Raw genomic sequence first — 52,437 nt, forward strand, 5'->3', positions numbered from 1 at the left:
AGTCGGTGTGAGCCTGTGACCAGCACCTTCAGGATGAAAAAGGCTCACGGAGGTGTGACCCGAGCTGCCTTCAGCGCATTCTCCAGGTTCCTGATATCGAGATGGTGCTGAACACCGGCTCGTCGTTGCTCGCCACCTCCCGTTCAGCGAGCACCAGGTTCGCCTTCGCGTACTCCATTGCGAGATCCCGGATCGAGGTCGTGTCGGTGGATCGTATTCCCACTGATTCGTTCTCCGACCTGACCGTTTTCGTCGGAGCCTCGACGATTCGGCATCACGTGGCCCACCTGCCCTGTGAGGTCCGACGCATCGATGCTTTAGGCGCGGAGGTGGTTCGACCGATCGGCACGGACAAGGCCGAGGCTCTACAGCAGCACCTGCTCGGCCGATTCGGTGAGATGGGGCTGCATCGTACTCTGGCCATCGGAAACGGGGCCGACGACGCCACGATGTTGGCGCGCAGCGCTCTTGGCATCGCCACGCTCGGCACCGACCAGAAAGCCCTGGCCTCGGCCGACCTGTGTCTGACGGTGGATCTGGGTCAATATCTTCTGGGGTTCGGTGCTGACGGCTCGATCGGTCGAGGCAACCGATGGGAAGGATGATGGTCGCCTCGCCGGGAGAGTCGGCGAGCTCGAGGCAGCGGTGCCGGGGGATCTTCGTCCCCGTTGCCGCTGCTGGGCCGGAGGACGAGGTGGGAGTCGAGAAGCGGGGCGGCGACCAGCGTCCATGAGCATGTGACCCCGCCGATGAAGAAGAAGGTCCGCGACGTCCTGGAGGAGCGCTGGCGTCAGAGCCTTCAGGCGCTGCATCCGGGGGAGCGCGAGCGGCTCATGGAGACGGTTCCGAGGGTCGGTGAGTACTACCGTGCCCTGGATGCAGGAAGGGCCTCGTGACGGCGCCAGAGGAAGATCGTCTCCTCCGTGGCTCCATCTCCGGGGCCCGACGACCGCAGGCCGGGACCGTTGAACGGTCCCGGCCCGCGGTGATGCTGGTGGGCGATACAGGATTCGAACCTGTGACCTCTACCGTGTCAAGGTAGCGCTCTAACCAACTGAGCTAACCGCCCGTGCTCCATGCATGAGAGGTGGAGACGGGATTTGAACCCGTGTCGACGGCTTTGCAGGCCGCTGCCTCGCCTCTCGGCCACTCCACCGGATTCCTTCGTGGGGGATGGGAGCCCCCGGTCTCCGAGCGGACGACGGGATTCGAACCCGCGACCCTCACCTTGGCAAGGTGATGCTCTACCAGCTGAGCCACGTCCGCGCGCTTCCGGCCCCGGTCCCTCCGGCTTCCCGGTGGGCCCTGCGCCGTGCTGCGGTTAGAACTTTAGCGGAATCTCCGCAGGTGGCAAATCAGCGGTCGCACAGGGTTTCCGGGCCGGTCGCCATGGCGGGGCGGCCGGCCCGCCGAGGCGCCCCGCCGCGCCCTCCTGTCGGGATAGGGGGATGTGGGGGAGACGGGTCTTATGTCCCGATCCGTCGACGGTTACCCTCACCAGTGACGCGGTGTCCCGGCCCCCTCGTGCCGCCGGGTCAGGCTCCGTCGGTCGTGCCTCGCGGGACGTGCCCGGGAGGCGCAGAGCGGGTCCAGGGCGGGTCGCCGCGCCACGCGCCTCCCTGCGCGGATATACAGGGACGCGTGTGGGCACAGGGCGAATGCGGCGGCACAGGGGTGGCGATGGTCAAGCGCGAAGGCGCTTCGACGGGATGGGGCCGAGCGCGCGCTGCGGCACGGGAACTCGGTGAACGGACAGGACCGGGCACCGTCCACCGGGTCCCCCTGAGCGAGGCCCTGGGCGCCACGCTCGCCGCTGACCTCCCCGCCCTCGTCGGCATCCCCGACTGCGACACCTCCGCCATGGACGGCTACGCCGTCCGCGGCCCCGGCCCCTGGCGGGTCGCCGGCCGCGTCCTCGCCGGGGCACGGCCCGCGGAGGACCCGCTGGAGCCCGGAACCGCCGTCGAGATCGCCACCGGCGCGCCCACCCCGCCCGGAACCACCGCGGTCCTGCCCTACGAGCACGCCCGCGACGAGGGCGGCGGCACCGTCTCGGGGGAGACCGAGCCCGACCGGCACGTGCGCCGCGCCGGGGAGGACACCCGGCCCGGCGACGTCGTGCTCAAGCAGGGCGCCGCCGTCACCCCCGCCGTCCTGGGCCTGGCCTCATCGCTCGGCCACGACGAGCTCCCCGTGCGCCGCCCGCTCCTGGCCGTCCTGGTCACCGGGGACGAGGTGGTGCGCACCGGCGTCCCCGGCCCGGGGCGGGTGCGGGACGCCATCGGGCCCATGCTCCCCGGCCTGGCCGTGTGGGCGGGCGCCCGTGCCCAGGCCCCCGTCCATCTGGGGGACGTGCGCACCGGCCTGGCCGAGGCGCTGCGCTCGGCCGTCGCGGCGGGGGCGGATGCGTTGGCCGTGTGCGGCGCCTCCTCGAAGGGGCCGGCCGACCACTTGCGCTCCGCCCTGGCGGACCTGGGGGCCGAGACGGTCGTGGACGGGGTGGAGTGCCGCCCCGGCCACCCCCAGCTGCTGGCCCGGCTACCGGAGGGCCCCGCGGTGGTGGGCCTGCCCGGGAACCCGGGGGCGGCGCTCGTGGCCGCCGTGACGCTGCTGGCGCCGCTGCTGTCGGCACTGGCCGGGCGGCCGGATCCGGCCGCGGCCGCGCCGCACCGGGCGGACCTGTCGGTCCCGGTCCACCCGCACCCGCGGGACACGCGGCTAGTCGCGGTCCGCCTCACGGCGGGCGGCGCCGAGCCCGTGGGGCACGACCGACCTGGGAGCCTGCGCTCCCCGGCCGCCGCCGACGGCTACGCGGTGATCCCGCCGGACTGGTCGGGGCCGGCCGCCGAGATCGTCCGGCTGCCGCGCTGAGCCCCGCCGTCCCGGGGCCCAGAAGGGCTCCGAGAGAGGCGCCGCGATCGGCCGCCCGTCCGGCGGGCGGGACGGTCCGACACTAGACTGCCGGGTACGAGGACGCCGAGGAGCGCGACCCCGCCCGGCCTCGCCGACACCGCCGCGACCACAGACGGAAATCTCGATTGACGATGGCCTCACGCCCGCTCGATAAGAACCTGCTGCCCACCCCGGTCCGCCGCCCCGTTCCGCTGCGCGAGAGCGTGTACGAGACGCTGCTCGAACTGATCACGCTGCGGCGGCTGCCACCGGGCCAGCACCTGGTGGAGAACGAGCTGGCCGAGCGGCTGGGCGTGTCCCGCCAGCCCATCCGGGAGGCCCTTCAGCGGCTGAGCAACGAGGGCTGGGTCGACCTGCGCCCCGGGTACGGGGCCTTCGTGCACCGTCCCAGTGAGGACGAGGCCGAGCAGCTGCTGGCGGTGCGCGGCCTGCTGGAGAGCGAGTCGGCGCGGCTGGCCGCCGCGCACGCCGGCGAGGAGGGCGTCGCCGAACTGCGCCGGCTGTGCCGCGCCGGGCGCGAGGGGCTGGAGCGCGGCGACACCGAGGAGATGGTGGCGCTCAATGCCGACCTGCACCGGCGGATCACCGAGCTGTCGGGCAACGCGGTCCTGGCCGACCTGGCCGGGCAGGTGGCCCGCCGGGTGCGCTGGTACCACGGCCTCGTGGCGGCCCGGCGCGGCGGCGACTCCTGGGACGAGCACGCGCGCATCATCGACGCCATCGCTGCGGGCGACGGCGAGGAGGCGGCCCGCCTCATGCGCGACCACACCGACGCGACCCGCCGCATGTACCACGAGCAGGCCGCCGCCTCCGATGAGGAGCCGGAGTCCGAGCCCGGGCAGGCATAGCCCCGGCCCGGCATCGGCCGGGCCGTCAGGCGCTCTTGGCGTTGATCTCGGGAGGAACGACCCTAAAACCGCGGTTTTAGGGTCGTTCCTCCCGAGATCAACGGGGAGGTCGAGGCGCGAGGGGCCCGGCACTCGGCAGGCAGGGCCGGGGAACCGTCCCATCTGCCCCTCCGCGGCCCCTCTACGGGCTCTGGCCTGGTGCCTCCTTCCGGCCCGGCGCCCGTGTGACTGGTGTGCGGGAGGGCGGTGGTCGGCGGTCTCCGGCCGGAAAAGGCGTGCGAATCGGTGGGAATGTCTGGCGCGGACCGCTTCGGCGCAGCAGAATGTGTGACCGGTCTCTCTTTCAGGGACCGGCGGGCGCGTTGCGCTGAACCCGTTGCGGTCGGCCACCTCGTGTCCGTTCTGCGCCGGGGCCGGGCAACCCCTGGGTCCGGCCTCGGCGCCTCGCCCCCAAGAGGAGCGCGGATGCTGATTCGCCAGCTGGAGTACCTGGCCGCGCTGGACCGCGAGCGGCACTTCGCCCGCGCGGCCAGCGCCTGCCACGTGTCGCAACCCGCCCTGTCCGCCGCCCTGCGCAAGCTCGAGGCCGAGCTGGACATCCGCATCGTGCGGCGCGGCCACCGCTTCGAGGGCTTCACCCCCGAAGGCGAGCGGGTGCTGCGCTGGGCCCACCGCATCCTCGCCGAGTGCGACCTGCTCGACGCCGAGGTCGGCGCCATGCGCAAGGGCCGCACCGGGCGGCTGCGCATCGGCGTGCTGCCCTCGGCGGCCGCCGCCGTCGCCCACCTGACCGCGCCCTTCGGCACCCGCCACCCGCGGGTGCGGCTGAGCGTGCGCGCGCTGCCGGCCGAGGACATCGCCCGCGGGCTGGCCGACGGCAGCCTCGACTGCGGGGTCGCCCACCTGGGCGCGGTCTCCGGGCGCCCGCGCGGGGCCGCGGTGCGGCTCTACGCCGAGCGCGGCGTGGTGCTGGCCTGCCCCGGCCGGTTCACCGGCCGCGCCTCGGTGGCCTGGCAGGAGCTGGGCGGCGTCCCGCTGTGCGGGATGACCTGCGACGGCGGGGTGCGGCGGGCGATGGAGGCGGCCCTGGCCGAGAACGGCGGCCGCCCCAGCGTGCAGGTGGAGACCGACGCGCTGCCCGCCCTGTACACCCACGTCGCCGAAGGCGACTGGTGCGGCGTTGTGGCCCACGCCTGGCTGTGCTCGGCGCCGCCCCCGCAGGGCGTGCGCGTGCTGCCGGTCGAGGGGGCCGAGCGGGTGCGCGAGGTGGGCATCGTGGTCCCCGAGAACGCCCCCGAGCCGCTGCTGGCCCGGGACTTCGCCGCCTTCGCGCGGACCGTCCCGCTCCAGGAGGTGCTGGACGCCGCCCTGCCGCCGGGCCCGGCCGTCCCCGTGCACGCGGCGCCCGCGGGGTCCTCCCCGCGGGCGCCGCGCCCTCACGCGTCGGCGGACGGTGCCGACGCGGAGGCCCCCGAGTCGGAGCCGGCCCCGGCCCCCGAGGCCGGGGTGCGGTCGCGGCGCAGCAGCAGCCCCGCCTGAACCGCGGCGGCCACCACGATCACCGTGGCGATCGCGCTGGTCAGGTGCATGCCGTCGAGGAAGGCGGACTGCGCCGCGTCCAGCAGCGCCGTCCCCGCCCCGCCCGGCAGGCCCTCAGCGGCGGTCACCGCCCCGCCCAGCGTCTGGCGGGCGGCCTCCATCTTCTCGGCGGGCACCGAGGCCACGTCCGGCAGGCCGATCCGGTAGGCGGCGGTGAGCACGCTGCCCAGCAGCGCCACGCCCAGGGCCCCGCCCAGTTCGTAGGCGGTCTCGGAGATCGCCGAGGCGGCGCCGGCGCGGGCCGGCGGCGCGGCGGTGAGGATGGCGTCGTTGGTCAGCGTCTCGGCCAGCCCGATGCCGGTGCCGATGAGCAGGAACGCCACCGCGATCAGCAGCGCGCCGCCCTGCAGCGGGGCCTGGGTGACGAGGAAGAACCCGGCGGCGATCAGCGCCAGGCCCAGCACCAGTACCCGCCCCAGGCTCATCCGGCGGGCCAGTGACACCGCGACGAAGCTCGAGGCGACCGACACCGCCAGCCCCGGCACCAGCACCAGCCCGGCGGTGACTGGGCTCAGCCCCAGCACCAGCTGCAGGTACTGGGTGAGGAAGAACAGCGAGGCGACCATCGAGAAGACGATCATCAGGTTGGTGGCCACCGCGACGCTGAACCGGCGCACCGCGAACAGGCGGACGTCGATCAGCGGGTGCGCCAGCCGCAGCTGCCGGCGCACGAACACCGCGCCCAGCACCAGGCCGGCGGCGAGCGCCGCGGCGGGCGCCGGGTCCCAGCCGTGCTCGGCGAGCTTCTTGACGCCGTAGACGGCGGGCAGCATCGCGGCCAGGGACAGCAGCACGCTCAGCGGGTCCAGGCGCCCGGGGTTCGGGTCCTTGGACTCGCCCACCAGCAGGGGCAGCGCGACCAGCAGCACCGCCATCACCGGCAGGTTGATCAGGAAGACCGACCCCCAGTGGAAGTGCTCCAGCAGCCAGCCGCCCAGGATCGGCCCGAGCGCGCTGCCGGCGGAGAACCCGGAGGCCCAGATGGCGATGGCGAGCAGGCGCTGGCGGTCGTCGGTGAACAGGTTGCGCAGCAGCGACAGGGTAGAGGGCATCAGCGTCGCCCCGGCCATGCCCAGGAGCGCGCGGGCGGCGATGAGCACCTCGGGCGCGGGTGCGAAGGCGGCGGCCAGCGAGGCGAGGCCGAACCCGAGGGCGCCGATCATCAGCAGGCGGCGGCGCCCGATGCGGTCGCCGAGCGAGCCCATGGTGATGAGCAGCCCCGCCAGCACGAAGCCGTAGATGTCGACGATCCACAGCAGCTGCCCGCCGGTGGGGCGCAGGTCCTCGGTGAGGTAGGGGACGGCGAACCCGAGCACCGTCATGTCGACGGCGATGAGCAGGACGGGAAGGACGAGTACGGCCAGTCCGGCCCATTCGCGGGCGCCGGCCCGGGCGGGCCGCCGGTTCGAGGTGTCGTCGGGCGCTCCGGGCCCGGCAACGGCGGAAGTCATGGTCCCTCTACTAGGTCGTGGTCGCGTTGGAGCGCGTGCGTCGCGGACCGCCGCGTGCGGCCGCGGTGATCGGGCGGTGCGCCGGTTAAACGGGCCGATCATCCTATGTATTCCGATCGACGGTCCGTCGGCCGTCCGTCTCGGGGGGTGCGCCCCGGTGCGGGGCAGGGGCGGCACCGTCCGATCTTCTGAACCGTCCAGACGGTACAGTACCGTCCAGCCGGTACAGTGTCAAAGGTGAGCACCGGTACCACGCGCGACCGGATCCTGGACGCGCTCGAAGGCATCCTGATCGATGAGGGCCTCTCCGCCGTGACGCTGGAGTCCGTGGCCGCCGCCGCGGGCGTCTCCAAGGGCGGGCTCCTCTACCACTTCCCCTCCAAGGCCGCGATGATGACCGGCCTCATCCGCCGCCTGGCCGACCGCGCCGAGGAGGAGTTCCGCGAGACCGAGGAGAGCGGCGAGGGCGTCGTGCGGACCTTCCTGCGCACCTCGCTGCCGTCCTCCAAGCACGAGGCGGAGCTGTACTGGTCGATCATCGCCGCGCTGCGCAGCAAGGAGTCGATGACCGACGAGGCGCGCGACCTGGTCCGCTACTTCTTCGAGGAGTGGGCGCGCCTGCTCCACGAGGAGCTCGACGACCCGGTGCTGGCCGAGACCGTCCGCCTGGTGGGCGACGGCCTGTACCTGTCCTCCATCGCGGGCCTGGCCCAGCCCGACCCGGAACTGCTGCGCCAGGTGATGGACCGGCTGATCGCCCAGGCGGACCGGTCGAAGCGGCCCGGCCGCGGCGGAAACGGGGAGGAGGCGGCCGGAGAGCCTACGGGCGGGACCGGGGACACGGGCTGACGCCCGCCCTTTCGCCTCCTTTCGCCCCGGCGCGACCGGCTCCGGCCGTCGCCCTTGCCGCGCTGCGGGCGGTGCGGGACGTCCGTCACAGGGTGGAGCCCCCGGATCGCTGATGGGGATCGTGTTGTTCGGTCTCGTTCGAGCCGTGCGGTTCTCACGCCGGCCGGGCGTTCTCGCCCGGCGTCTCAGTCGACCCCGTCGGCCCGGCGCGCAGTGGCGGTGACAGGCCGACCACCGCACCTGGTCGGCGGAACGGTCCTGGGATACCGTCGCGTCACCACGACACCGGGAGGTTCCCGTGTCCAAGCGCCGTACGCGACCCCCACCGATTCCGCCCAGGTGGATCATCCGCCTGTTCTGGAAAGGGCATCGCGCCCTCTACCGCATCACCCGCGGCAGGTCCGGGCTCTGGCGCCCCGCCCCCGGCCGCTGGGGGACGATGCGGCTGACCACCATCGGCCGCCGCACAGGCCGCCCCAGGAGTGTGATCCTCGCCTACTTCCACGACGGCCCGGACCTCGTGGCACTCGCCATGAACGGCTGGGGCGCGCCCGAGCCCGCCTGGTGGCTGAACCTCCAGGCCACACCCGTGGCCACGGCCCAGCTCGCCGACGGCCGGCGCGCGGTACGCGCACGCGAGGCCCTCGGCGGGGAACGGGACCGGCTCTGGGAACGGTGGCGCGAACTGGAGCAGCACATCGACGCCCACGCGGCCCGGCGCCCCACCGCGACCGCGGTCGTCGTCCTGGAGCCGGTGGACTCCTCGGCGGACCGGCGGCCCTGAGCGCCTGCGGATCCCGCCGGCCCCGTCGGCGCCGCCGGTTCGGCCCCTCAGCTGCCCAGGCCCGACCGCCCCACCCACACCGCGAGCTGCGTCCGGTCCCGCAGGTCGAGCTTGCGCAGGATGCTGGAGACGTGGTTCTTCGCCGTGCCCTCGGTGATGAACAGGCGCCGGGCGATCTGCCGGTTGGTCGCGCCCTCGCCGATCAGGCGCGCCACCTCGGCCTCACGCTCGGACAGCGCCCCGCCCGCCGCCTGGCCGCCCGGGGCCCCGCGGCCGGAGGCCTCCGGGGCCGGCGGTTCCGGCTCCGCGGGGGCCTCAGGGGGAGCGGCCCGCACCCCGGCGACCAGGCGTTCGGCGGCGGCCGCGCCCAGCACCGTCTCCCCGCGCGAGGCCCGGAGCACCGCGGCGACCAGCTCCTCCGGCGGCGTGTCCTTGAGCAGGTAGCCCTTGGCGCCCGCGCGCAGGCCGCCGAAGATGAAGTCGTCGTCGTCGAAGGTGGTCAGTACCACCGGCGCGACCGCCGGGTGGTCGCGGACCATGTGCGCGATCAGCTCGACGCCGTCCATGCGCGGCATGCGCGCGTCCACCAGGGCGACGTCGGGATAGGCGCCGGTCCCCGATGCGGACGCCAGCGCCTCCAGGGCCTCCACACCGTCGGCGGCGCCGCCGACGACCTCGACCGCCTCCTCGATCTCCAGCAGTTTGGCCAGTCCCTGGCGCATCAGCACCTGGTCGTCGACGAGCAGCACCCGGACGGGGCGCCCTTCCTCCCCGGGTGTGCTCACGCGGCGGCCTCCGCCGTCCGCCGGGCGGGCAGCCGGGCGCGCAGGGTGAAGCCGCCGCCGTGCCCGTCGGGGTCCCCGGCCCCGCCGCGGGGACCGGCCGCCAGAGTGCCCCCCACGGCCTCGACCCGCTCGCGCAGGCCCGCGATCCCGAAGCCGCCCGCGCCGGAGGGCGCCGCGGCGCCGGGGCCGCGCCCGTCGTCGACCACGGAGGCCGTCACCCCGTCCGGCGTGCACTCCACCGCCACCTCGATGCCGCGGGCGCCCGAATGCCGGACGGCGTTGGTCAGGCCCTCCTGCACCACGCGGTAGCAGACCAGCTCGACCTCCTCGCGCAGCTCGGGCCAGTCGCCGCGGCAGGTGAAGCGCACGTCGGCGCCTGCCGAGCCCCCGCCGGAGAAGGCCTCGGCCAGCGACCGGACGGCCTCCGGCCCGGCCTTGCCCTCCAGTTGGAGCGGGCGCAGCGCGCGGACCCACCGCCGGGTGTCGGCCAGGGCCTCCTGGGCCAGGCGCTTGGCGTCGGCGACCTCCTGCCAGGCGGCGTCGGGCTTGGCGGTGCGGAAGCGTTCGGCGTTGGACAGTCCGATGTTGAGGACCGTCAGGTAGTGGCCGATGGAGTCGTGCATGTCCCGCGCCATGCGCGCGCGTTCTTCGGCGACGGTGAGCTCCTTGACCCGGTCCGCATAGCGGCGCAGTTCGGAGTGCGCCGACTCCAGTTCCGCCAGTACCTCCTGCGTTTCCCGCGCGCGCGTCTGGGCGGCGAGGAGCGCATTGAACGCCATCACGGTGACCGCGCAGAGGAAGAGGATGACGCTCGTCTCCAGCACGCCTCTGGCGAGCATCCCGGGTTGCACGGCGAAGAGGCCCAAGGCGCACGCCGTCAGCCCGGCCGAGCAGGCGAGGGCCGCCCGGGCGCCGAGGACGACGACGACATTGCCCAGGGCGATGATCAGCAGGATCTGTACGAGCAGGTTGCCCGACCCCAGGATGACGGCGGCGGCGCAGGCGAAGAACGAGAGCGAGAGCGCCTTGGGGCGGATCCCATGTGCGCCAGGGGTCCAGCTGAGCAGCGGCCAGAGGACCCCGGCCGGGACCAGCCCCAGGACGAAGAGGAGTTCCAGGGCCTGCCCCAGGGGCGTGTCCGGCGGGGGAGGGGCGCCCGAACCGGACACGAGCGTCACCGCGACCAGCAGCAGCAATCCGGAGTAGGCCCCCCAGAACGCCAGGTGGAGCACCAGCGGGGCGCGCCCGCCCGACAGCGACGCCCAGCGCGCGGCGTCGTGCAGGCCCGCTCGTTCGATCGCGCTCATGGCCCGAAGCTAGCAGCGGTCCCAGAGTCTCAGAGGAGAAGCAGGGTCATGCCCGGGTCACCCCTTGCCCCATGACCGGAGTCATGGCCGACACCCGGGCGGGCGGCGTAACCGTCATCTATCCCGCGCGTGATGTGGAGGGGCGGCGCCCGCCCCTACCGTCCCTGCCATGTCCTCCACCAGCGAATCCTCGGTCCCGGCGCCCCAGGACGGCCCGCGCCTGAGTGCCGGCGACGCCTTCGTCCGAGCCGGCGCCTCCGGGGCGCGCACCACCCATCCCCTGGCCACGATCCCGCTCACGCAGCTGCTCTACCTGGTGGGCTTCCTGCCGTCGCTGCTGTTCACGCTCCCGGCGGTGGAACGCCTCGCCGAGGAGGCCGGATCCGGTGCGGCGATCGCCCTGGGCGTCGCGGCACTGCCCGTCCAGGTCCTGCTGCCCTACGTCCCCCTCTGGCTGTGGCTGCGCTTCTATGAACGGCGGTCCTTCTTCGCCTCCACGGGCCTCGGCTTCCGGTGGAGGGCGCTCGCCGGCCTGCTGTGGGGGACCGCGGCGGCGATGGTGTTCATCGCCGCGTGGGTCGGGATCGCCCTGGCGAGCGGGATCGCACACGTGGAGGGGGTGTGGCGCTTCGGGGGCGACGGCCCTCTGGCCGTGGCGGTCGGCGCCGTGTACATGCTGCTGGTGCGCATCGTCATGATCGGCATCGAAGAGCAGCTCTTCCGAGGGTGGATGCTCCAGGCGGTCGGCGCGCGCTGGGGGCGGACGGCGGGCGTCCTGCTCTCGTCGGTCTTCTTCTCCCTGTTCCACTTCACGTTCATCGGCTTCTACCTGGCGGGCGGCGAGCCGCACGAGGCCCATTGGATCCTCATGCTCAACATCTTCCTCTGGGCGGTGTTCGCCGCACTGGTCACGCTCCGGACCGGGAACCTGTGGGCGGCGGTCGGCTTCCACGCCGCCGCCCTGATCCTGCCCATGGCCGCGCTCACCGTCGCCATTCCGGACTCGGCCGCGGACGGCAAGGGGCTGTGGCCCCTGAGCGAGGCCGTCGGCGCGGTCGTCGTCCACCTGCCCGAGCCCACCCGTTACACCGGCGGGGTCGGCTTCGCCGGGCTGTTCGAGGGGCTCCCCGCGACCGGTGCCCTCGCCGTGATGGTCCTGGCGGCGTGGTGGTGGCTGCGGCGCGGCGAGGCCGCCGCTCACTCGTCGTCGTAGGAGACCGCCGTGATCCGGTGCGGACGGATGCGCACGAGCAGGCCGGGCGGGCGGTGGTAGGCGTCGTCGAGCATGGCGAGCACCGCCGGGCCGTCGGCGGTGCCGCCCTTATCCGGCCTCAGACCGCCATGGCGTCCTCGCCCTGGGTGGTCCGCATCGTCGGCAGCCCCAGGTCCGAACAGAGTCGGCCGAGCGTGTCGTCGTGGCGGAAGTCGGTGATGTGCAGCCCCCGCACTCCGGGCTGGGCGAGGGCGTTGCGGGCCAGCTCCAGCGAGACCTGGTAGGAGGCCTCCCGTTCGTCGGACGCGTTCTCCACGCGTTCGACCACCTCCTGCGGGACGCTGATCCCCGGGACCTTGGCGTCCATGTACCGCAGCGCCCGGGCCCCCTTGACCAGCGCGACGGTGGGCAGCAGCGCGGCCGCGGGGGTGACGCCCTCGGCCTCGGCCCGTTCGCAGAACGCGCTGATCCGCTCGGGCCGGTAGCAGATCTGCAGCTGCAGGAACCGCGCCCCGGCCCGCACCTTCTTCAGCGCGCGCTTGGCGCGCTCTTCGAACGGCGGTGCCCCCGGGTTCTCCACCGCCCCGATGAACAGCGGGGGAGCGGGGGACAGGGGCCGCCCGGACAGGTAGCGGCCGCCGGCCAGTACGGCGGCCGTGCGCACCGCCTGGGGCCCGTCCAGGTCGAACACGCGCTGCGCCTCGGGCTCGTCGCCGGCCGTGGTGTCGTCGCCGGTCATGCAGCACACGTTGGTGACGCCGTGCAGGGCGGCGCCGACGATGTCGGCCTGCACGGCCAGGCGGTTCTTGTCCCTGCAGGCCACCTGGAGCACGGGCTCCAGCCCGAGGCGGTACAGCGCGACCGCCACGGCCACGTTGGAGGCGTGCGCGTGCGCCGCCGGGTTGTCGGTGGCGTTGACCGCGTCCACGTAGGGCGCCAGGCGGGAGGCGTGCGCGGCGGCCGCCTCCAGCCCGCCGCCGTCGAGCGCCGGGAACTCGGCGGTGACCGCGGGCCGGTACGGCTCGGGCGCGGTCAGCAGCTCGGCCAGGGTCAATTCGGCACCCCCTCGGCGTCCTGGGCGTCCTCGGCGGGGCCGACGGCGGCGGGCGGGGCGGCACCGGAGGCGGCGGCCCGCTCGGCCGCCTCCCACCCCTCGGGCCGCCGGCGGTCGCGGCCGGTGGCCAGGTTGGCCCAGGAGGAGGTGCCCTGCAGCCGGACGTCGACGGGCGCCCGCAGCTCGTCGACGCCGTCGCGCAGGGGCGGGGGCAGGCGGCGTGCGCGCCCGTAGGCCTTGACCCACACGCAGGTCATCGTCGGGTCGACCTCGCACGCCCCGTCCTCGCGCACACCGCCGCAGGGGCCGTTGCGCAGGGACTTGGGACAGGTCATCGGGCAGGTGAAGCCGGTGGAGTGCAGCACGCACTGGCCGCACATCCGGCAGTCCCACACGGGCTTCTTGACGGCGTGTTCGATGGTGGCGAGAAGTGTGGCCATGGTCCGCCTCGTTCCGTGCGCCGTACGGCGGGGATCGGCGTCGCGCGGTGGTCTGGGCCGCCGACCGACGTCTCTGGCATGAGCGTTGCTTTATATGCAACGATGTTCACATGAAGGAACGTGACCGCTCGACTACAGCGTAAGATCGGCGGAATCGTTGCGTCAATGGATGTCCGTTGCGTAAGACGGAACTAACCAGCGGCCGCGGTTCTTGACAGCGCCGTCGCGCGCGGGGGACTGTGTGTTGCGCATGGCGATCCTCGTTGCGCATCGGAGTGGTTGGAGGCCCTGAATGGCCGTGAACGAGAACCCGGAGATCCTGCTGTACCCGCGGATCAGGAAGTCGCCGTTCTTCTATGCCTCGCGCAGGCACGGCGTCGCCAAGTACAGCGTGTACAACCACACCTACCACCCGCGGCACTACGGCGACCCGGTCGCCGAGTACTGGCACCTGGTCAACGGCGTGACCCTGTGGGACGTCGGCGTGGAGCGCCAGATCGAGATCACGGGCCCCGACGCCTTCGCGTTCACCAACATGCTCGTCCCGCGCGACCTGAACAAGTGCGCGGTCGGCCAGTGCAAGTACGTCTTCATCACCGCCCCCGACGGCGGGATCATCAACGACCCGGTGCTGCTGCGCCTCGAGGAGAACCGCTTCTGGCTCTCCCTGGCCGACAGCGACGTGCTGCTGTGGGCCCAGGGCCTGGCCCACAACTCCGGCATGGACGTGACGATCCGCGAGGCCGACGTGGGCCCGGTGCAGGTCCAGGGCCCCAAGTCGCGCGAGGTCATGGTCGACCTCTTCGGCCCCGAGGTCATGGACGTCCCCTACTACTACTGCCGCGAGTTCGAGCTCGACGGCATGCGCGTGGTGGTCTCCCGCACCGGCTACACCTCCGAGCTCGGCTTCGAGATCTACCTGATGGACGCCTCCCGCGACGGGGTGCGGCTGTGGGACACCGTGCTCCAGGCCGGCGAGCCGCACGGCATCCAGGTCATCGGCCCCTGCCACATCCGCCGCATCGAGGGCGGGATCCTGGCCTGGGGCAGCGACATCGGCCTGGACACCAACCCCTTCGAGGTCGGCTACGGCTACGAGGTCAGCTGGATGGTCGACCTGGACCAGGAGGCCGACTTCATCGGCAAGGAGGCGCTCACCCGCATCCGCGACACCGGCATCTCCCGCAAGCTGGTCGGGCTGGAGATCGGCGGCGAGCCGCTGGGCTCCTACAACGACGGCTCGATGATCGACGTCTTCCCCGTGCACGAGCCCGGCTCCACCGAGGGCCCGGTCGGCAAGGTCACCTCGGCCTGCCACTCGCCGCGCCTGGACCGCAACATCGGCTTCGCCATGGTGCCGATCGGACTGGCGTCCCTGGGGACCGAGCTGGCGGTGCACCGGCCGGGCGGCCAGGTCCCCGCCGTGGTCGTGGACAAGCCCTTCGTCGACCCCAAGAAGATGCTGCCCAAGCAGGACCTGAGGCGGCTGGCCGCGACGTCCTGACGGCGGGCCCGCCCGGGGGCGCCGCCCCGTCGGCGCCCCCGGCGCCCGCCCTCTTGACACCGCGGTCCGGCCGATCGACTCTGTTGCGTAGACCGCACATGGTTGCGCGGACAGGAACACCGTAGCGAGCGCACACGAGAACACCGATGGCGAAGGCAGGCCGCCATGCCCGCTCTCCCTGACACCCAGCGAACCGTTCCCAGGATCGTCGTCATCGGCGCCGGGATCGTCGGCTGCGCCCTGGCCGACGAGCTCACCGCCCGCGGGTGCACCGACGTCACCGTCGTCGACCAGGGCGACCTGTACCGCACCGGAGGGTCGACCTCGCACGCCCCCGGCCTGGTCTTCCAGACCAACGCCGCCAAGGCCATGACCGACTTCGCGCGCTACACCGCCGAGAAGTACCGGCGGCTGCGCGCCGGCGGGCGCCCCTGCTTCTCCCCGGTCGGCGGCCTGGAGCTGGCCGCCGCCCCCGAACGCCTCGACGAGCTGCACCGCCGCTGCGGCTGGGCGCGCTCCTGGGGGCTGCGCGCCGAGGTCGTCGGCCCGCAGGAATGCGCCCGCGCCCACCCGCTGGTCGAGGCCGACCGGGTGCTGGGCGGCCTGTCCACCCCCGACGACGGCCTGGCCGACGCCCTCGGCGCGGCCCGGGCCCAGGCCGAGGCCGCGGTCGGGCGCGGCGCCCGCTTCCTGCCCCGGCACGAGGTCACCGGGATCGAGACCCGCGGCGACGGCGCGCCCTCGGGCCGCCGGGTGGCGGCCGTCCACACCGACCAGGGGCGGCTGCCCGCCGACGCCGTGGTGCTGTGCGCCGGCATGTGGGGCCCACGGGTGGCGGCCATGGCCGGCGAGGTGCTGCCGCTCACCCCGCTGGCCCACCAGTTCGGCTGGACCGGGCCGACCGCCGCGCTGGCCGGCAACGGCGGCGGCGACGCCGCGCCCCACCCCATCCTCCGCTTCCAGGAGCGCGACCTGTACTACCGCGAGCGCGGCGACCGGGTCGGGGTCGGCTACTACGGGCACCGGCCGATGCCGGTCGCCCCCGACGCCATCGGCACCCCCGCCACCACCGGGCACCTGCCGATGCCGTCCATGCACCCCTTCACCCCCGAGGACTTCGCCCCGGCCTGGAGCGACACCCTCGGGCTGCTGCCCGCCCTGTCCGACACCAAGGTGGAGGAGGGGTTCAACGGCCTGTTCTCCTTCACCCCGGACACCATGCCGCTGATCGGGGAGTTCGCCGGGACGGCGGGGCTGTGGTCGGCCGAGGCGGTGTGGATCACCCACTCGGCCGGCGTGGCCCGCGCGGCCGCCGAGCTCATCGCCGAGGGAGCCTCCACGTTCGACCTGCACGCCTGCGACGTCAACCGCTTCCAGCGGCACCACCTGGCCCCCTCCTACATCCGGGAGCGGGGCTGCCAGAACTTCGTCGAGGTCTACGACGCCCTCCACCCGCAGCAGCCGATGGAGCACCCCAGGCCGCTGCGCGTCGCCCCGTTCCACCGGCGCGAGCAGGAGCTGGGCGCCTTCTTCCTGGAGGCCGGCGGCTGGGAGCGCCCCTACTACTACGAGGCCAACACCGCGCTCGACGGGGCCGAGGACGCGCCCCGGCCGGGCCCGTGGGCCGCGCGCTACTGGTCGCCCGCGATCGCCGCCGAAGCGCGCGCCACCCGCGAACGCGTCGCGCTCTACGATATGTCGTCCCTGATGCGCCTGGAGGTCGCCGGGCCCGGCGCCGCCGACTACCTGGACCGGGTGACCACCTGCCGCGCCCACCGCGACCCCGGCGCCGTGAGCTACTGCCTGATGCTGGACGGGCGCGGGCACCTCCTCGGCGACATCACCGTCGCCCGCATCGAGGAGGACCTCTTCCAGCTCGGGGTCAACAGCCGCCTCGACCTGGCCCGCCTCGCCCGGAACGCCCCCGCCGGGGTGAGCGTCCGCGACCTCACCTCCGAGACCACCTGCATCGGGGTGTGGGGGCCGCTCGCCCGGGAGGTGGTCCAGCCCCTGGCCGACCACGACCTCTCCAACGACGGGCTGCGCTACTTCCACTGCGCCCGCATGCACATCGCCGAGGTCCCGGTCACGGCGATGCGGGTGTCCTACGTCGGCGAACTCGGCTGGGAGCTGTACACCACCCCGGACCTGGGCCTGCGGCTGTGGGACGCGCTCTGGCGGGCCGGGCGGGGCCACGGCCTGGCCGCCGCCGGGCGGGGCGCCTTCGACGCGCTGCGCCTGGAGAAGGGCTACCGCGCCTTCGGCGCCGACATGACCGACGAGCACGACCCCTACGAGGCCGGCGTGGGCTTCGCGCTCCGCCTGAAGACCAAGGGCGACTTCGTCGGCCGCGCCGCCGTCGAGGCCAAGGACCCCGGCGCCCCGGCCCGGCGCCTGACCTGCCTGGCCACCGGCGGCCCGCAGGACACCGTGATGGGGGCCGAGCCGGTGCACGAGCCCGGCGCGCCGACCGCCGCGGGGTACGTGACCAGCGCCGCCTTCGGCTACACGCTGGGGCACGGCATCGCCTACGCCTGGCTGCCCGCCGAGCTCGCCGCCCCCGGCACCCGCCTGGAGATCGGCTACTTCGGCCGGCGCATCCCGGCCGAGGCCGTGGCCGAGCCCCTGTACGACCCCGCCATGGAGAGGGTGAGGGCCTGATGCCCGCGCTCCCCGCGGCACTGCCCGGCGGACCGGACCCGCGGCCGGGCCGCCTGTGGCGCGCGCCCGAGCCGCGGGCCGCCTACGACGTGCTCGTCATCGGCTCCGGCGGCCACGGCCTGGCCACCGCCTACTACCTGGCCGCCGAGCACGGCATCACCGACGTCGCCGTGCTGGAGCGCGGCTGGCTGGCCGGCGGCAACATGGCCCGCAACACCGCCATCATCCGCTCCAACTACCTGTGGGACGCCAGCGCCGGGATCTACGAGCACGCGCTGCGACTGTGGGAGGGCCTGGAGGAGGAGCTCGGACGCGACCTGCACTTCAGCCAGCGCGGGGTGCTCAACCTGGCCCACTCCACCCACGACGTGCGCGAGTCGGTGCGCCGGGTCGACGCCAACCGGCTCAACGGCGTCGACGCCGAATGGCTCGGCCCCGACGAGGTCGCCAAGCTGGTCCCCGTCCTGGACACCGGCCCGCACACCCGCCACCCCGTACTGGGCGCCACCTACCAGCCGCGCGCCGGCATCGCCGACCACGACCTGGTGGCCTGGGCCTTCGCCGCGGAGGCCGACCGGCTCGGCGTGGACCTGGTGCAGGGGTGCGAGGTGACCGGCTTCCTGCGCTCGGGGGACCAGGTGCGGGGCGTACGCACCACCCGCGGCGACATCGGCGCCGGGGCGGTCGCGCTGTGCGCCGCGGGGCGCACCAGCGTGCTCACCGAGACGCTGGGGCTGCGACTGCCGCTGCAGAGCCACCCGCTGCAGGCCCTGGTCACCCCGCTGCTGGAGCCGGTGCTGGACACCGTGGTCATGTCGAACGCGGTGCACGTCTACGTCAGCCAGGCCCCCAAAGGCGAGCTGGTGCTGGGGGCGGGCATCGACGGCTACAACGGCTACGGCCAGCGCGGCTCGTTCCGCACGGTGGAGGACCAGGTCGCCGCCGCCGTCGAGCTGTACCCGGTGTTCGCGCACGCCGAGGCGCTGCGCACCTGGGCCGGGACCGTCGACGTCTCGCCCGACGCCTCACCGGTCATCGGGCGCACGCCGTTCGAGGGCCTCTACCTCAACTGCGGGTGGGGGACCGGGGGGTACAAGGCCACGCCGGGCGCGGGCCAGGTCTTCGCCGACACCGTGGCCAACGGGCGCCCGCACCCGCTGGCCGAGCCCTTCGGCCTGGAGCGCTTCACCACCGGGGCGCTCGTGGACGAGCACGGGGCCGCCGCAGTGGCCCACTGACCGCCGTCTCCGATCCGCAGCGCAGGGAGGCCGACCGCGATGCTCCTCATTCCGTGCCCCTGGTGCGGTCCGCGCGACGAACGCGAGTTCCGGTACGGCGGCCAGGCGCACATCGCCTGCCCCGCCGACCCCTCGGCGCTCGACGACCGGGCGTGGGCCGAGTACCTGTTCCTGCGCGACAACCCCGCGGGGGCGTTCGCCGAGCGCTGGTTCCACGCCTCGGGGTGCAGAGCCTGGTGCGACGTGCGGCGTGACACCGTCGACTACACGGTCGCCGGCTCCTGCCCCACGGGCGCCCACGGAGCGGACGCGGACGCTGGCCAGGGGCCGTGCGCGTCCCCTTACTGCGTGCGCAGGGCGACCCCTGCTGATGCTGAAGGAGGCGCACGATGAGCCGCTGGGGTGCCGACCCTGACGCCGGGCGGGTGTACTTCGCCCGCCGGGAGTGGTGCGGATTCCCGGACCTCGCGGAGGGGCCCGCCGAGGCGCTTCTCAAGAGGCGTGAGCCGTCCGCCGCAGAAGGCGACCCGGCCCAGCGCGTCCGCGACCGGCGCAGACGCCCTTCCGTCCCCCGGGAGAGGGGCGGGCGATGAGCGTGCGGGACAGGAGGAGAGCGGCGGGATACCGCGCGGCCGTTCCCGCCGTCCCCACGGCCGCCACCGGCCGCACCGCGCCCCTGGAGACCGCGCCCCTGGAGACCGCGACCCTGGAGACCGCGACCCTGGAAGGGGGAGGGCGATGACCGGACGCCGCACGGGGACCGGGCCGGAGCCGGACACCCGGATCGTGTTCGACGGGCACGAGGTCCCCGCCGTGGCCGGGGAGCCCGTCGCCGCCGCGCTCCTGGCCGCCGGGGTGCGCACGGTCTGCCGGGGGAGCCGCACCGGGCGTCCGCGCGGGGTCGTGGGCATCGGCACCGGCGAGCCCGGCGCCCAGGTCCGCACCGAGGGCCCCGACCCCCGGCCGATGGCGCCCGCCCCCCGGGTGGAGGCGTGCGAGGGGCTGCGCGTGTCCGGCCTGGCCGGCTACGCCCGCCTGCCCGACCAGGCGCCCGCCCGGGGCGGCGACTCCCGCTGGGCCCACTGCGACGTCCTGGTCGTCGGCGCCGGGCCCGCCGGCCTCGCCGCCGCCGACGCCGCCCGTGCGGAGGGCGCGCGGGTGGTCATCGCCGACGAGGCGCCCGCCCCCGGCGGCGACGCCCGCGGCAACGGGCGCGACGGGTGGATCACCGCGACCTGGCAGGCCCTGGCCGGGGCCGCAGACGTGCGGGCGCTGGCGCGCACCACCGTCACCGGCCACCACGACCACGGCGAGCTCATCGCCCTGCAGCGGCGCGGCGGCTCCGACCTGCTGTGGCGCATCCGCGCCCGCCGCGTCGTGCTGGCCACCGGATCCACCGAGCGCCCCTTCGCCTTCCAGGACGACGACCTGCCCGGCGTCATGCTCGCCGGGGCGGCCGCCGCCTACGTCCGCCGCCACGGGGTCCTGCCGGGCGGGCGCCCGGTGGTCGCCGGGTGCCACGACGAGGCGCTGTGGGCCGCCGCCGCCCTGCACGACGCCGGGGCGCGGATCGCGGCCGTCGCCGACGCCCGCCCCGAGGCGGGGGCCGCGGCCCGTGAGGCCCTGCGGCGCCGGGGGATCGGGGTGCGCGCCGGAACCTCGGCGGTGCGCGCCGAACCCGGCGCCGAGGGCGGCGTGGCCGCCGTCCTGCTCGCCCCGGTCGCCCCGGACGGAAGCGTTCAGGGGGAGGCCGAGCGGGTGCCCTGCGACCTCCTGGCGGTCTCCGGCGGGTTCGACCCGGCGACGCCCCTTGCGGTGCAGGCGGGCGGACGGGTGCGCTGGTCCGACCGGCACGCCGCCTTCCTTCCCGGGGACCTGCCGCCGACCACGGTGTGCGTCGGCGCCGCGGCGGGCACCCGGGACCCCGGGACGGCGGTCGAGGAGGGCATCGAGGCGGGCGAGGCCGCGGCGCGGGCGGCGCTCGGGCGGGCCGGGCCGGGGGGCCGCCCTTCGGAAGGAGGCGGCCTGGAGGGGCACCTGCCCGACGCCCTGCGCGCACGCGGCGAATCGGCCCAAGGGCACGGGGCGCGGGCAGGGCAGGGCACCGCAGGCGGCCCCCAGGCGGCTCCGTTGCAGGCCGTCGGAGGACAGGCGCGGGAACGGCCGTCCGCGGGGGCCGCGGGCGCCGTGGGCGTGCCCGGGGACGTGCGGGCAGGCGACACCGCGCCCCCGATGGCGCTCTTCTGCGTCACCGGTCCGGACACCGACCACGAACGGGTCTTCGTGGACCTCCAGCGCGACGCGACCCTGTCCGACATCCGCGCGGCCGTCGCGGCCGGGATGGACTCCATCGAGCTCATCAAGCGCCACACCACCATCGGCACCGGCCCCGACCAGGGCCGCACCTGCGGCGCCCTGGTCACCGGGATCACCGCGCGCCTGCTCGGGCGCACCATGGACGAGGTCGGCGGCGCCACGCCCCGGCCCCCGTACGCCCCCATCCCCTTCACCGCGCTGGCCGGACGTGCGCGCGGGGATCTCATCGACCCGCTGCGCCGCACCCCCATGCACGCCTGGCACGAGGCGCACGGCGCCGCCTACGAGGACGTCGGCCAGTGGCGCCGCGCGCGCTACTACGCCCGGGAGGACGAGGACATGCACGCGGCGGTACTGCGCGAGTGCGCCGCCGCGCGGACCGGGGTGGCGGCCCTGGACGCCTCCACCCTCGGAAAGGTCGTCGTCGCCGGGCGCGACGCCGGGGAGTTCCTCGACCGCCTCTACACCGGCACCTTCTCCACTCTCAAGCCGGGACGGTGCCGCTACGGGCTGCTGTGCACCGCCGACGGGATGGTCCTCGACGACGGCGTCATCGCCCGCCTGCCCGACGGGTCCTATCTGGTCAGCACCACCACCGGAAACGCCGAGACCGTCCTCGACCACATGGAGGAGTGGTCCCAGACCGAGTGGCCGGACCTGTGCGTGCACATCTTCAACGCCACCGACGCCTGGGCGGTGGTGAGCCTGGTCGGACCGCGCTCCCGGGAGGTGATGCGGCGCCTGGCCCCGGACATGGACGTCTCCCGGGAGGGCTTCCGCTTCATGGACCTCAAGGAGGGGCGGGTCGCCGGGGTCCGCGCGCGCGTGCTGCGCGTGAGCTTCACCGGCGAGCTGACCTTCGAGGTCAACGTTCCCTCCTGGTACGGGCTCGCCGTCTGGGAGGCCGCCATGGAGGCGGGTGCGGAGTACGGCATCACGCCCTACGGCACCGAGACCATGCACGTCTTGCGGGCCGAGAAGGGCTTCATCGTCGTCGGACACGAGACCGACGGCAGCATCACCCCACTGGACCTCGGCATGGACTGGGCCCTGTCGCGCACCAAGGACTTCGTCGGCAAGCGCTCCCTGAGCCGCCCGGACACGGCCCGGGCGGACCGGCCCCAGCTCGTCGGCCTCCTGCCGGAGGACCCCGGGTTCGTCCTGGCCGAGGGGGCGCAGCTGACCGAGGCGGCGCCGGGCCGGGGCGGGCCCCGCGCGGGCTCGCAGGGATGGGTGACCTCCTCCTACGACAGCGCCGCGCTGGGGCGCTCGTTCGCCCTCGGGCTGCTCCGATCGGGCCGCGAGCGCCACGGCGAGGTGCTGCAGGCGGTGCACCTCGGCACCGCCGTCCCCGTCCGGGTCGCCGACCCGGTCTTCTACGACAGGGAAGGGAGCCGCAAGGATGGCTGAACCCCTGGTCCCGCGCCGGCGCAGTCCGGCCGAGGGCCTCCTGGAGGGCTCGCGCCTGCGCGAGCTGTCGTTCCTGGCCCAGGCCGAGCTGCGGGTGGACCCCGACGAGGCCGAGGCCGCCTCGCGGATGGCCGAGCAGTTCCTCGGCTGCCCCCTGCCCGGCCCCGGCCGCGCCACCGGGAGCGGCACGCCGTACGTGCTGTGGAGCGGCCCCGGCCGGTACCTGGTGGTGGACGCCGACGCGACCGGGCGGGGGCTGTGCGCGGGGCTGCGCTCCGCGCTCGGCGGCGAGTACGGGCGGCTGTGCGCGGCGGTGGCCGACCTGTCGGCCCAGCGCACCGTGCTGGAGCTGCGCGGGCCCGACGCCGGGGAGGTGCTGGCCCGCGGCTGTCCGATGGACCTGCACCCGCGGGTGTTCGGCCCGGGCTCCTACGCCCAGACGGTCGTCGGAAAGGCGGCCGTGGGCCTGCACCGCACCGGCGGCCCCGCCGGCCCCGGAGCCCCCGTCGGCCCCGGCGCGGAAGGGGAGGCCTCCGCCTTCCGCGTCCTCGTACGCGCGTCGTTCGCCGACTACCTGGCCCGCTTCCTCACCGGTGCGGCCGACGACGTCCGGCGCGAGCGCGCGGGGGCGGTGGGGTGAAAGGGGGGCACGGGGATCGAAGGGAGACGAGGGGACCAAAGGGGGGCGCTGGTGCCGTGGGGAGGCAGAGGAGGCGTGTGAAGCCCGTGCACAAGCGTCTGACCTGGGACGACGCTCTGGCCAGGGCGCCTGTCCGGGGAAGTGGGAGGGCACGACGTTATCGTGGTGGGCATGGCTTCCAACGACCACCGCGCAGAAAAGAGTCAGACGACGACCGACACGGCACGGTTCGGGCGGGGGTCGGGCGGTGAGGCGGAACCGGCCAGGACCGCGGCCGGGAAGGACGGTGCACCCGTGCAATCGGTGGATCGCGCCATCACGGTGCTGGAGATCCTCGCACAGCACCGCGAGGCCGGAGTGACCGAGATCGCCGCGGAACTGGGCGTTCACAAGTCGACCGCATTCCGACTGGTCGGAGCGTTGGAGCGGCGCGGACTGGTGGAGCAGCCCGGGCTTCGCGGCAAGTACCAGCTGGGCTTCGGGATCATCCGGCTGGCCGGCACCATGGCGGCCGGACTGGACCTGACCCAGCAGAGCCGGCGGGTCTGCGAGGACCTGGCCTCCGACCTGGGGGAGACGGTCAACATCGCAATACCGAGCGGAGACATGGTCGTCAACATCGACCAGGTCCGCGGGTCCTCGGCCGTGGTCAGCCAGAACTGGATCGGACGGCAGAACCCCCTGCACTCCACCTCCAGCGGCAAGGTGCTGCTGGCCTACATGCGCGCGAGCGACCAGCGCCGCGTGCTGCGCGGGCGCCTGGAGGAGATGACCCCGCAGACCAAGACCGACCCGGAGGACCTGCGCGCCGAGTTCGAGGAGATCGTCGACCGCGGGTTCGCGACCGCCGTGGAGGAGCTGGAGATCGGGCTGAACGCCGTCGCCGCCCCCATCCGCGGCCTCACCGGCGAGGTGATCGCCGCCATCAGCGCCTCCGGCCCCTCCTACCGGATGGAGGAGGACAAACTCGACGCGATCGGTGAGACGGTCGCCAAGGCCGGAATGGAGATCTCGACCCGGATGGGCCACATGGAGCCCGCCGGGTGAGCCCGGACCTGCTCCCCTCCCCACCGCCCCCGTTCCCCGACCCCCGATCCCGTCACGCGCACGCCCCCGACGCCGCGGAACCGCCCGAGACCTAGGCGCGGCGCCCGGAGCATGCCCGTCGGCGGACGAACGGCCCCCGCCCCCACCGCGCCGCTGTGCCGACCCGGCGCAGCGCCGGCGGAGGCCGGGGCGGCACCGCAGAGGCGTGCCTGAGAGCCGGGAACGATCCGCCGACCACCACCGGGACGCCGGTCCTGATGGGCCCGGGCGGCGCGCAGCACGTCCGTGAAGGCGTCCACGCCCCTCCCGAGGCCGGCGGCCGCGCCGCAGACTCCCCGTTCTCCCCGAGCCCCGTGCGGGCCTCCGGCCCATGGGCCCCGGGGCTCCCCGGGAACGGCGCATACGAGAGGGGGACGCCCGAACGGGCGTCCCCCTCTCGTATGCGCCGGCCGGGCGCCGCGCCCGCCCGGCCGAGGATCACACGGCGCCGTGCGACGCCGACTCCCCGTTCCCGCTGAGGGCGGAGCGCACCGCGCGGACCGCCTCCTCCGTGATCTCCTCCGGCGGCGGTGCGATGTCGAGCACGACCCCCTTCTCGTCGTCCCGCAGCGGCTCCAGGGTGGCCTGCTGGGAGTCGAGCAGGCCGCTCGGCATGAAGTGGCCCGCCCGCTCGGCCAGGCGCCGGCGGATCAGCTCGACGGGGCCGTCCAGGTGCACGAAGCGCACGTCGGGCGCCCCGGAGCGCAGCACGTCCCGGTAGGAGCGCTTCAGCGCCGAGCACGCCATCAGGCTGTCCCGGCCCTCGGCCTCGCGCTCGCCGATCCACGCGGCCAGCGAGCGCAGCCAGGGGAGGCGGTCGGCGTCGGTGAGCGCGACGCCCTGCGACATCTTGGCGATGTTCGCCTCGGGATGGAACGCGTCGGCCTCGGCGAAGGGCAGCGCGAGCCGCTCGGCGGTGCGCAGGGCCACCGTGCTCTTGCCGCTGCCCGACACGCCCATGAAGACGAAGTGCATGTACTGTCCCTCCCCGTGAGATGGCGTCCGTCCGGCCGCGGGACCCCGGACGCCCGACTTCAATAGTGTTATCAATAGGGGGCGCCGCCCGTGACGCGCCCCCGGCCCCCGCGCGCCGGGGCCCAGCGAGCCGAGGAGCCCGATGAGCCGCGAGTCCGACCACCGCACCCTGCACAACCGCGTGCTCGCGGAGCTGGGCCCGGCGATCGCGGCCGGCCGCTACGGCCCCGACCACGTCTTCACTCTGGACGGCCTGGTCCGCGAGTACGGCGTCTCGCGCACCGTGGCGCGCGAGGCGGTCCGGGTCCTGGAGTCGATGCGCCTGGTGGTCAGCCGCCCCCGGACGGGGGTGCGGGTGCGCCCGCGCTCGGAGTGGAGCGTGTTCGACCCCCAGCTGATCCGCTGGCGGCTGGCCGGTCCCGGGCGCCTGGAGCAGCTGCGCTCGCTGAACGGGCTGCGCGCCGCGGTCGAGCCCCCGGCCGCGGCCGCCGCCGCCCGGCTCGCCTCCCCCCGGGAGCGGGCCGCGCTGGCGGAGCTGGAGCGGCGGATGTCCGACACCGGCCGCCGCGGCGACCTGGAGGCCTTCCTGGAGCTCGACATCGAGTTCCACCGGCGGATCCTGGAGCTGTCCGGCAACGACATGTTCGCCGGGCTGTCCGGGGTGGTCGCCGAGGTGCTGGCCGGGCGCACCGAGCACAGCCTGATGCCGCCCACCCCCCGCCCCGAGGCGCTGTGCCTGCACCGGCACGTGGCCTCGGCGATCGAGGGGGGCCTGCCCCAGGTCGCCGAGGCGGCCATGCGCGCCATCGTCGACGAGGTCGTCGAGGCGCTGGACGGCTCGCAGGACCTGGGCCCCGGAGGGACGGACCCCGGGGCCCAGGGGTCGGGCGGCCCTACAGCAGCAGGCTGAGGACCAGGGCGAGGACGAAGCCCACCCCGCCGATCAGGGTCTCCATCACGGTCCAGGTGCGCAGCGTCGTCGCCACGTCCATCCCCAGGAACCGGCCCACCAGCCAGAACCCGGAGTCGTTGACGTGGGAGAGCACGGTGGAGCCGCAGGCGATGGCGATGACGATCAGCGACAGGTCGATCGTGCTCAGCCCCGGGGACGCCGCCACCGCCGGGGCCACCAGGGCCGAGGCGGTGGTGAGCGCGACCGTGGCCGAGCCCTGGGCCACCCGCAGCGCGGTGGCGATCACGAAGGCCGCCACGATCACCGGCAGCCCGGTCGACTCCAGGCTGGAGGCGAGGGCCTCGCCGATGCCGCTGGAGCGCAGCACCCCGCCGAACATGCCGCCGGCGCCGGTGATGAGGATGATCGAGCAGACCGGGCCCAGCGCGCCGTTGACGATCTGCTCCACCCGGTCGCGGGGGTAGCGCCCGCTCCCCAGGGCGAACATCGCCACGATGGCGGTGATCAGCAGCGCGATCGGGGTCTGGCCGATGAGCAGCATCGCCTGCACCCAGGCCGGCTCCTCGCTCACGATCCCGGCGGTGGCCAGGGTGGAGATGCCGGTGTTGCAGAAGATCAGCAGCATCGGCAGCAGCAGGATGCCCAGGACGGTGGCCACGTGCGGGGGGCGCTCGTACCTGAGCTCGCCCTCGGAGGTGAAGTCGTCGGGCACCGGCAGCTCGAAGCGGCGGCCGGCGTAGAGGGCGTACAGGTAGCTGCCGATGTACCAGGTGGGGATCGCCAGGACGGCGCCCACCAGGAGGGTGACGCCCATGTGGGCGCCGAGCTGGTCGCTGGCGGTGACCGGGCCCGGGTGCGGCGGCACGAAGGCGTGCATCACGGCGAAGGCGCCGGCCGTGGGAAGGGCGTAGAGCAGCACGGAGCCGCCGAGGCGGCGGGCGACGCTGAAGACGATCGGCAGCATGACGATCAGCCCGGCGTCGAAGAAGATCGGGAAGCCGAAGAGCAGCGAGGCCACGCCCAGGGCGAGCGGCGCGCGCTTCTCTCCGAAGAGCCGGATCAGGGCCTGGGCCAGGACGGCGGCGCCGCCGGTGACCTCCAGCATGCGCCCGATCATCACGCCCAGTCCGACGAGCATGGCGACGCTGGCCAGCGTTCCGCCGAAGCCGTCGAGCATGGTGGGGACGATGTCGGTGAGGGGGATCCGGGTGGCGAGTGCGACGAGCAGGCTGACCAGGGTCAGCGAGACGAAGGCATGCAGCCGGACCTTGATGACCAGGAACAGCAGGACGGCGATCGCGGCCGCCGCGATGAGCAGCAGCGGGCCGGTGCCGAGCGTGGGAGCGGTTGTTTCCACAGGGTCCTCCGGACGGGAGAGGGGTGCTCGGCGCGGTCGGGGGGAGGTCCCGGTGCCCTCGCTCGGCCGACGGGTCGGGCCGGGCCGGGTGTGACCCCGATCGCGCTGTCGGCCAATGGTAATACCATTTGTGAGGCTGTGTGACCACCGGCGTAAGGAAATGTGACCGGGGCGTTTCCGGGTCCGGCGCCCCTGCGTGACCGGCGCCCGGTGACCCTCCGTGTGCGTACCGGCAGGGGCCGCACGGGGCGGCTCAGGGCGGCTCGGGGTGGGGAGCCGGTGCTGGAGAACGGCGTCCTTCAGAGGGCCGCCGCTCCCCTCCTCGCCGTTGATCTCGGGAGAGTCGGGGGAATACTCGCCGGTACTACCCCGGCTTGCCCGAGATCAACGGGGGTGTCGCCGAAGGGGGCGGTCGGACGGCTGGTGCGATGCGAGCAAGGCACCGGGCGGGATGGCGTCCACCTGCGTGGTGCGGCTTCGGGCGGACACGACCGCCATCGGCCCGCTGCCCGCCGGCCCCTCGCCGACGGGGAGAGGGCAGGTCAAGGCCCCGACACAGGAGGGCGTGCGCCCCAGAGGCGCACGGACCGCCCTGAGCAGGTCGGACGCAATCGCCCCCTTCAATGGCCCTGGTCCTGGGCGGGGCCCCGAGAACGGGGGATTCACCACGTCCGATGCCTCGGCGATTCCTGGGGCGTTCGGTACGCCCGGTGGCGAGGAGCGGGTGTCCCCATGGGGGTGCCTGCCGCTCCCCACCGGTCGGCCCTTACCGGTCGGCCCCTCGTGAACGCCGGGTCGGGAGCGGCCCGTACTCAGGGCTCGGAGGCGCACGCCCCGGCCCACCGGAGGCGGCCCGCCCCCCCCGTCGCACTCGGTTCCCGCAGCGTGACCGTGTGGACCCGCACCGAGGGCGGGCGGGGCCGGGGGCGGCCCACGGGCTGGACAACGTGCGGCGCGGAAGGTAAACCAATCGGTAACTTCGTGTCCGCCTGGTGGGTGGGGCCTGCACCACCGGCACAGGTAGAGCCTGTCGTGCAGACAGGTCGGGCCGCCTCCGCGACACTGGCATCGGCTCCCCTCCCCGGCGAGGGGCGCGGGGACCGCGGCGGGGCCGCCGGCGGCGACGAAGCGACGGGAACGGGAAGAAGCAGCGCGGATGCACAGGCTGATCAACCAGGTACGCCCCTATGCCTGGGGAGCGAAAGAGGCCATACCCCGGCTGCTCGGCGCCGAGCCCGACGGCAGCCCCCAAGCCGAGCTGTGGATGGGCGCCCATCCCGCGGCCCCCAGCACCCTGCTCACCGGCGGAGACGGCGGAGGCGCCGGTGCGGAGACGGCCTTCGACGCCTTCATCGCCGACGCCCCCAAGGAGGTCCTCGGCAAGGACACCGTCGCGCGCTTCGGCGAGCGCCTGCCCTTCCTGCTCAAGGTGCTCGCGGCCGAGTCCCCCCTCTCCCTCCAGGCCCACCCCGACGAGGCCCGGGCGCGCGCAGGGTTCGCCGCCGAAGAGGCCGAGGGCATCCCCGTCAACGCCGCCGACCGCAACTACCGCGACCCCTTCCACAAGCCCGAACTGGTGCTGGCCCTGGAGCCCTTCGAGGCGCTGTGCGGGTTCCGCGACCCGGTCGCGGCGCTCGGGGACCTGGCGGGCATCCGGTGCGAGCTGGCCCGCCGCCTGCGCGCCGACCTCGCCGCCCCCGACCCGCACATCGCGCTGCGCACGGCCATGACCCGCATCCTCACCCTGGACAGCCGCGACCTGGACCAGGGCCTGGCCGAGTTCATCGAGGAGTGGGCCCACCGGGGCGGCGGCACCCACCACGCCACCGTCCTGGACCTGGTACGGCGCTACCCCGGCGACCCCGGAGCGGTGGCCGCGCTGCTGCTCAACCGGATCACCCTGCGCCCGGGGGAGGCGCTCTTCCTGCCGGCCGGGAACGTCCACGCCTACCTGCGCGGGACCGCCGTGGAGATCATGGCCAGCTCCGACAACGTGCTGCGGGCCGGGCTGACCGCCAAGCACGTCGACGTGCCCGAGCTGCTGGCGGTCGTCGACTTCTCGGTGCTGCCGATCCCCTACACCCGCCCCGTTCCGGTGGAGGGGCGCAGCGAGTACCGCCCCGGCGTGGACGAGTTCTCCCTGGCGGTGCTGGGCCCGGGCCCGATCGAGGCCAGGATGCCCGGCGGCGCGCCGTCGATCCTGCTGGCCCTGGACGGAGGGGCGGAGCTGCGCTCGGAGTGCGGCGCGCACACGCGGCTGACGCGCGGGCAGTCGGTCTTCGTCCCGGCGAGCAGCGGCGCCGTGCAGGTCGAGGGCACCGGCCACGTGGTGGCGGCGACGGTCGGGTTCTGACACCGCGGCGCCATCGGCGGGCGCGGAGCCCACGCGCCCGGGTGGGCACGGGCGCTGCCGCGGTCGCCGGTGGTCTTCCGGGCCAGGGCGACCCCCGCGTTCTTCGGGGTTCGTATACGGTCCGCCCGGCGCCGTCTCCCCAGTCCCGGGGTGCTGCCGCAGCGGCCCGGTGGAGCACGGTTCGGGTGAACTGCCGCGGCGGTGCCCCTGCCGCCCGCGACCGTCACGGGGACGGCGTCCGCCGGGGCGGTGCGGCCGTCGGCGGCCTTTTCGGCGGACGGGCCCCGGTCAGGGCTGCGCAGGCGCCTCGGGCCTGATGCAGAGCCGTGAGGATGGCGCTGGACAGGTCGGACGGAAACTCCACTGCTCCAGCGGACGCGACCGTCACGGGTCCTCGGGGCGGCGCCCCCCACGGCCGCCGGGCGGGTCCAAGGGAGCGGTCCGCTCCCGGGCGCGCAGGTAGGAGGTGTGGTCGCGCTGGCGGCGGGCACGGGCCTCCAGCAGCCGGTCGGCCGCCTTGTCGACGGAGGCCTCCAGCAGGTCGAGCTGTTCGCACAGCTCCCCGGCGGCGCCGTCCGTGCCGCTCCCGCCACCGGCACCGTCCGCACCGTCCGCACCGCCGGCACCGTCCGCTCTGCGCCCGGCGGCGAACCGCCACGGCAGGTTCAGGTACGCCTCCACCGCCTCGGGCAGGTCCGTGCGCACCACCCGCTCCAGCTCATAGGCGGTGTCGGGGTCGGCCCTCAGATCGGCGTCGAGGCGGAGCAGGTCCGCCAGCTTGGCCCGGAGCCGGTCGAACCGCTCGGACGCCGCGCCGGGCAGGCGGCTCCGGCGCCGCTCCACCCCTTCGGCCAGTGCCGCCAGGTCGCGGCGCAGGTCCCGGGGCGTGCGCCCGGCGCCCGCCCCGCCCAGGCGCACCCGCTCCGGCGGCGCGGCCAGCGCACCGGCCGTGTACAGCGCGGCCACCGCCAGCGGCCAGTACGCCCCGAACACCCCGGCGAACGCGACCACCACGCCCACCAGGCCGGCCGCGGCGCCCGACAGGTTCCGCAGCGACATCAGATAGCGCAGCGCGGCCGCCGGCCATCCTCCGGCCCCGCTACTGGTACCCACGGATCTCCCGGAAGGCCTCGTCCAGAGCGGTGCCGTCCCCGTCCCCTCCTCCGCGCGCGTCGAAGCTCCGCCCGCCGGTCAGCTCCGCCAGCTCCTCCATCTCACCGGGGTCGGACTCGCCGAACACCACCGGGAAGACCGGTACCCCGCGCAGCCCGGCCGGCAGGCCGGCGTGGGTGTCGGTGAAGCCGTCGAAGTCCATGCCGCTGTTGATCTCGCCGTCGGTCATCAGCACGATCGAGGCGAACCCCTCCCCGGTGTCCTCCCGCTCCAGCAGGGCGTAGGCCTCGGCGAGCGCGTCGTACCCGGCCGTGCCGCCCTCGGGGTGCAGGCCGTCGACGTGGGCGCGGATGTCCCCCAGGACCGGTTCCGGGTCCTCCTCGGGGACCGTGAACGTCCGCTCCCGGCGGGTGCCGGAGGCGAACGGCAGCACGGTGACCCGCTCGCGGCCGTAGAAGCGCTGGAAGCGCCCGGCGATCGAGTCGGCGTCGCCGCCGGTCAGGGTGTGCACCGCCTCCCGCAGCCCCGCGATGCGCTCCCCGGCCATGGACGAGGACACGTCCAGCAGGTACACCGTGCGCGCGGGGCGGCGGATCCGGTCGTAGTAGGCCGCGATCAGGGCGTCCGCCGACTCGGCGGTGGCGGGGAAGGGCAGTTCCGGGAGCGGGGGGAAGGAGCCGCGGGCCTCCTCGGGCACGGCCCCCGGCTCCATCGGCCTGCGGTGGGTCGTGGCCGCGATCTCCTCCTGGACCGGCGCCGACAGCAGGTGCTCCACCAGCGCGCCGTAATCCCGGCCCGCGTCCTCGTCCGCGGACTCCAGCAGGGACAGCGGGTAGTCCGCGGTCACCGCGCCGTCGGAGGGGTGGACCGGTACCAGGCCGCCGGGGACCCCGTCCTCCTCCAGCGACATCAGGACCGACTCGTAGTTGATCATCGCGTCCGGGGCGGGCCGGTCGCCCGGGTCCTGCCTCCGGTCGACGTACTCCTCGGCCAGCCAGCCGGAGGAGCCCGCGGTGAAGGTCTGCCCGGCGAAGAAGCCGGCCAGCTCCCCGGTCACGCCGTCGATGTCGGCGGGTTCCAGGGCCGCGCCCGTGTCGGCCAGCGCCGCGGCCACCCCGACCAGGGCGGAGAACCCGGAGTTGGAGGCGGCGGGGGAGGTCATGGCGTAGTCGAGGCCGTCCCCGTCCACCGCCCGGGCGATGTCGGACCAGGCGACTCCGGTGACGGAGCCGTCCCCGACGTCCCAGCCCAGCTCCCGCGCCCGGTCCGGGCCGACCCCGAGCAGCACCGGCGAGGCCATGACCGGCACCTCGCGGCGGAGCGCCCCGCGCCCCTCCGGGCGCAGGTTCAGGTAGCGGTTGGAGGAGAACCAGACCGCGTCGTAGCGGCCCTCCGCGTCGCCGGCGACGATCTGCTCGACCCCGTCCAGGGTTCCGGTGTACTCCATGCGCACCTCCACGCCGGTCTCTTCGGCGGCGCGCTCCAGCAGCGGCTCCATGTCGGCGAGCTCGCTGCCGGCCAGCACCCGCAGCTCGCCCGCCCCGGGCGCCCCGGAGCCCTCCCCGCCGGCCGGGCACCCGGCGGCGGCGAGCACCAGGACGGCGGCGGCCGCGGCGGCGCGCACACCGGCGCCCGCGCGGTGCGGCGGGCGCCTCACCGGCCCTCACCTCCGTCGCGCGTGCGCGAGCGGGCCAGGTGGTCCCCGGCGCCCTCCAGCTCGGTGCGCAGGGCCTCGACCGTGGCGGCCATGTTCTCCACCGCCTGCTCCTTGAACGCGTCGATGCGGTCGATCGAGGCGTAGATGCTGCGGAAGGAGGAGCGCAGCGTCTCCACGCCCACCGCCGGGTCGGCGGCGATGCGCTGGACGTCCCGGCCCTGCCCGGACAGCATCTCGGCGTTGGCGGCGATGATGTCCTCGGTGGTCCCGCGCAGCGCGTCCACCTGCTCGACGACCCGCTTCTGGTTCGCCAGCGCCTGCGCGGTGGTCACGGCCACCCGCAGCGCCGAGACGGTGGTGGCCGCCGCCCGCTCCACGCCCGCGATCAGCTCGTCGTTGCCGCGCCGCACGGTGTCCAGGGCCAGGTAGCCCTGTGCGCACACCGCCAGCTGGGTGAGCAGGTCCTGGTGGCGGCGGCGGACCGGGAAGAGCACGTCCGCGCGGAGCCGGGAGGCGGCCTCGGGGTCCTCGGCCGCGACCTCCGCGATGCGCTGCGCGGCCGCCCCGTCCAGCGCCTCGGCCAGCACCACGTACTCCTGGAGGCGGCCCATCGTCTCCCAGAGCCGCTCCCGCTCGTTCTGCAGGGCGGCGTTGTCCCTGCGCAGTTCGTCCTGGCCCGACCGCAGGGCCACGACGATGCGGTTGATGTGCGCGTCGGCGCTCTTGTACTTGTTGACGAAGTCGCGCATCGGCGAGCCGAACGGCAGGAACGACAGCAGCCTCCGGCCGGCGGGCCGCGCCGCGTCCTTGGGGTCGAGGTCCTCCACGGTGCGGCGCAGCTCCAGCAGGCCGCGGCCGACGCGCTTCTGGGCGTCGGCGCCCTCGCCCTTGGCGTCGGCCAGCGCGGTCACCGAGCGCTTCAGCATGCGGTCGGCCGACTGCGCCGACGCGCGCAGCTCGTCCTCGCCGAGGGCGGCGATGTCGGCGGTGCGGGAGGCGAACTCGGGGGAGCGGGGGTCGAGCCCGGACAGGCCGCTCACGTAGGCCTCGGCGCGCTCGCGCAGCTCGGCGCGCTTGGCGTCGTCGACGGGGACCAGCGCCCCGGCGCGTTCGGGGCGTACCGGTTCGACCGGCTCGGGCGGGGTGAGCACCGGCGGCTCCGGCTCGGGCGGGGTGAGGGGGGCGGTGCGGTCCTCGTTCATGCGGTCTCCGGGGTCGTGGCCGGGCGGGACGGGGGCGCGCCCATGCCCGGTGGGCGGGCGGGGGCGGCGCCGTCGCGCGGGTCGCGGGTGCCGCGGTCGTCGGTGCCGCGGTCACCGGTGTCGTCGGCCCCGTCCCCGCCGATGCCCGACGCCTCCTCTGCGGGTGCGGGCATGCCGCCGTCGGCGTAGGCGTCCTCCAGGCCGGAGAGCATGCCCTCGACCACCTCGAAGGCGGGCGCGTTCACCACGTCGGCGACCTGTGTGCGCACGGGGCGGCCGGCCTCCTCGGCGGCGGTGGCGAACTGTTCGGCGTCGGCGGTGCGGAAGCCGTGCTCGGCGGCGAGCCGCTGCAGCTCGGGGTCCTCGGTGAGCAGGCGGCCGACCTCGTCCCCGGCGTCGGTCAGCGGAAGCAGCGTGTGGTTGGAGACGGTGGTGGGCGCGGGGTACATGACGACGGCCCCCTCGGGCAGGCCGGTGCCCGACCCGCGGGTCCCGGCGTACTGGGCCTCGTAGGCCCACAGCAGCGGGGTGTGGCCCGCGCCCAGCGCGGCGTACTGGTCGAAGGGCTGCTTGGAGCTCTCCGGCGGTGCGTCCTGCGCCAGGAAGAGGCGCGCGATGCGCTCGGCGTCCTCGCCGGCGGGGGGTTCCTGCGGTACATCCTCGCCGTTGAGGAGGTAGGCGACGACGGCCAGGTACATGGCCGCGGAGTTGGAGGTGCGCGGGTCGGTGGTGCGGACCAGGACCTCGCTGCGCCCGGCGCCCTCGTAGCCGCCGCCCGGAAGGTCGCGCCAGCGGGTGCGCTCCTCGGTGAGCTGGAGGTAGGCGGCCATGTCGAGGGTCCAGGTGCCGTCGTCCTCCTCGGCGGCGGCCCCGGCCTCGCGCAGGGCCTCGGCGACGGGGCGGTGGCTGAGCACCACCATGGGCGAGTAGAAGGGGCGGTACTCGCGCTCGGTGCCGTGCTCGCGCTGGAAGGCCTCGGCGGACGGGTCGCTGCCGGGGAAGCCGAAGTCGGCGCCGTCCAGGTCGGCGCGGGCGATGGAGCGCGACCCGCGGGTGCGCACCTCCACCTCGTACCCGAGGTCGGCCAGGCGGGCGGCGACGTCGGGGTCGTCGAAGTAGGCGGCCTTCTCCGAGCCGATGACGCCAGTGACGCGCTGGGGTGCGGGACCGGCGAGGTTCCATACGACCGCCGCGATGACACCTGCCACGAGCAGGCCCGACACCACGAGTGCGGTGATCCGGCGCATGCGCCTCCCGTCGAGGGGGCGCGTGGGCCGCCGCCCCGGCGGCCCGGGGGACCCGCGCACCCCGTACGCCGAGTCTCGGACCGCGCCCTGTCACAGGGATGGCGCACCGTCGGCGGGGCGGTGACGGGAGCGTGTCCAAACGCCCGAGGGGCGGGGATTCGCGGTGATATCAGGGGGCGGTCCCGCATCCGCCCGTCCGTCCCGGAATCCGGTGGGCCCGGCCGGGACCCGGGGCCGACTCCCCGTGGCCGCCGCGGTCCCCTCCGTCACGTGCGCAACGTGCTTCACGCCGCCACTACGCTGGGGAGCCGTTGCCCGGAACACAGGGGGAGGAACCATGGCGCTGGAGCGTCCCGAGATCGACTTCATCGACGGCCCGCCGCCGGCCGACCTGCAGGTGGAGGACGTCACCATCGGCGAGGGGGCGCAGGCCGGCCACGGCTCCAAGCTCGCCATGCACTACGTGGGCGTCTCCCACTCCACGGGGGAGGAGTTCGACGCCTCCTGGAACCGCGGGGAGCCGCTGCGCTTCACGCTCGGCGCCGGCCAGGTCATCCCCGGCTGGGACCAGGGCGTGCTGGGCATGCGCGTCGGCGGCCGCCGCAAGCTCGTCATCCCGCCGCACCTGGCCTACGGCAGCCGCGGCGCCGGCGGCGTCATCAAGCCGAACGAGACCCTGGTCTTCGTGATCGACCTGGTCGAGGTCGGCTGACGCGGACCGGCCGTCCCCGGGCGCCGGGGAGAACGAAGGACGGGGCCTCCCCGCTCGGGAGGCCCCGTCCGCCTTTCGCGCCCTTCCTGCCGGGGGACCGCTCTCGGGAGCGGACCGGGCGGGCTCACCCGAGCGAGGCGCCGACCTTCACACGGCCCGTCAGCAGGTCGCGGGCGATGGTGCGGCGCTGGATCTCGTCGGTGCCCTCGTAGATTCGCAGCAGCCGCAGGTCGCGGTACCAGCGCTCGATCGGCAGCTCGCGGGTGTAGCCCATGCCGCCGTGGATCTGCATGACCCGGTCGACGATCTCGTTGGCCTTCTGGCCCCCGTAGAGCTTGGCGATGGACTGGGCGTGCCGCGAGTCGGCGCCGCTGTCGACCTGCCAGGCCGCCTGGAGCACCAGCAGGCGCAGCGCCTCGATCTCCACCTCCGAGTCGGCGATCATCCACTGGATGGCCTGGCGGTCGGCGATGGGGGCGCCGAAGGTGGTGCGCTCCTTGGCGTAGCGGACCGCCATGTCCAGCAGGCGCTCGCAGGCCCCGATGGCGCGTGCGGGCAGCAGGTAGCGGCCCTTGCCGATCCACTGCATGGCCAGGCGGAAGCCGTTGCCCTCCTCGCCGAGGATGTTGCTGTGCGGGACGCGCACGTCCTCGAAGACCAGGGAGGCGGGGCGGCGCTCACCCATCGTGTCGATGGGCTCGGAGGTCCAGCCCATCTCGCGGTCGGCGATGAAGCAGGTGACACCGCCGTCGGCGCCCTTCTCGGGGTCGGTGACGGCGAAGACCAGCGCGAAGTCGGCCTCGTGGCCGCCGGTGATGAAGGTCTTCTCACCGTTGATCACCCAGGAGTCGCCGTCGCGCACGGCCCGGGTGCGGATGTTCTTGGCGTCGGAGCCGGCCCCCGGCTCGGTGATGGCGAAGCAGGACTTGCGCTCGCCCTCGATGGTGGGCACCAGGTAGCGCTTGCGCTGCTCCTCGTCGGCGTGGAAGAGGATGTTGTCGGCCTCGCCGCCGAACTTGAAGGTCACGAAGGTCCGGCCGAGCTCGGACTCGATGAGGGCGGCGGTGACCGCGTCCAGCCCCATGCCGCCGTACTCGGGCGGCGTCTGCACGCCCCAGAAGTCGGACTTGCGGGCGAGCGCGCGCAGCTCGCGGTTCTCCTCGGCGGTGAGCCCGGGGGCGGCGCCCGCCCGCTCGCGGCGCAGCACCTCGTTCTCCAGGGGCATGAGCTCGCGCTCGACGAAGGTGCGGACCCAGTCGCGAACGCCCTTCTGCTCATCGGTGAGGGCGAAGTCCACCATTCCCGTGCTCCATTCTCAACCTAACGGTGTTCGGTTACTCGACCGTAGACCGCCCTGCCGCCGGACCGCAAGGGGGCGGCGCCGTCCGCGCGGACCGCGCGGGGCATGGCAGGATCGTTCGACACCCGAACACCGCGGGCCGGACCCGCGCGACGACCGAGAGGACGAGCAGTGGCCCGCCCGAAGACCCCGCTCCTGACCCGCCAGGGCATCCGCACCGCCGCGCTGGGGCTGGTGGACCGCGACGGCCTCGAAGGGCTGTCCATGCGCAAGCTCGCCCAGGAACTGGAGGTGCAGGCGGCGTCCCTGTACAGCCACTACCGGACCAAGGACGAGCTGCTGGCCGACATCGCCAACGAGATCATGGCGGGCGTGGACGTGTCCGGTTTCGAGCAGGGCGACTGGCGGTGCGGGCTGACCGTGTGGGCGCGCTCCTACCGCCGGGCCCTGGCGGCCCACCCCAACCTCGTCCCGGTCATCGCGGTGGGGCCCGGCCGCCGCGAGGAGGCCCTGCGCCGGGCGGACGCGGTCCACGGCGGCCTCGTGGCGGCGGGGTGGCCGCCCAGGCACGCCACGATGATCGGCGCCTCGACGAAGTACCTGGTGGTCGGCGGCGCGATCAACTCCTTCGCCCGCGGCTTCGACGACGACGTCCAGGTCTACCGGGACCGCTACCCCAACCTGTTCCAGGCCCACAAGCTCGCCGAGCACGCCGCCGAGATCGACGAGGACAGCTTCGAACTGGCCCTGGAGGCCTTCCTGGCGGGCCTGGAGGCCACCTTCGAGAAGGTGCGGGTGCGGCCGGACGACCATGTGTGAAGGGACCGCCCGGCGAAACGCGCGTTCCGGTAGCGGGGACGTCCGTGTGGAGAGCGGCACGATGCCCGCTCCGCGGACCTCACCGGCCTACGGGCGAAGGCGTCCCCGCGGTGGTTGGTACGATCGGGCGTTTCCGAGCGTGTGACCTCGTTGCCGGAGGGCGCATTGGATGACCGGCCGCACGGCACCGCAACTGAGAACCACGTGGAGAACCCCGGGTTCATATCGACCCTGCTGCAGGCCGGGGCGATCTACGGCGGAATCCATCTGTACATGGGAGAGCCCGGAGCCGAGGCCCAGAGGGTGCCTCCGGAGTACCAGGAATACCTGAGGCGGGCGTTCGTCCCCGCTGAGCCCGAGAAGTTCGCGGATTTCCGTGCGCGGTTCCGGGGAGAGGCCGGCGGGAGAACCGCGTTCCTCCTCGGTGAACCGGGGAGCGGCAGGACGGTGGCGGCCGTCGCGCTGCTCGCCTCGGCCGGCCTGCGGGTGCACCGGCTGGTCCTCGACCCCGAGGGGCGGGAGGGGCGGCGGCTCAAGGGAATCCGGATCGACGCGGGCGACGGGTACCTGATCGACCTCTCCGGCCACGGGACCGCGGACCTCGGGCTGCTCCACGACGTCCTGGAGTTCGGCGCGCGGGCGCGTTCGGCCGGGGCCGGAACGGCGGTCGTCCTCGGCCCGGGGCGGCACGGGGCCGAACTCCCGCCGGGGAGTGATTTCACCGTCGTGCGCCCGCCCGCGATGGACGTGTTCGCCGCCCACTTCCGGCTCCTCGTCGGGGAAGAGCGGCTGTCGGCCTGGCTCGTGGACGACCGGGTCCGCCGGGCGATGGCCACCGCCCTCCCCGCCGACGCCGTGCGCCTGGCGCGCATGGCGCTGGAGACCTCCGGAGCGGAGGCCGAGCAGGGGGCGTGGATCGGAACGGCGCTGGACGCCTTCAGCAACTGGCGGAAGGAGCTGGAGGACTGGTTCAAGGAGAAGGAGGGGGAGAACGGCGCCTGGCCCCGCGTGCTGCTGATCGCCGGGGCGATGCTCTCAGGGCGCGACGCGGTGGAGGTGCTCGTCTCGGCGGACCGCCTCGCCGGGATGCTCGGACTGCCGCCGGGCGATGCGGGCGGCCTCGTCGGGCCCGGGGTCGACGAGGCTCTGAAGAACATCGGGGCCGTGCGCGACGGCAGTGGCCGCCTGAGGTTCCAGAAGGTCGAATACGACAGCGCCGTGCTCGACTACGTCTGGCAGGAGCATCCGCGGCTCCGCGACCGCCTTGTCGAATGGAGCATCCGGTCGATCGCGGAATCCTCCGACGGCCACGGAAGGGAAGCCGCCGAGCGGTGGGCCGACCTTCTCATGCGGAACGGGGACGACGAAACAGCGAACAACCTGTTCAACGCCTTGTCGAGGACCACGCAGACGTCCGCGGCCGCAACCCGTTTCGGTGCACTGGTCGCCTCCGCCCCCGATTTCGGAAGAAGGATCCGCCGTAGGGTCTACGACATTGCACAGAGGCGGCCGACCATCCAGCAGTCGACGGTGGCCGCGCGGGTGTGCGCCGAGTACGGGAAGGTCATTCCGAGTTCGGCGCTGTTGAGGCTGAGATGGCTGGCGGCCTCGGAGGCCGAGGCGGTCCGCCGATCGGTCATCGATGCCCTCGAAGAACTGGCCCGCTCGGGGATGCGGGAAGAGGTCATCGATGAACTCGAGGACTGGACGGAATCCGAGTCGGGGAGCCGCGCCTCCCTTGCCTGTGAGACCTTGGCGGCCATGCTCTCCAGGGCCGAGGACGGGACCCCGGCCCTGCTCATGGAGACCTGCGCGGCCTCGGACGAGGCGGAGGGGTGGCGCTTGGGGCAGGAGACGGTCCGAGCGTGGAAAGTGCTCTTCGACCAGGCGTGCAAGGCGAGCCTCGCCAAGGCCGCCGACGTGTGGCTCCCCCGCTACCTGAGAAGGGACGACGTGGGGGACGTCGCCGCCACGATCATGGTCAGCGCCGTCGCTGGAGCACCAGGCGGGAGTGAAGAGGCCATGAATCGGAGGATCGTCACGGCGAACAGGATGGTCTACCAATGGTGCGATGAGACCGGTCTGGACGACCACGGCATGGACATCGTCTCCCTTCAGCGCTGGATCCACGATGCCGCGAACCAGGTCTTCGGTGGTCCGGAGTCTGAACGATCCGAATGAGCCGGTCCTCCATCGGGTCTCTGTACCTCCAGTGGCGGACCTTCCTCTATCCGCCGCACACCGGACGCGTCCAAGGTTTCCTGCCCAGGGCGCTGTCCGGATGGAGGCGGACGGTGTACTCGGTGGTCGACACCGGCACCACCTCAGGGGCGGCCCGGTCCTCTTCCACCGGGCGCAGCAGCAGCCACGCGGTGCCGTCGCTCCGGCCGATCAGGGTCGCCGCGCGCTCAGGGCCCGCACAGATGCCCGCAGGGTCGGCGTCGGTGCCCGCCGGGGCCACCTCCACCGGGCGGACCGTCCGCGGCAGAGCCAGGGCCGACCGCTCCGGCGGCAGGTAGCCGTACTCACGGACGGCCATCCCCGCGTCGATCGCGCTCCCGACGGCCACCAGGTAGCCGGCCAGCCCGAAGAGCCCCACCAGCCCCGAGGCGACCAGGAACACCACCGCGGTCCTGCGCGCCTGTGCCCCCGGCACGCGCGACCCCAGTTCGCGCGGGTCGGAGAAGGGCACCAGGTCGTGCCGCAGCCGGGTGAGCAGGTCGCGGGGGCGGACCAGCGCCTCGGGCCCGCCGCCGTCGTGCGCGTCGTCCGCGGCATCCGCCCCGGCCCTCCTTCGGTACCAGCGCCGCAGGAAGAGGACCAGCGCCGCGCTCCCCGCGAGGAAGACGAGCAGCGGCCAGGGCTGGGGGAGCAGCCACGTCCTCAGGGCGAGCGCGATGGCGGCGGTGGCCGCCATCGCGGCGGCGCCGACCAGGACCCCGAGGAGGTAGGCGTAGGTGCTCTCGCCTCTGATCAGGCGGGTCGCGGTGCCCATCCACCCCACGCCGACGACCGCCACCACCAGTGTCGCCGCCAGGTCGGGGGCGCCGGCAGGCAGCCACGGCAGGAGGGAGGCGTACGCGGCCCCGTAGGCGGACGCGACCAGGCAGGCCGCATAGACGACCGTCGCCAGCGCCGCCGCAGGGACGGCGAGCCCAGGGGAAGGCGAGGAGGGGACGAGCGCCGCCCCCGTGGCGTAGCCGACGATGAGCACCACCAGGACGGCTGTGGCCAAGAGCGCCGTCTCGGCGGTCGCGGCGACGAACTCGCCGTACCCGACCGGCACCTCGCCGAGTCCCACCCCGAGGGCCCGGTAGAACTCGGCATAGCGGGCGAGCACGATCCCGTGGACGATCGCGACGCCCAGCACGGTCACGGCGATGACGGCGGCCAGACGCCCACCCCGCCGGGGCAGGACGACCGACCCGTAGACGTTCCCGATCAAGAACGCGGTCCCGTGGTTCTCGGAAACCGTGTTCGTCACGTGCGAGGCGTCGTCTTCGGCCATGGGCGCGGCCTCCCGGGCTTTCCGTTAGTGGGAGCCTACTCACCGAGTGACCGCGGTTCCCCGTCGCAATCGCCCTCATAGGGCGGCTGGCAGCTGCCCGATGGCTGCGGCCACCAGGGCAGAGAGCGCTCCGGTCGGTCCCAGTGGAAGCGCGTCCCCCTGGGGGCGCCAGGAGGATCGACGAGGCCGGGGTGAGGGGAGCGGGTCGAGTGATGGTCAAGTATTTACTCGGTGCCGCGTTGCCGGTCGTGATTACTCTTCGTAGTGAATGTGACGCTTGGTGTATGGGAACCAACCTCGACGTCGCGAGTGACCGGAAGCGGCGGTCGACCGGGCGGCGTGCCGTGGTCCTCCTGGGGACGGGGGCCGCCGGGGCCGCCGTGCTCGCGGGGGCCCTCGCGCTCTCCAGTGTCGCCGCGACCCTGCCGGGCGGGCTCGGGCCCTGTGTCCCGGGGGACTGCCCGGACCCGTACCCCGAGGTCGACAACGGGCCGATCGCCGGCCGTGACAACGGGATCAACGTCTTCGTCGGCGGCGACATGCTCGTCCGGGAGGGCGCCGCCGAGGCCGAGGGCAAGGTCGTCGTCCTCGGCGACTTCGACATGGACAAGCGCGAGGGTGCTTCACAGATCTACAACGTCGGCGTCGCCGGCGTCGGATCGCGGGTGCCGCCCGACGACGGGACCGACTTCCTCACCGCCGGCGGGAACGTCACCGTCGCCGACGGGCAGCGGGTCCTGGCCGAGGAGGGGAGCGTCCACGGTGTCGTCCGCTACGGCGGAGAGCTCCAGGGGACGGTCGTCCCCGAGGAGGTCCAGGACCCCGATGCGGCGGCCCCGTACGCCGACCTGCGTTCCGAACTGGCGGCGGCCAGCGACTGCTACGCCTATCCGCACGGCGAGCAGCGCGAGGCCACCGGGACCGCGGACAACCAGGGGCACACGACCGTCTTCACCGGCGACGGCACCTCCTCGCTCCAGGTCTTCAACGTCGACTTCGACCTGACGAACACGGACGGCGGCCAGCAGGGCTTCTCGTTCGTGGACATCCCGACCGACGCCACGGTGCTCATCAACGTCACCGGCGACCGGCGCACCATCAACACGTACATGGGCGAGTTGCCGGACGGCCTGCGGGAGAGGATCCTGTGGAACTTCCCCGACGCCACCGAAGTCAACCTGAAGGGCACCGGCCAGTTCCAGGGCAGCGTCCTGGTCGGTGAGCCGGGCAGCACGACCCGTCTCTCCCTTCCGGGGACCAACGGGCGCTTCTTCACGACGGGGACCCTGTCCCACGAGTCCGACGGCGGGAGCGGCGGCCAGGAGCTGCACGCCTACCCGTTCAACGGGGACCTGCCGGACTGCAGGAACCTCGGGCCGAGCCCGACGCCGACGCCGAGCCCCAGTCCGAGTGTCAGTCCGACGCCGTCCCCGGAGCCGACGCCGAGTCCGACGCTGGAGCCCAGCCCGAGTCCGTCCCCCGAGCCGAGCCCCTCGCCGGAGCCGTCGCCTTCTCCGGAACCGAGTCCGACGCCCACGCCTGAGCCCACGGACTCTCCGGGGCCGACGCCCGAGCCGACCGTGTCGCCGGAACCCACGGATTCGCCGGGGCCGACGGACGAGCCGACGGACGGGCCGACGCCCGAGCCCACCGACTCGCCCGAACCCACGGATGGGCCCACGGACGGGCCCACGCCAGGGCCCGACGGCGGGGGCGGGGACGGCGGTCACGGTGACGCCGGGGACGACGCGCCCGCGCCCGACCGCGGCGGACTTCCGTTGACCGGGCCAGAGATCGCCGGACTCGTCGCGGCCGCGCTGGTCCTGCTCGCCTTCGGCGGGCTGGCCGTCTACGCGTCCTGGAGGCGGCGGGCCGACGGAGACGGCCCCGGCTAAGACGCCGAACGGGGCGCCGCCCCGGCGCCGCGGACCGTCTGCACCCGCGCACCCGCCCCGGCCGGAATTTCCGGCCGGGGCGGGTTTTTCTGTCCGGATCGCGGTGGTTTCGTGGTGAAAGTCGGGTGCGTGGATTGCTAATCAACTTAGTAGGAGTGCGGTGGCCTCCGAATGCAACGGGGTGCTTCCGGGAGAATGGTGCGAAGCGGTGCCGAGCGGCCCCCGTTCGTGTCCGCATCCGCTGTGTGCTGGGCGTTTGCGAGTTCTCTGGATTCTCGTCGTTTTCCTGATGCGGGCGTGTCGTGCTTGCTATCGTGGGCCATCGAATCGGTCGAACGGCGTATGGTTCGACCGAAACCTCGACTTCGGTGTGCGAATTTATCCCCTGTGATCGGAGGCCGCTTTCCCCAACGGGGTGGAATGGCCGAAGCGTCCCATTCCGTCCCGGTCGGTTCCACCCGCGGTGCCGCTGCGCTCGCCCCCGATGAGCGCGACGGGCGACCCCGCGGCCGTAGCTCGCCCCACCTGATTGAGGAGACGTGTTGTGGCAGACGCGCCGTCACCGCCAGGTCGCGATGGCAACCCGTTAACGCACATGATGACGAACGAGAACGCACGCCACAGGCAGCCCGGACGGTTCCGCCGGCTCATGTCCCGCATGGGCCTGGCCCGCAGGGACCCGGACCCGGTGACCGATCCCGCCGCCGAGCAGTACGAACAGCAGGCGCCCGCCGCCCGCGACCAGCCCGCCCCGGGCGCACAGCAGACCCAGCAGACCCAGACACAGCGGCTTCCGGACGCATGGCCGCCCCAGAGCGCTCCGGCCGAGGCCGCCGAGTGGGCCGCGGCCTTCACGCCCGAGCCCTCCGTCCCCGGTGCCCCCGGCGCGGCCGACCCGGCGCAGTACCCGACGGGCGCGCAGTCCCCCTACGCGGTTCCCGACCCGGCGCAGCAGCCCTACCCCGGTGCGGCCCCCGGCCACGTCCCCGGCCCCTACTCCGGTGCCGGACCGGCCCCGGGGGCCGCGGGCACCGGCGGCTACGCGCGTCCGCAGGCGCCGCCGAACGGCGGCCCGGGCGGGGCCCAGGGCGGCGGGCTGCGTCCCTCGCAGGGCCCGTCGCAGGGCCGGCAGGTCCCCGTCGCGCAGGGCCCGATGCCCGTGAACGGCGGCGGGACCGCCACGGCGGTCCGCCAGGACGCCGTGCGCATGACCGACTTCGTGGCCGGAATGGCGATGCGCGACCTCAACCTGGTCGACGCCCTGCTGGCCACGGTCGAGGAGCTGGAGGACACCGCCGACGACCCCAGCCTGATGGACCGGTTGTTCGAGATCGACAACCTGGCCACCCGGATGCGGCGGCACAGCGAGAACCTGCTGCTGCTGACCGACCAGCCCGTGGTCGAGCCCGACGAGGAGCCGGTCTCGGTGCTCGACGTCGCCCGCGCGGCCATCTCCGAGATCAAGGACTACCCGCGGGTCCAGGTCGGCCGGCTGCCCAACGGGTTCGTGCTGGGCACCGCCGCCGACGACATCAGCCACCTGCTCGCCGAACTGCTGGACAACGCAACCCAGCACTCGCCCGAGCACGCCCAGGTCGTGATCAGCGCCCAGCCGATGGCCGACGGCGGCCTGCTCTACATCGTGGAGGACGAGGGGGTGGGCCTGCCGCGAGAAGAGGTCAGCGACCTGAACTCCCGGCTCTCCGGCCCGCCCCGGCTCGACCAGCGCGCCCTGCGCCACATGGGCCTGTACGTCGCCAGCCGCATCGCCTACCGGCACGGTCTGACCGTCCAGCTGGAGGCGCGCGCCTTCCGCGGCGTCAGCGCCTACGCGGTGGTCCCCGCGAACCTGCTCACCGACAAGGGCCCACGGCCCGAGCGGGGCAAGGGCATGACGGCCAGCCGCAACACGCCGTCGCTGCCGCCCCGCCCGCCGCAGCACACCGCCCGTCCGGCCGCGCCGCCGCCCGGGACCCCGCCCCAGTCCGCGGTCACCGAGGCCGGCCTCCCGCGCCGCAGTGCCCACCGCGACCCCGCCAAGGCCGCGATGCTCCAGCAGATCGCCCAGGACCTGGCCGCCGAGGACGGCGCGAACGCCGCAGGGGGCGCGAACGCCTCCGGGGCGGCCGCCCAGGGGCGCCACGGCCGCCGCGACGAAGGGCCGGTGGAGGACAGGGCCGCCCAGATCCGCGACGAGCTCGACGGCTTCCTCGAAGGCGAGCGCCGAGCAACCGGCCGGGAGCAGGAGTGAACGGGCGCCCGGCCGGCGGGCCCGCGCCGCACGGATCCCACACCACTGCTGACAAGAGGCGGGTACTTCCATGAACGAGCAGTTGACCGTGAGCGCCGAGGACTTCTCCTTCCTCGTCTCCAATTTCGTCCGCGACACCCACGGGGCCGAGCACGCGATCGTCGTCTCCTCGGACGGCCTGCTGCTGACCGCCTCCCGGGACTTCCCCGGGGAGCACGCCGAGCAGCTCGCCGCCATCGCCAGCGGTCTGCAGAGCCTGGCCCTGGGCGGGTCCAAGCTCTTCGACAAGGGCGAGTGCCAGTCGCTGATCGTGCGCATGCGCGAGGGACACCTGATCGTGATGGCCATCAGCGACGGGTCGTGCCTGGCGGTGCTGAGCGACCGGCGTGCGCAGATGCAGGTCGTCGCCTACGAGATGACGCGCCTGGTCGAGCGCGTCGCGCACGTCCTCACCCCCCAGCTGCGCACCGAGCTCCGCGAGGTGATCGGGAGTTGACGCGGTGGCCAGGGCGATTTCGGCACGGATCATGAAGAGGATGCCACTGTTATGAGCAACCGCAGGCGCAGGGACGGTACGCGAATCCGTTCCTACACCTTCACCGGTGGGCGGACCCGGTCGCGGCATCCGCTCATGGTGCAGACGCTCGTGTCCACCGGCGACCCGGGCCACGACCCGCCCGAGAACCTGATGCCCGAGTCGCAGGACATCTACCTGCTCTGCCGGGAGACGCGCTCGGTGGCCGAGGTCTCGGCCGAGCTGAAGATTCCGCTGGGGGTCGCCCAGGTCCTGCTCAGCGACCTCGCCGAGCTGGGCCTCGTGTACATCCACCCCACCATCACGGGCTCCAGCCCGTCGGAAAACCAGGTTCTGGAGAGGGCTCTCCGTGGTCTCGAACGACTTTTCCAGTGATGCCCGGACGAAGATGTCGACGAAGATCGTGGTCGCCGGAGGGTTCGGTGCCGGCAAGACCACGCTCGTCGGCTCCGTCAGCGAGATCCCGCCGGTGACCACCGAGGCGGTCATGACCGAGGCCAGCGTCGACCACGACGACCTGTCCGCGACGCCGACCAAGGTGACCACCACCGTCGCGATGGACTTCGGCAGGATCACCGTCGACCAGCAGCTCATCATGTACATGTTCGGCACGCCGGGCCAGGCGCGGTTCTGGTTCATGTGGGACGACCTGATCCGCGGCGCGGTGGGCGCGGTCGTGGTGGTCGACTGCCGCAGGCTCGCGGACAGCTTCGACGCGGTCGACTACTTCGAGACGAACCGGCGCATCCCCTACATCGTGGCGCTGAACAAGTTCGACGGCCGTCTCGACTTCAACGCCGAGCAGGTGCGCGAGGCGCTGGAGGTGAGCCCGGAGGTGCCCATCGTCGACTTCGACGCCCGGGACCGCACCTCCGGCGGCGCGGTGCTCAAGACCCTGCTCCGGTACGCCCTGCAGTCCAATCCCGCGGCGGAGCCGGTCGGCTGACGCCCCATCGGCAGGCCGCCCCGCCCCGCCGTGCCGCGCGGCGGGGCCGCGACCGCCGCCCCCGGCCGTCCACCTCTCGTGGAGAAGGAAATCACGTCAATGCGCAAGATCCTCATCGTGGGGGCGGGGCACTCGGGTCTCCAGCTCGCCCACGGGCTGCTGAACAACGGCTACGACGTCACCGTGATCACCGGGCAGACCTCGATCGAGATCCGCACCGGGCGGCCGGCGATCACGCAGCTGACCATGCCGACCGCGCTGGAGCTCGAACGCGAACTGCACCTGGACTTCTGGAGCGCCCAGTCGCCGCAGATCGACAAGTTCAACATCGGCCTCTTCCCTCCCGGGGGGCCGCCCACCATCATGCCCAGCCACTTCGAGCAGGGCTACGCCGTGGCGGTGGACCGGCGGGTCAAGATCGCCGACTGGCTGGAGTACTTCGAGGACTGCGGCGGGAAGGTCGTCATCCACGGGGTCACCGTGAGCGACCTGGACTACTTCTCCCGCATGTTCGACCTGATCGTGGTCGCGGTGGGCCACGGCGAGCTGGGTGCGCTCTTCGACCACGACGACTCCCGCTTCAGCGGGGCCCGCAAGCGCGGCACGGCCCAGGCGCTGCTCTACGACGTCGCCCCCGAGCAGGGGGAGAAGGAGAGCATCGGATGGGCGGGCACCGCGCCCGCGCTGGGCTGCTTCTTCCTCGTGCCCTTCCTCACCCGCGAGGGGCACTGCCACGCGCTGTTCATGAGCGAGCGCCCCAGCGACGGGGTCAGCCGCTGGCCGGTGCGCCCGCGCCCCGACGAGCAGCTGGAGTGGATGAAGGAGAACCTGCGGACGCACGCCCACCCCTACTACGAGCGGATCCGCGACGCCGAGCTGCTGGACGGCAACAGCACCACCGCGGGGGTGATCCGCCCCCAGGTGCGCAACCCCGTGGGCGTGCTCCCCTCCGGCGGCCTCGTTCTGGGCATCTCCGACGTGGTCATCTCCATGGACCCATACGTGCTGCAGGGGTGGAACCACTCGGCCCGGTGCGCCAAGAGCTATCTGGAGAGCATCGTCGCGCACGGGGACAAGCCCTTCGACCGTGCGTTCCTGGAGCAGACGTTCGAGACCTTCTGGGAGTACGGCCAGACCGCCCAGCACTGGTCCGAATGGGTGTCGACGATGTGGGACCAGGACCTGCCGGACTGGGTACAGGAGATCTTCGGTGCGATGGCGGAAGTCCCCGGGGTGGGCGACCGGTTGCTCAAGGGGTGGAACTACCCGCCGGACTTCTTCACCTGGCTCTATGACGAGCAGGGCGGCCGGAAGTGGCTGGAGGAGATCCGCGCGATGCGCGCGCGCATGTAGCCGACGGCCCCGGAGCGTCCGCACGGGCGCGGCGCCGGGGCGGGCGGGGACCGAAGCGGGCCCGGATGCCGGAACGGCGGCATCCGGGCCCGTTCGTCGCTTTCGGGGGCGGTGGTGCGGGAGGCGCTTCCGTCACTTTCGTCCCAGGAGTTTCCCTGCGTGTCCGCCTCCGGAGTCCGCTGTCCGAAATGATCGTGCATATTGCCGTGCTTATGCAAGGGAGTTATGATCACCCCATTGTCACGAGAAAGGGATAAGTGCGCCTGTCTGTGGGGATCGCATATTTTGACGGTTTTCGGGTCCTGCCCGAACCCCCTTCCCCGACCGGCCGCTCGACCGTGAGGATCGCCATGGCCCGGCACGACTTCCGCACCCCGGCCGCCGCCTCCCGGAGGAGATCCGCGCCGCCGCGACAGCGGTGCCGGCGTCCGGAGGCCCCCTCCCAGGCCTGAGGCGCCGGCACCCTCCCCCCACGCTCCTCGCCTCCGCCGCCGGCGGCCCCTTTCCCCCCTTGTTGGACGGCGCGATCTCGGAGTGGATTCCCATGCGTTCGAGTGCCCGTTTCCCTGATGTCCCTCCCTCGGCCGATGCCCCCGACGCCCCCGGTGCCCCCGAGGGCGCCGTGTCCTCCGGGGCCCCGACCCGCGGCGCCGGAGGCCGGGCCCGCCCGATCGCGGTCGTGGGCCTGGCCTGCCGCTTCCCGGGGGCACCCGGCCCCGCGGCCTTCCGGCGCCTGCTCGCCGAGGGGAGAAGCGCCGTCGGCGGCGTGCCCGGCGACCGCCCGTTCGCCGGGGACCCGGCGGCGGGGCCGGCCGGGGAGCACGGCGCCTTCGTGGACCGCCCCGACCTCTTCGATGCCGACTTCTTCGGGGTCTCCCCGCGCGAGGCGGCCGAGACCGACCCCCGCCAGCGCCTGATGCTGGAGCTGGGCTGGGAGGCCCTGGAGGACGCCCGCATCCCCGCCTCGGCCCTCTCGGCCACGGCCACCGGGGTCTTCGCGGGGGCGTTCGGGGACGACTACGCGCTGCTGCGGCACGCCCGGGGCGGCCCGCCCACGGCCCACACGATGGCCGGGCTGCAGCGCACCATGATCGCCAACCGGCTCTCCTACGTCCTGGGGCTGCGCGGGCCGGGCCTGGTGGTCGACACCGGCCAGTCCTCCTCGCTCACCGCGGTGGTGGAGGCGGTGCGCGCGCTGCGCGAGGGCGCCTGCACGGCGGCCTTCGCCGGCGGGGTGCACCTGCACCTGTCCGCGGAGAGCGCCGCCGCCGAGGCGGGGCTGGGCGGGCTGTCCCCGAGCGGCCGCTGCCGCCCCTTCGACGCCGGCGCCGACGGGTACGTGCGCGGCGAGGGCGGCGGCCTGGTCCTGCTCAAGACGCTGGATGCGGCGCTGGCCGACGGCGACCGGATCCGCGCGGTCATCCTCGGCGGGGCGGTCAGCGGGGACGGCGCGACCCGGGGGCTGACCGTCCCGGGGCGCGACGGCCAGGAGGAGGCGCTGCGCGGCGCCTGCCGCGACGCCCGCATCGCCCCGCACGAGGTCCGCTACGTCGAACTGCACGGCACCGGCACCCCGGTCGGCGACCCGGTCGAGGCCGAGGCGCTGGGGGCGGTCTTCGGGCAGGGGCGTCCCCGCGACGAGCCGCTGCGGGTCGGCTCGGTCAAGGCCGCGATCGGGCACCTGGAGGCGGCGGCGGGCATCGCCGGGCTGATCGCGACGGTGCTGGCGGTGGCCGAGGGGGAACTGGCGCCGACGCTCAACCACGGCGGGCCGCCGCCGGGCATCCCGCTGGAGCGGCTGCGGCTGCGCGTGCAGACCGAGCGGGAGCCGTTCCCGGGCGGCGGCGTCCCGGTGGCGGGGGTGTCATCGTTCGGGATGGGCGGCAGCGACTGCCACGTCCTGCTCGCCGGGGCCCCGGAGCCGCGGGGGCGGGCGGGGTTCCGCGCGCGGGTCCGCGCCCGCTCGGACGGTGCCGCCGGACAGGGGGCCGGGGCGCCCGGAGGAACGGTCTGGTGGGTGCTGTCCGGGGCCACCGAGGACGGGCTGCGGGCCCAGGCGGAGCGCCTGCGCGCGCACGTGGCCGGGCAGGAGCAGGGCGGCGCCACCGACGCCGACATCGGGCTCACGCTGGCCCGGGGCCGCACGGCGCTCGCCCACCGGGCGGCGGTGCGCGGGAGCGACCGCGCCGAGCTGCTGAGCGGGCTGGAGGCCGTCGCGCAGGGGCGCCGCCACGAGGGCGTGGTGACCGGTCGCGTGCGCGGGGAGAGCGGCGAGCAGGGGCACGACCCGGGGGAGCGGAGCGCCGGCCGGGCGCTCGCCACGGCGGCCTGTGACCCCGGTGGGCTCTTCTGCGCGGGCGCGGAGGACCGGGTCGACTGGCGGGAGCTCTTCGGTCCGCGGGCTCGGATGGTGGACCTGCCGACCTACGCCTTCCAGCGCCGTCGCCACTGGTTCCGTGAGGCCGAAGAGGAGGCCGGCCGGTCCGTCGGAGGGGGCGGACCGGAGGCCGCGGAGGGCGCCGCAGGCGGAGGCCGCGCACCGGGATCGGCGCTCGCGCTGGTCCGGGAGCATGCCGCCCGGGTGCTCGGGCACGCGACCGCCGACGCGGTCGCCCCCGGGCGCACCTTCCGCGACCTGGGCCTCGACTCGGCCCTGGGCACCGAGCTGCGCCACGCCCTCGAACAGGTGCTGGGGCGGCGCCTGCCCGCGGGGCTGGTCTACGACCACCCCACCCCCGAGCGCATGGCGCACTTCCTGGAGACGGGACGTGCGGACGCCGGTGCGTCCGCGCCGTCGGCGGCCCCGGCCCGTCCCGGGGCGCCGGACGCCTCCGAACCGATCGCGATCACCGCCATGGCCTGCCGCTTCCCCGGCGGCGCGGACACCCCGGAGCGGCTCTGGGAGCTGCTGGCCGAAGAGCGCGACGCCACCGGCGCCTTCCCCGTGGACCGCGGGTGGGGGAGCGGGGTGCTCGCCGACGGTCGGGGCGTCGACCGGGGCGGCTTCCTGTACGGCGCGGCCGAGTTCGACGCGGGGTTCTTCGGGATCAGCCCGAGGGAGGCCGACGCCATGGACCCGCAGCAGCGGCTGCTGCTGGAGACGGCGTGGGAGGCGGTGGAGCGGGCCGGGGTGGACCCGACGTCGCTGCACGGTTCGCGGACCGGGGTGTTCACCGGGCTGACGGCCTCGGGGTACGGCGCCGCGGGCGACGGGACGGGGCACGAGGGCTACCTGATGACCGGGTCGGCGCCGAGCGTGGCCTCCGGGCGCATCGCCTACCTGCTGGGGCTGTCGGGGCCGCCGGTCACCGTGGACACCGCCTGCTCGTCGTCGCTGGTGGCGGTGCACCAGGCGGTGCGGGCGCTGCGCGGCGGCGAGTGCGACACGGCGCTGGCCGGGGGCGCGTGCGTGATGGCGACCCCGGAGATGTTCACCGAGTTCACGGCGCAGGGCGGGCTGTCCCCGGACGGGCGGTGCAAGCCGTTCTCCGCCGGGGCGGACGGAACCGCGTGGGCCGAGGGGGCCGGGATCGTGGTCCTGGAGCGGTTGTCGGATGCGGTGCGGCGGGGTCGCCGGGTGTTGGCGGTGGTGCGCGGTTCGGCGGTGAACTCGGACGGGGCGTCGAACGGGTTGACGGCGCCGAGCGGTCCGGCTCAGGAGCGGGTGATCGGTGCGGCGTTGGCGGATGCGGGGTTGTCGCCGCAGGACGTGGACGTGGTCGAGGCGCATGGGACAGGAACCCGGTTGGGGGACCCGATCGAGGCGCACGCCCTCGCCTGTGCCTACGGCCGTGGACGCGAGCGGCCGCTGATCGTGGGGTCGGTCAAGTCCAACATCGGGCACACCCAGGCGGCGGCGGGTCTGGCCGGGCTGATCAAGACCGTGTCCGCGCTGCGGAACGGCCGGGTCCCCGCGACCCTGCACCTGGGAGAGCCGACGCCGCACGTCGACTGGGCCGCGAGCGGGCTGGAGCCCGCCGCCGAGGCGGTGCCGTGGCCGGATACGGGCCGCCCGAGGCGCGCGGGGGTGTCGTCGTTCGGGGTGAGCGGGGCCAACGCCCACGTGCTCCTCGAACAGGCCCCGGAGACGGAGCGGGACGCGGGGGACGGGGAGGCCGGTCCCGCCGATACCGCGACCGCGCCTGCCGAGCAGCGGCGCACCTGGCCGTTCGTGGTCTCGGCGGCCGACCGGCAGGGGGGGCG

At 74.2% G+C, this 52,437-nt stretch carries 41 protein-coding genes and 3 tRNA genes; 28 read left to right on the top strand and 16 right to left on the bottom strand.

The annotated features are described in order from the left end of the window. Positions 1 to 101 precede the first annotated feature (101 nt). Together C892_RS0126955 and C892_RS31955 are read left to right on the top strand one after the other, a co-directional pair. Complete coding sequence (locus tag C892_RS0126955) at positions 102 to 605, top strand: HAD family hydrolase (protein WP_017559750.1); 504 nt, start codon at positions 102 to 104, stop codon at positions 603 to 605. 132 nt (positions 606 to 737) lie between these two features. Beyond that, a complete protein-coding gene (locus C892_RS31955; protein ID WP_193374820.1) occupies positions 738 to 896 on the top strand; it encodes a hypothetical protein in 159 nt (52 codons plus the stop codon). Positions 897 to 992: 96 nt separating this feature from the next. On the opposite strand, the gene C892_RS0126965 is transcribed toward C892_RS31955, so the two are convergent. The 3 genes from C892_RS0126965 to C892_RS0126975 form a co-directional block, all read right to left on the bottom strand. Beyond that, a tRNA-Val gene (locus C892_RS0126965) sits at positions 993 to 1,069 on the bottom strand. A gap of 16 nt (positions 1,070 to 1,085) precedes the next feature. Continuing rightward, positions 1,086 to 1,156 (bottom strand) — tRNA-Cys (locus tag C892_RS0126970). Positions 1,157 to 1,193: 37 nt separating this feature from the next. After that, positions 1,194 to 1,266 (bottom strand) — tRNA-Gly (locus tag C892_RS0126975). A gap of 414 nt (positions 1,267 to 1,680) precedes the next feature. Between C892_RS0126975 and C892_RS0126980 the strand changes: the two genes are divergently transcribed. The 3 genes from C892_RS0126980 to C892_RS0126990 all read left to right on the top strand — a co-directional run bounded on the left by C892_RS0126980 (position 1,681) and on the right by C892_RS0126990 (position 5,300). After that, positions 1,681 to 2,871 (top strand): molybdopterin molybdotransferase MoeA, encoded by a 1,191-nt coding sequence (locus C892_RS0126980; RefSeq protein ID WP_026124669.1) that lies wholly within the window; start codon positions 1,681 to 1,683, stop codon positions 2,869 to 2,871. Between the two features lie 173 nt (positions 2,872 to 3,044). Further along, positions 3,045 to 3,761, top strand: a complete 717-nt coding sequence (locus C892_RS0126985) for a GntR family transcriptional regulator (protein WP_017559753.1) — start codon at positions 3,045 to 3,047, stop codon at positions 3,759 to 3,761. Between the two features lie 465 nt (positions 3,762 to 4,226). Then, on the top strand, positions 4,227 to 5,300 hold the full coding sequence (locus tag C892_RS0126990; RefSeq protein ID WP_017559754.1) for a LysR family transcriptional regulator: 1,074 nt from the start codon (positions 4,227 to 4,229) through the stop codon (positions 5,298 to 5,300). Here C892_RS0126990 and C892_RS29700 read toward each other — a convergent pair. After that, positions 5,198 to 6,811 carry an MFS transporter gene (locus C892_RS29700; RefSeq protein WP_017559755.1) on the bottom strand — a complete coding sequence of 538 codons (1,614 nt, stop codon included), beginning with the start codon at positions 6,809 to 6,811 and terminating at the stop codon, positions 5,198 to 5,200. The two genes, C892_RS0126990 and C892_RS29700, sit on opposite strands and share 103 nt — an antisense overlap. 237 nt (positions 6,812 to 7,048) lie before the next feature. Between C892_RS29700 and C892_RS29705 the strand changes: the two genes are divergently transcribed. Together C892_RS29705 and C892_RS0127005 are read left to right on the top strand one after the other, a co-directional pair. Continuing rightward, positions 7,049 to 7,660, top strand: a complete 612-nt coding sequence (locus C892_RS29705; RefSeq protein WP_017559756.1) for a TetR/AcrR family transcriptional regulator — start codon at positions 7,049 to 7,051, stop codon at positions 7,658 to 7,660. Positions 7,661 to 8,099: 439 nt separating this feature from the next. Continuing rightward, positions 8,100 to 8,444, top strand: coding sequence for a nitroreductase family deazaflavin-dependent oxidoreductase (locus C892_RS0127005; protein WP_338040888.1), 345 nt, complete (start codon positions 8,100 to 8,102; stop codon positions 8,442 to 8,444). Between the two features lie 47 nt (positions 8,445 to 8,491). On the opposite strand, the gene C892_RS0127010 is transcribed toward C892_RS0127005, so the two are convergent. Then, positions 8,492 to 9,229, bottom strand: coding sequence for a response regulator (locus C892_RS0127010; RefSeq protein WP_017559759.1), 738 nt, complete (start codon positions 9,227 to 9,229; stop codon positions 8,492 to 8,494). Then, positions 9,226 to 10,536, bottom strand: a complete 1,311-nt coding sequence (locus C892_RS0127015) for a sensor histidine kinase (protein WP_017559760.1) — start codon at positions 10,534 to 10,536, stop codon at positions 9,226 to 9,228. The genes C892_RS0127010 and C892_RS0127015 overlap by 4 nt, the downstream gene beginning before the upstream one ends. Positions 10,537 to 10,705: 169 nt before the next feature. Here C892_RS0127015 and C892_RS0127020 point away from each other — a divergent pair, with 169 nt between their 5' ends. Further along, positions 10,706 to 11,749: a CPBP family intramembrane glutamic endopeptidase gene (locus C892_RS0127020; protein WP_017559761.1), complete on the top strand. Its 1,044-nt coding sequence runs from the start codon at positions 10,706 to 10,708 to the stop codon at positions 11,747 to 11,749. Positions 11,750 to 11,867: 118 nt separating this feature from the next. On the opposite strand, the gene C892_RS0127030 is transcribed toward C892_RS0127020, so the two are convergent. Together C892_RS0127030 and C892_RS0127035 are read right to left on the bottom strand one after the other, a co-directional pair. Further along, complete coding sequence (locus tag C892_RS0127030) at positions 11,868 to 12,803, bottom strand: methylenetetrahydrofolate reductase (RefSeq protein ID WP_017559763.1); 936 nt, start codon at positions 12,801 to 12,803, stop codon at positions 11,868 to 11,870. After that, positions 12,800 to 13,243 carry a methylenetetrahydrofolate reductase C-terminal domain-containing protein gene (locus tag C892_RS0127035; protein ID WP_017539409.1) on the bottom strand — a complete coding sequence of 148 codons (444 nt, stop codon included), beginning with the start codon at positions 13,241 to 13,243 and terminating at the stop codon, positions 12,800 to 12,802. Before C892_RS0127035 ends, C892_RS0127030 begins: the two co-directional genes overlap by 4 nt. A gap of 292 nt (positions 13,244 to 13,535) precedes the next feature. Here C892_RS0127035 and C892_RS0127040 point away from each other — a divergent pair, with 292 nt between their 5' ends. From C892_RS0127040 to C892_RS0127080, 8 genes are all read left to right on the top strand, one after another. Beyond that, positions 13,536 to 14,747 carry a glycine cleavage T C-terminal barrel domain-containing protein gene (locus C892_RS0127040; RefSeq protein ID WP_017559764.1) on the top strand — a complete coding sequence of 404 codons (1,212 nt, stop codon included), beginning with the start codon at positions 13,536 to 13,538 and terminating at the stop codon, positions 14,745 to 14,747. Between the two features lie 165 nt (positions 14,748 to 14,912). Further along, positions 14,913 to 17,408 carry a GcvT family protein gene (locus C892_RS0127045; protein ID WP_017559765.1) on the top strand — a complete coding sequence of 832 codons (2,496 nt, stop codon included), beginning with the start codon at positions 14,913 to 14,915 and terminating at the stop codon, positions 17,406 to 17,408. Next, positions 17,408 to 18,646: a sarcosine oxidase subunit beta family protein gene (locus tag C892_RS0127050; RefSeq protein WP_017559766.1), complete on the top strand. Its 1,239-nt coding sequence runs from the start codon at positions 17,408 to 17,410 to the stop codon at positions 18,644 to 18,646. The genes C892_RS0127045 and C892_RS0127050 overlap by 1 nt, the downstream gene beginning before the upstream one ends. A 39-nt stretch (positions 18,647 to 18,685) precedes the next feature. Continuing rightward, entirely contained in the window at positions 18,686 to 19,039 is a 354-nt protein-coding gene (locus C892_RS0127055) for a sarcosine oxidase subunit delta (protein ID WP_017559767.1), read from the top strand. Positions 19,040 to 19,235: 196 nt separating this feature from the next. Beyond that, on the top strand, positions 19,236 to 19,388 hold the full coding sequence (locus tag C892_RS31660; RefSeq protein ID WP_017559769.1) for a hypothetical protein: 153 nt from the start codon (positions 19,236 to 19,238) through the stop codon (positions 19,386 to 19,388). Then, positions 19,385 to 22,372, top strand: coding sequence for an FAD-dependent oxidoreductase (locus tag C892_RS32690; protein ID WP_017559770.1), 2,988 nt, complete (start codon positions 19,385 to 19,387; stop codon positions 22,370 to 22,372). The genes C892_RS31660 and C892_RS32690 overlap by 4 nt, the downstream gene beginning before the upstream one ends. Further along, positions 22,365 to 23,012: a sarcosine oxidase subunit gamma gene (locus C892_RS0127075; RefSeq protein WP_017559771.1), complete on the top strand. Its 648-nt coding sequence runs from the start codon at positions 22,365 to 22,367 to the stop codon at positions 23,010 to 23,012. Before C892_RS32690 ends, C892_RS0127075 begins: the two co-directional genes overlap by 8 nt. A gap of 294 nt (positions 23,013 to 23,306) precedes the next feature. After that, positions 23,307 to 24,059 (top strand): IclR family transcriptional regulator, encoded by a 753-nt coding sequence (locus tag C892_RS0127080; protein ID WP_017539416.1) that lies wholly within the window; start codon positions 23,307 to 23,309, stop codon positions 24,057 to 24,059. Positions 24,060 to 24,536: 477 nt separating this feature from the next. On the opposite strand, the gene C892_RS0127085 is transcribed toward C892_RS0127080, so the two are convergent. Next, positions 24,537 to 25,073, bottom strand: coding sequence for a gluconokinase (locus tag C892_RS0127085; protein ID WP_017559773.1), 537 nt, complete (start codon positions 25,071 to 25,073; stop codon positions 24,537 to 24,539). 142 nt (positions 25,074 to 25,215) lie between these two features. Between C892_RS0127085 and C892_RS0127090 the strand changes: the two genes are divergently transcribed. Then, positions 25,216 to 25,983, top strand: a complete 768-nt coding sequence (locus C892_RS0127090) for a FadR/GntR family transcriptional regulator (RefSeq protein ID WP_017559774.1) — start codon at positions 25,216 to 25,218, stop codon at positions 25,981 to 25,983. Here the strand turns inward: C892_RS0127090 and C892_RS0127095 are convergent. Then, positions 25,967 to 27,343, bottom strand: coding sequence for a GntP family permease (locus C892_RS0127095; RefSeq protein WP_017559775.1), 1,377 nt, complete (start codon positions 27,341 to 27,343; stop codon positions 25,967 to 25,969). The two genes, C892_RS0127090 and C892_RS0127095, sit on opposite strands and share 17 nt — an antisense overlap. A 1,156-nt stretch (positions 27,344 to 28,499) precedes the next feature. On the opposite strand from C892_RS0127095, the gene manA reads away from it, so the two are divergent. Continuing rightward, positions 28,500 to 29,696: a mannose-6-phosphate isomerase, class I gene (manA, locus tag C892_RS0127100; protein ID WP_017559776.1), complete on the top strand. Its 1,197-nt coding sequence runs from the start codon at positions 28,500 to 28,502 to the stop codon at positions 29,694 to 29,696. Between the two features lie 384 nt (positions 29,697 to 30,080). Here manA and C892_RS0127105 read toward each other — a convergent pair whose 3' ends face one another. From C892_RS0127105 to C892_RS0127120, 4 genes are read right to left on the bottom strand one after another with little or no spacing between them, the layout of a single operon-like run. Continuing rightward, a complete protein-coding gene (locus C892_RS0127105; RefSeq protein ID WP_239647555.1) occupies positions 30,081 to 30,809 on the bottom strand; it encodes a hypothetical protein in 729 nt (242 codons plus the stop codon). Then, entirely contained in the window at positions 30,796 to 32,466 is a 1,671-nt protein-coding gene (locus C892_RS0127110) for a VWA domain-containing protein (protein WP_017559778.1), read from the bottom strand. The genes C892_RS0127105 and C892_RS0127110 overlap by 14 nt, the downstream gene beginning before the upstream one ends. Continuing rightward, a complete protein-coding gene (locus C892_RS0127115) occupies positions 32,463 to 33,668 on the bottom strand; it encodes a toxic anion resistance protein (protein WP_017559779.1) in 1,206 nt (401 codons plus the stop codon). The genes C892_RS0127110 and C892_RS0127115 overlap by 4 nt, the downstream gene beginning before the upstream one ends. Further along, positions 33,665 to 34,915 carry a hypothetical protein gene (locus C892_RS0127120; RefSeq protein WP_017559780.1) on the bottom strand — a complete coding sequence of 417 codons (1,251 nt, stop codon included), beginning with the start codon at positions 34,913 to 34,915 and terminating at the stop codon, positions 33,665 to 33,667. The genes C892_RS0127115 and C892_RS0127120 overlap by 4 nt, the downstream gene beginning before the upstream one ends. A 337-nt stretch (positions 34,916 to 35,252) precedes the next feature. Here C892_RS0127120 and C892_RS0127125 point away from each other — a divergent pair, with 337 nt between their 5' ends. Continuing rightward, positions 35,253 to 35,627, top strand: a complete 375-nt coding sequence (locus tag C892_RS0127125) for an FKBP-type peptidyl-prolyl cis-trans isomerase (RefSeq protein WP_017559781.1) — start codon at positions 35,253 to 35,255, stop codon at positions 35,625 to 35,627. 124 nt (positions 35,628 to 35,751) lie between these two features. Here C892_RS0127125 and C892_RS0127130 read toward each other — a convergent pair whose 3' ends face one another. Next, complete coding sequence (locus C892_RS0127130; protein ID WP_017539427.1) at positions 35,752 to 36,927, bottom strand: acyl-CoA dehydrogenase family protein; 1,176 nt, start codon at positions 36,925 to 36,927, stop codon at positions 35,752 to 35,754. Between the two features lie 171 nt (positions 36,928 to 37,098). On the opposite strand from C892_RS0127130, the gene C892_RS0127135 reads away from it, so the two are divergent. Then, entirely contained in the window at positions 37,099 to 37,746 is a 648-nt protein-coding gene (locus C892_RS0127135; protein WP_017559782.1) for a TetR/AcrR family transcriptional regulator, read from the top strand. Positions 37,747 to 37,911: 165 nt separating this feature from the next. Beyond that, positions 37,912 to 39,927, top strand: a complete 2,016-nt coding sequence (locus C892_RS0127140; protein WP_239647556.1) for a hypothetical protein — start codon at positions 37,912 to 37,914, stop codon at positions 39,925 to 39,927. A 46-nt stretch (positions 39,928 to 39,973) separates the two neighbouring features. On the opposite strand, the gene C892_RS0127145 is transcribed toward C892_RS0127140, so the two are convergent. Further along, entirely contained in the window at positions 39,974 to 41,254 is a 1,281-nt protein-coding gene (locus C892_RS0127145; protein ID WP_017559784.1) for a hypothetical protein, read from the bottom strand. Between the two features lie 284 nt (positions 41,255 to 41,538). On the opposite strand from C892_RS0127145, the gene C892_RS0127150 reads away from it, so the two are divergent. From C892_RS0127150 to C892_RS32035, 7 genes are all read left to right on the top strand, one after another. Beyond that, positions 41,539 to 43,149: a choice-of-anchor A family protein gene (locus tag C892_RS0127150; protein ID WP_017559785.1), complete on the top strand. Its 1,611-nt coding sequence runs from the start codon at positions 41,539 to 41,541 to the stop codon at positions 43,147 to 43,149. A 595-nt stretch (positions 43,150 to 43,744) separates the two neighbouring features. After that, positions 43,745 to 45,400 (top strand): sensor histidine kinase, encoded by a 1,656-nt coding sequence (locus tag C892_RS29710; RefSeq protein WP_086003179.1) that lies wholly within the window; start codon positions 43,745 to 43,747, stop codon positions 45,398 to 45,400. Positions 45,401 to 45,470: 70 nt separating this feature from the next. After that, positions 45,471 to 45,896 (top strand): roadblock/LC7 domain-containing protein, encoded by a 426-nt coding sequence (locus tag C892_RS0127160; RefSeq protein WP_017539432.1) that lies wholly within the window; start codon positions 45,471 to 45,473, stop codon positions 45,894 to 45,896. A 51-nt stretch (positions 45,897 to 45,947) separates the two neighbouring features. Next, entirely contained in the window at positions 45,948 to 46,310 is a 363-nt protein-coding gene (locus tag C892_RS29715; RefSeq protein ID WP_017539433.1) for a DUF742 domain-containing protein, read from the top strand. A gap of 13 nt (positions 46,311 to 46,323) precedes the next feature. Continuing rightward, positions 46,324 to 46,881: a GTP-binding protein gene (locus tag C892_RS0127170; RefSeq protein ID WP_017559786.1), complete on the top strand. Its 558-nt coding sequence runs from the start codon at positions 46,324 to 46,326 to the stop codon at positions 46,879 to 46,881. A 99-nt stretch (positions 46,882 to 46,980) separates the two neighbouring features. Further along, positions 46,981 to 48,234: a styrene monooxygenase/indole monooxygenase family protein gene (locus C892_RS0127175; RefSeq protein WP_017559787.1), complete on the top strand. Its 1,254-nt coding sequence runs from the start codon at positions 46,981 to 46,983 to the stop codon at positions 48,232 to 48,234. A 544-nt stretch (positions 48,235 to 48,778) separates the two neighbouring features. Then, the coding region (locus C892_RS32035; protein ID WP_239647557.1) for a beta-ketoacyl synthase N-terminal-like domain-containing protein at positions 48,779 to 52,437 on the top strand (3,659 nt) is incomplete at its 3' end.

Source organism: Nocardiopsis baichengensis YIM 90130 (assembly GCF_000341205.1).
GTDB lineage: Bacteria > Actinomycetota > Actinomycetes > Streptosporangiales > Streptosporangiaceae > Nocardiopsis_A > Nocardiopsis_A halophila.

Bases quoted from the DNA above. Each gene is read 5' to 3' on its own strand.
- C892_RS0127050 (WP_017559766.1), top strand. From the start codon at position 17,408: ATGCCCGCGCTCCCCGCGGCACTGCCCGGCGGACCGGACCCGCGGCCG.
- C892_RS0127175 (WP_017559787.1), top strand. From the start codon at position 46,981: ATGCGCAAGATCCTCATCGTGGGGGCGGGGCACTCGGGTCTCCAGCTC.
- C892_RS0127150 (WP_017559785.1), top strand. From the start codon at position 41,539: ATGGGAACCAACCTCGACGTCGCGAGTGACCGGAAGCGGCGGTCGACC.
- C892_RS0127015 (WP_017559760.1), bottom strand. From the start codon at position 10,536: ATGAGCGCGATCGAACGAGCGGGCCTGCACGACGCCGCGCGCTGGGCG.
- C892_RS0127170 (WP_017559786.1), top strand. From the start codon at position 46,324: ATGTCGACGAAGATCGTGGTCGCCGGAGGGTTCGGTGCCGGCAAGACC.
- C892_RS0127090 (WP_017559774.1), top strand. From the start codon at position 25,216: ATGAGCCGCGAGTCCGACCACCGCACCCTGCACAACCGCGTGCTCGCG.
- C892_RS0127130 (WP_017539427.1), bottom strand. From the start codon at position 36,927: ATGGTGGACTTCGCCCTCACCGATGAGCAGAAGGGCGTTCGCGACTGG.
- C892_RS0127020 (WP_017559761.1), top strand. From the start codon at position 10,706: ATGTCCTCCACCAGCGAATCCTCGGTCCCGGCGCCCCAGGACGGCCCG.
- C892_RS0126985 (WP_017559753.1), top strand. From the start codon at position 3,045: ATGGCCTCACGCCCGCTCGATAAGAACCTGCTGCCCACCCCGGTCCGC.
- C892_RS0127005 (WP_338040888.1), top strand. From the start codon at position 8,100: ATGCGGCTGACCACCATCGGCCGCCGCACAGGCCGCCCCAGGAGTGTG.
- C892_RS0126980 (WP_026124669.1), top strand. From the start codon at position 1,681: ATGGTCAAGCGCGAAGGCGCTTCGACGGGATGGGGCCGAGCGCGCGCT.
- C892_RS0126955 (WP_017559750.1), top strand. From the start codon at position 102: ATGGTGCTGAACACCGGCTCGTCGTTGCTCGCCACCTCCCGTTCAGCG.
- C892_RS0127045 (WP_017559765.1), top strand. From the start codon at position 14,913: ATGCCCGCTCTCCCTGACACCCAGCGAACCGTTCCCAGGATCGTCGTC.
- C892_RS0127055 (WP_017559767.1), top strand. From the start codon at position 18,686: ATGCTCCTCATTCCGTGCCCCTGGTGCGGTCCGCGCGACGAACGCGAG.
- C892_RS0127125 (WP_017559781.1), top strand. From the start codon at position 35,253: ATGGCGCTGGAGCGTCCCGAGATCGACTTCATCGACGGCCCGCCGCCG.
- C892_RS0127040 (WP_017559764.1), top strand. From the start codon at position 13,536: ATGGCCGTGAACGAGAACCCGGAGATCCTGCTGTACCCGCGGATCAGG.
- C892_RS0127075 (WP_017559771.1), top strand. From the start codon at position 22,365: ATGGCTGAACCCCTGGTCCCGCGCCGGCGCAGTCCGGCCGAGGGCCTC.
- C892_RS29700 (WP_017559755.1), bottom strand. From the start codon at position 6,811: ATGACTTCCGCCGTTGCCGGGCCCGGAGCGCCCGACGACACCTCGAAC.
- C892_RS31660 (WP_017559769.1), top strand. From the start codon at position 19,236: ATGAGCGTGCGGGACAGGAGGAGAGCGGCGGGATACCGCGCGGCCGTT.
- C892_RS0127085 (WP_017559773.1), bottom strand. From the start codon at position 25,073: ATGCACTTCGTCTTCATGGGCGTGTCGGGCAGCGGCAAGAGCACGGTG.
- C892_RS29715 (WP_017539433.1), top strand. From the start codon at position 45,948: ATGAGCAACCGCAGGCGCAGGGACGGTACGCGAATCCGTTCCTACACC.
- C892_RS0127115 (WP_017559779.1), bottom strand. From the start codon at position 33,668: ATGAACGAGGACCGCACCGCCCCCCTCACCCCGCCCGAGCCGGAGCCG.
- C892_RS0127035 (WP_017539409.1), bottom strand. From the start codon at position 13,243: ATGGCCACACTTCTCGCCACCATCGAACACGCCGTCAAGAAGCCCGTG.
- C892_RS32690 (WP_017559770.1), top strand. From the start codon at position 19,385: ATGACCGGACGCCGCACGGGGACCGGGCCGGAGCCGGACACCCGGATC.
- manA (WP_017559776.1), top strand. From the start codon at position 28,500: ATGCACAGGCTGATCAACCAGGTACGCCCCTATGCCTGGGGAGCGAAA.
- C892_RS0127160 (WP_017539432.1), top strand. From the start codon at position 45,471: ATGAACGAGCAGTTGACCGTGAGCGCCGAGGACTTCTCCTTCCTCGTC.
- C892_RS0127145 (WP_017559784.1), bottom strand. From the start codon at position 41,254: ATGGCCGAAGACGACGCCTCGCACGTGACGAACACGGTTTCCGAGAAC.
- C892_RS0127120 (WP_017559780.1), bottom strand. From the start codon at position 34,915: ATGCGCCGGATCACCGCACTCGTGGTGTCGGGCCTGCTCGTGGCAGGT.
- C892_RS29710 (WP_086003179.1), top strand. From the start codon at position 43,745: ATGATGACGAACGAGAACGCACGCCACAGGCAGCCCGGACGGTTCCGC.
- C892_RS0126990 (WP_017559754.1), top strand. From the start codon at position 4,227: ATGCTGATTCGCCAGCTGGAGTACCTGGCCGCGCTGGACCGCGAGCGG.